The sequence below is a fragment of the Streptomyces sp. NPDC048018 genome, assembly GCF_043202995.1.
Classification (GTDB): domain Bacteria; phylum Actinomycetota; class Actinomycetes; order Streptomycetales; family Streptomycetaceae; genus Streptomyces.
The window spans coordinates 1041-57955 of record NZ_JBIDBK010000012.1; the positions used below are offsets into that span (position 1 = coordinate 1041).

Here is a 56915-nt window from a genome sequence, read left to right on the forward strand (position 1 = left end):
CCTCGTACCGTCGTGACGACCGGGGCGACAGCCGTCCGGCCTTCCGCCGTGACGAGCGCCAGGACGAGCGCCCCGGCGGCTTCCGCCGCGACGACCGTGGTGACAGCCGCGGTGGCGACCGTCGTGACGACAACCGTGGCGGCGGCTACCGCGGCGGCCGTGACGACCGCCCCCCGTTCCGCCGCGACGACCGCCGCGATGACCGTCGTGACGAGCGTCCCGGTGGTTTCCGCCGTGACGACAACCGCTCCTCGTACCGTCGTGACGACCGGGGCGACAGCCGTCCGGCCTTCCGCCGTGACGAGCGCCAGGACGAGCGCCCCGGCGGCTTCCGCCGCGACGACCGCCAGGACGACCGATCCGGTTTCCGTCGTGACGACCGCCGTGACGAGCGGCCCCGTGGGCCGCGCCGTGAGGACGACCGGCGTGGCGGCGGCGGTTTCCGCGGCCGCGACGACCGGCGCGACGACCGCGGGCGTGGCCCGCGTCGCGATGACCGGGGCGGCTACGGGCGCCGTGACGACCGCGGTGACCGCGGTGACCGCGCGCCGATCAAGCGTCTGCCGATCCCGCCGGAGGTCACCGGTGAGGAGATCGACCCGGACGTGCGGCAGGAGCTGATGAGCCTGCCCAAGGGTCTGGCCGAGGACGTCGCCCGTAACCTCGTCATGGTCGCGCAGCTGATCGACGAGGAGCCGGAGAAGGCCTACGAGTACTCGCGCATCGCGCTGCGGCTCGCCTCCCGTGTCGCCGCCGTCCGTGAGGCCGCCGGCTTCGCGGCCTACGCGACGCAGAAGTACGCCGAGGCGCTGGCCGAGTTCCGGGCCGCGCGGCGGATGACCGGCAGTGTCGAGCTCTGGCCCGTCATGGCCGACTGCGAGCGCGGTCTCGGCCGCCCGGAGCGGGCGCTGGCCATGGCCGGCGAGGCCGAGGTGCAGAAGCTGGACAAGGCCGGCCAGGTCGAGATGCGTCTCGTGGCCGCCGGTGCCCGCCGGGACATGGGCCAGCTCGACGCGGCGATCGTGACCCTGCAGAGCCCCGAGCTGGCGTCCAACGCCAACCACCCGTGGACCGCGCGCCTGCGGTACGCGTACGCCGACGCGCTGCTCGCCGCCGAGCGGGAGCGTGAGGCGCGCGAGTGGTTCGCGAAGGCCCTGGAGGCCGACAAGGACGGCTCCACGGACGCCTCCGACCGGCTCGCCGAGCTGGACGGGGTCGAGTTCGTCGACGCGTTCGACGACTCCGAGGAGGCCGACGCGGAGCACGGCGACGCGGAGGGCGACGACCAGGACGCCGACGAGCCGCGCGAGGGCGACGAGGGCTGACGTCCCGCACGGCTGACGTACACGAAGGGCGGCACCCCCGCGAGGGGGTGCCGCCCTTCGGCGTTTCCGCAGCTCCCGGGGCCGGTCAGTCCAGGGCCAGGCTGCGCAGCACCAGGCCCGTCGCCGGCTTCGGGCCGAAGGAGGTCGACTTGCGGGGCATCGTGACGCCCTGCCGCGCCAGGTCCCGTACGACCTCCTCCTTGACCGGGTGCATGAGGACCGCCGTACCGCCGCGGCGTTCCGCCTGCTCGACCGCGGCCCGGGTGTCGTGGATGTAGCCGATGTCCTCGGGGGAGTCCTCCGGGATGTGCCAGACGTGGTCGAGAAGGGTGGAGTGCAGGACCGTGGCGTCGAGGGTGCGCCAGGCCTCGGGGCGGTCGGTGGGGACCGTACGGGCCAGGAGCCCGGGATCGGGGCGGTCCAGGAGGTGGAAGGCGCCGTCGCCGGCGAGGAGGAAGGCGTTGCCGCCGGCGGTGGCCGCGGCCAGGGCCTCCAGCGCGGCCGGGAGGGGGCCGTCGACGCGCGTCACACGGAAGGCGTCGCCGAGGGCGGCGAGCGCGCCGGCGACGGGGAGGCGGTTGAGGAGCCGGTGGATGGCGCGGACCCGGAGCGGGTAGCGGGCCGTGTCGACGAGCAGCACCAGGCCGTGGTTCCACGGGCCGGGCGCGGTGTGCTCCTCGCGGAGCCGCAGATAGGTGGCCCAGCGGTGGTGGCCGTCGGCGATCAGGGCCTGGTGGCGGCCGAGTTCGGCGGCGACGGCGGCGAGGTCGGCCGGGTTGGTGACGGCCCAGAGGCGGTGGTGGAAGCCGTCCTCGGTGGTGGTGGAGAGCAGTGGCTCGCGCTCGACGGCGCGGTCGACGACGGATCCCGCGCCGTCGCCGTCACCGCGGTAGGTGAGGAGCAGCGGCTCCAGGTTGGCGGCCGTGGTGCGCATGAGGGCCGCGCGGTCCTCGACGACGTGCGGCATGACGTCCTCGTGGGGGAGGACGATGCCCTCGGCGGGGGTGGAGAGCTCGAGGGCGCCGATGAGGCCGCGTTGGAGGAGGCCGTCGCCGCGCTGCTCGTACACGTAGAGCGCGGGCTCCGGGTCGGGGGCGAGGATGCCTTCGGCGAGCCAGCGGTCGAGGGTGACCGCGGCCTTGCGGTGACGGGTGCCGGCGGTCATGGCCTGGGGGAGGATCAGCCGGACGATGTTGTGCGGGTCCGCGGACTCCAGGTGATGGAGTCCGTCGGGCCGGACGACGACGTCGTACGGCGGGGAGGTCACGGCGGCCAGGCTGCCGACTCGTTCGGGAACGTACCGGACGCCCCGGAAAGGGCGCAGTCGAAGACCGGGAGCGCGGACGTCGTCGGCCGCGTGACCTGAGGTATGCATCTCGACATCCTATGGGGCGGTGGCCATGAGCGATGATCTGGGCAACGGGAGAATGTCAGCCCGGCGACGTGAGGAGTACATGGCATGACGGGAATCGGCCAGCGGCAGGGCAGGTACCGGCCGGGCGGCAGTGCGCGAGCGCTGAGCGAGGCGTACGACACGGCGCTGCTCGACCTGGACGGCGTCGTGTACTACGCGGGTGGGGACGCCATCCCGCACGCCGCCACGGCGCTGGGGACGGCCCGGGCCGGCGGCATGCACCTCGCGTACGTCACCAACAACGCGCTGCGGACCCCGGACGCGGTGGCGAAGCACCTGACGGAGATCGGGGTGCCGGCGGAGGCCGGTGACGTGATCACCTCGGCGCAGGCGGTGGCCCGGCTGATCGCCGACGAGATGCCGCCCGGCTCGCGGGTGCTGCTCATCGGCGGCGAGGGGCTGCGGGTGGCGCTGCGGGAGCGGGGCCTGGTGCCGGTGGAGTCGGCGGACGACGACCCGGTGGCGGTGGTGCAGGGCTACGGCGGCCCGGACCTGCCGTGGGGCCGCTTCGCGGAGGCGAGTTACGCGGTGGGGCGGGGCCTGCCGTGGTATGCCTCGAACACCGACCTGACGATCCCGGGCCTGCGGGGGATCGGGCCGGGCAACGGCGCGGCGGTGGAGGTCGTGCGGATCGCGACGGGCGCGGAGCCGAAGGTCGCGGGCAAGCCGCTGCCGCCGATGCACCGCGAGACGGTGCTGCGCACGGGCGCCGAGCGGCCGCTGGTGGTGGGTGACCGGCTGGACACGGACATCGAGGGGGCGTTCAACGGCGGCGTGGACTCGCTGCTCGTCCTGACCGGGGTCACGGACGTGCCGCAGCTGCTCGCGGCGGTGCCGGAGCACCGGCCCACCTATGTCGCGGCGGATCTGCGCGGGCTGCTCGCGCCTCAGCCGGAGGTCACCGAGGGCACGGACGGGGCCTTCGGCTGTGGGGGCTGGTCCGCCGCGGTGCGCGGTGGGGCGCTGGTCCTGGACGGGGCGGGCGAGGATCTCGACCCGCTCGACGGCGTACGGGCGCTGTGCGCGGCGGCCTGGACGGAGGCGGGCGCCGGGGCGTCGGGCCTGGACGCGGGGAAGGCTCTGGAACGCCTGGGGCCGGTGCGCTGACCCGGAGGCGGGTGCGGTGACCGGGTGCCGGCGGGTGGGGACATGGTGTGCTCGGGGCATGGTGCGTTGGGACCTGGTGCGCTCGGGACATGGCGCGCTGGGGCACCGTGTGCGGCTCCGGTGCGGTCCATCGTGTGTCGCTGCCCGCTGCCCGTTCGCGCTGGTTGCTGCCCGCTGCCCGGCCGCCGCCCGCAGGCCGCTCGCCGAGTCCGTACACCGCGCCACCCGCACACCGATGCCGTACGCCGGTGCGCCGGGTCCGTGCGGTGGGCGGCCCCGGGCCGGGGATCGATCACCGATGGGAGGGTAGGCTAACCTAACCTCGTGTTGGTCGAGAGTCCCTCCCGTGCGAGCGCGGAGCCGGTCGGTCCTGCCCAGAAGCCGACGCGCCGGAATGCCGCGCGCGCCGTCGGACTGGTCGTGGCCACCGGGGTCCTGCTGCTGGTCTGTGTCCTGAGCATCATGATCGGCGCCAAACCCGTGCCGCTCGGCGACGTCTGGCACGGCCTGTTCCAGAACACCGGCATCCGCAACGACGTCGTCATCCACGACGTCCGCGTGCCCCGCACCCTCCTCGGGCTGCTCGTCGGTCTGGCCCTCGGTCTCGCCGGCGCCGTGATGCAGGGCCTCACCCGCAATCCGCTCGCCGAGCCCGGACTCCTCGGCGTCAACGCCGGCGCCGCCGCGGCCGTGGTGTCCGCGATCGCCTTCCTCGGCATCACGGACACCGGCGATTACGTGTGGTTCGCCTTCGTCGGCGCGGCCGTCGTCTCGGTCCTCGTGTACGTCCTCGGCGGCAGCCGCAGCGCCACCCCCGTACGGCTCGCGCTCGCGGGGACGGCGGCCACCGTGGCGCTCTACGGGTACGTCAACGCCGTCCAGCTGCTCGACTCCGCGGCCCTCGACCGGCTGCGCTTCTGGACGGTCGGCTCCCTGGCCGACGCCACCATGGACACCGTGGGACGGGTGGCCCCCTTCGTCCTCGTCGGCGCCGTGCTCGCCCTGCTCATCGCCCGGCCGCTGAACGCCATGGAGATGGGCGACGACACCGCTCGGGCGCTCGGCGCGAACCTCACCCGGACCCGGATCGTCGCGATGGTGTCCGTGACGCTGATGTGCGGCGCGGCGACCGCCGCCTGCGGGCCCATCGTCTTCGTCGGCCTGATGGTCCCGTACATCGCGCGGTCCCTCACCGGACCCGACATGCGGTGGATCCTGCCCTACGCGGCGGTCCTCTCGCCCGTCCTCCTGCTCGGCTCCGACGTCCTCGGCCGGGTGGTCGCCCGCCCCGCCGAGCTCCAGGTCGGCATCGTCACCTCGCTCGTCGGCGGGCCCGTCTTCATCCACCTCGTCCGCCGCAAGAGGATGGCCAAGCTGTGAGCACCAAGACCCTGCGGACCGGCGGACTCTCCGTACGCTACGAGCCGCGCGCGCTCCTGTCCCTCCTCGGCCTGCTGGTGATCGCGCTGGCCGCGGCGGTCGTCCTCATCGGCAGCGGCGACTTCCCGGTCGCGCCCGGCGACGTCGTCGCCACCCTCCTCGGGGGCGGGACCGACGTGCAGCGGATCGCCGTCATGGACCTGCGGCTGCCCCGGGTCCTCGTGGCCCTCCTCGTCGGCGCGGCGCTCGGCATCGGCGGCGCCGTCTTCCAGGCGGTCTCCCGCAACCCGCTCGGCAGCCCCGACGTCATCGGTTTCGGTCAGGGCTCCACGGTCGGCGCGCTCACCGTGATCGTGCTCTTCCAGGGCAGCGCGACGGCCGCCGCCGGCGGGGCGATCGTCGGCGGTCTCCTCACCGGGCTGGTGATCTACCTGCTCGCCTGGAAGCGCGGTGTGCACGGCTACCGCCTCGTGCTCATCGGCATCGGTGCCGCCGCCATGCTCACCGCCGTCATCAACTACCTGATCACCAAGGCGCAGCTGGTCGACGCGGCCCGTGCGACGGTGTGGATGACCGGCTCGCTCGAAGGCCGGGACATGGAGCAGTTCTGGCCGCTCCTCGGCGTCAGCTGCGTGCTGCTGCCGCTGATCCTCGGGCACGGGCGGGCGCTGCGGATGCTGGAGATGGGCGACGACGCTGCGTACGCGCTCGGTGTGAGGGTCGAGCGGACCCGGATCGTCCTCATGGCCGCGGCCGTGCTGCTCGTGGCCGTCGCCACGGCCGCCGCCGGCCCCATCGTCTTCGTCTCGCTGAGCGCGCCCCAGCTGGCCCGCCGGCTCACCCGTTCACCCGGTCCGAACCTCGGCGCCTCCGCGCTCATGGGCACCGCCCTGCTGCTGGTCGCCGACTGGACGGCCACCAACGCCTTCGGCGAGCGCCGGCTGCCGGTGGGCGTGGTCACCGGCGTCATCGGCGGCTGCTACCTGCTGTGGCTGCTCGTCAGCGAGCGCAAGGCCGGCCGGATATGACCATCGAGAACACCGTCAGGAGCCAGGGAATGAACGGGCAGCAGCAGGCGCAGCAGCGGCTGAGCGCCGAGTCGGTCACGCTCGCCTACGACCAGCGGGTCATCGCCCGCGACCTGAGCGTCGCGATCCCCGACCACTCCTTCACGGTCATCGTCGGCCCCAACGCCTGCGGCAAGTCCACGCTGCTGCGCGCGCTGTCCCGGATGCTGAAGCCGACCGAGGGGCGGGTCCTGCTCGACGGGCAGGCCATCCACTCGATGCCGGCGAAGAAGGTGGCGCGGACGCTCGGGCTGCTCCCGCAGTCCTCCGTCGCGCCCGACGGCATCACGGTCGCCGACCTCGTCGCCCGGGGGCGCTACCCGCACCAGGGACTGCTGCGGCAGTGGTCGCCCGAGGACGAGCGGATCACGCAGGAGTCGATGGAGGCGACCGGCGTCGCCGAGCTCGCCGAGCGGTACGTCGACGAGCTGTCCGGCGGCCAGCGCCAGCGGGTCTGGATCGCCATGGCGCTCGCCCAGCAGACGCCGCTGCTGCTGCTCGACGAGCCGACCACCTTCCTCGACATCCAGCACCAGATCGACGTCCTCGACCTGTGCGCGGAACTGCACGAGGCCCAGGGCCGCACGCTCGTCGCCGTCCTCCACGACCTCAACCACGCGGCCCGGTACGCCACCCACCTCATCGCCTGCCGTGACGGCGAGGTCGTCGCCGAGGGCCCGCCGGAGGAGGTCGTCACGGCCGAGCTCGTCGAGCGCGTCTTCGGGCTGCGCTGCCAGGTCATCGCGGACCCGCAGACCGGCACCCCGCTGGTCGTCCCGGCCGGCCGGAAGGCGCGGAGGCTCCAGCCCCTGGAGCGCTGACCGCCGGATCCCGAGGGCGCGGGGATCCCCGAAGCCCGGGGCCGCAGTGACCGCGCCTGATCCTGAAGCAGCGCTGATCCCCGGATCCCGAGGACGCGGTGACCGCCGGATGATCCTCAGCGCGCGCTGACCGTCGGCGACGCCCCCCGCAGGCGCGCTGACCGTCGGCGACACCCCCCCACAGGCGCGCTGACCGTCGCGGGAGGGGGCACCGTTGGAGCGACGACCCCCGCGGGAGCGGTGACCCTCCCGGGAGCGGACGCCGCCGGAGTGCCGCCGCCCCGGGTGCGGTGACCGCTAGAGCAGGGACCGCAGTTTCAGCAGGTCCCGGAAGCCCGCCTCCAGGCCGACCCGGCCGGAGGCCCAGGCCTTGGCGAAGTTCAGCCGCCCGTCGACCATCGCGACCAGGTCGTCGCCGGTCATCCGCAGCCGGATCTGTGCCTTCCCGGGCGGCGGGCCGGCCACCGTGTCCTCGACCTCGATCCGCCCGTCGGCCAGCCGGCCGGTGAAGGTCGTGTCCAGGTCGGTGAGGTGGCAGCTGAGGGTACGGTCGAGCGCGGCCGCGCCGCGCACCTCGCCGTCCGCCGCCGCCAGATTGTCCGAGAGCTTCTTCAGTGCCTCACGGCACTCCGTGATCGTCGCCATCGCGGTCGACCGTACCCCAGGCCTTCGCGATAGCGTCGGGGCATGAGTGACGCGACACCCGAAGCCCCACCGGAGGAGCCGGCGGAGGCGGTGCCCGCGGGAGCGGCCCCCGCCGACCCGTACGAGGCCGCCGGACCCGCCCCGCTGGGCGTCGTCCGCACCCCCACCGGACGGCCCGCCGTCGACGCGCTCCTGGACCGGCTCGGCGACGCCGACCACCTGACGGCCGACGGGCACCTCGACGTGTACGAGGATGTACACCGTGGACTGCGCGCCGAGCTGACCGCGCTCGACGCCCCGCCCGCACCCCGTCCGTACGACAACAGGAGCTGAACCGAACGTGGCAGGACCGGCACGCCGCCGTCTCGACGCCGAGCTGGTACGGCGGAAGCTGGCGCGCTCGCGCGAGCACGCCAGCCAGCTGATCGCCGCGGGCCGGGTGACCGTCGGCAAGACCGTCGCCACCAAGCCCGCCACCCAGGTCGAGACCGCCGCGGCCATCGTCGTGGCCCAGGACGACAGCGACCCCGACTACGTGTCGCGCGGCGGCCACAAGCTGGCCGGCGCCTTCGCCGCGTTCGTCCCGCTGGGGCTGCGGGTCGAGGGCCGGCGCGCGCTCGACGCGGGCGCGTCCACCGGCGGCTTCACCGACGTCCTGCTGCGCGCCGGCGCCGCCCACGTCGTCGCCGTCGACGTCGGTTACGGACAGCTCGCCTGGTCGCTGCAGAGCGACGAGCGGGTCACCGTCAAGGACCGGACGAACGTGCGCGAGATGACCCTCGACGCCATCGACGGCATCCCCGTCGACCTCGTCGTCGGCGACCTGTCCTTCATCCCGCTCGGGCTCGTGCTGCCCGCCCTGGTGGCCTGCACCGCGCCCGACGCCGACCTGGTCCTGATGGTCAAGCCGCAGTTCGAGGTCGGCAAGGAGCGGCTCGGGACCGGCGGAGTGGTGCGGAGCGCCGAACTCCGCGCCGACGCCGTGAAGAACGTGGCCCGGCGGGCGGGCGAGCTCGGGCTCGGTGTCCTCGGCGTCACCGCCAGCCCGCTGCCCGGGCCGTCCGGCAACGTCGAGTACTTTCTGTGGCTGCGGGCCGGGGCGCCCGCACTTGATCCTGCGGAAGTCGACCGCGCCGTGGCGGAAGGACCTCGTTGAGCACTGGTTCGAGCACGTCTACCGAGAACAGCCGCACTGTCTTCCTGCTCGCGCACACCGGCCGGCCGGCCGCCGTGCGCAGCGCCGAACTCGTCGTCCTCGGACTGCTGCGCTGCGGCATCGGGGTGCGCGTCCTGGAGGCGGAGGCGGCCGACCTGCCGCTGCCGCCCGCCGTCGAGAAGGTGCCGGAGGCCTGCTCCGACGCCCTCGACGGCTGTGAACTCCTCGTCGTCCTCGGCGGTGACGGCACCCTGCTGCGCGGCTCCGAGTTCGCCCGGGCCTCCGGGGTGCCGATGCTCGGCGTCAACCTGGGCCGGGTCGGCTTCCTCGCCGAGGCCGAACGCGACGACCTCGACAAGGTCGTCGACCGCGTCGTCACCCGCGCCTACGAGGTCGAGGAGCGGATGACCCTCGACGTCACCGTCTACCAGAACGGCGACGTCCTGCACCGGGACTGGGCGCTCAACGAGGCCGCCGTGCAGAAGGTGTCCCCGGAGCGGATGCTGGAGGTCGTCCTCGCCATCGACGGGCGCCCGGTGACCGGCTTCGGCTGCGACGGGGTGATCTGCGCGACGCCGACCGGCTCGACCGCGTACGCCTTCTCCGCCGGCGGACCGGTGATCTGGCCCGAGGTGGAGGCGCTGCTCATGGTGCCGATCGGGGCGCACGCGCTGTTCGCCAAGCCGCTCGTCACCACCCCGGACTCGGTGCTCGCCGTCGAGGTCGAGCCGCACACCCCGAACGGCGTGCTGTGGTGCGACGGGCGCCGCACGGTCGAGCTGCCGGCGGGTGCCCGCGTCGAGGTCCGCCGCGGCGCCGTGCCCGTCCGGCTGGCCCGTCTGCACCACGCGTCGTTCACCGACCGTCTGGTGGCGAAGTTCGCGCTGCCGGTCTCGGGCTGGCGCGGGGCGCCCCACTAGCGGGTGAACGGGGGCCGGGGGGACCCGTGCCGACCTGCGGATTCGCCGCCGGTCGGCAGGGGCCGTCGCACAGGGGCGCCCCGACCTCGTAAGGTCTTCACCGTGTTGGAGGAGATGCGGATACGGTCGCTCGGAGTCATCGACGACGCTGTCGTCGAGTTGTCGCCCGGTTTCACCGCGGTGACGGGTGAGACCGGTGCGGGCAAGACCATGGTCGTGACCAGCCTCGGGCTGCTGCTCGGCGGGCGGGCGGATCCGGCCCTGGTGCGGATCGGGGCGGGATCGGCCGTCGTCGAGGGCCGCATCGCGCTGCCCCCGGGCGCCGCCGCGGCCGCACGCGCCGAGGAGGCGGGCGCGGAGCTCGACGACGGCGCGCTGCTCGTCAGCCGTACCGTCTCCGCCGAGGGCCGGTCCCGCGCCCACCTGGGCGGGCGTTCCGTGCCCGTCGGGCTGCTCGCCGAGCTGGCCGACGACCTCGTCGCCGTGCACGGCCAGACCGACCAGCAGGGCCTGCTCAAGCCGGCCCGCCAGCGCGGCGCCCTGGACCGGTACGCGGGCGAGGCCGTCGCCGTACCGCTCGCCGCCTACGGCGAGGCGTACAAGCGGCTGCGGGCCGTCACCGCCGAGCTGGAGGAGATCACCACCCGGGCCCGGGAGCGCGCCCAGGAGGCCGATCTGCTGCGCTTCGGGCTGGGCGAGATCGAGGCGGTCGAGCCGCGGGCCGGCGAGGACGCCGAGCTGGCCGCAGAGGCCGAGCGGCTCGGGCACGCCGAGTCCCTCGCCTCCGCGGCCGCGCTCGCCCACGCCGCGCTGGCCGGGCAGCCGGAGGACCCCGAGGCCGTGGACGCGACGACCCTCGTCGCGGGCGCGGGCCGGGCCCTGGAGGCCGTACGGGCGCACGACCCGGCGCTCGCCGCGCTCGCCGACCGGATGGGCGAGATCTCCATCCTGCTGGCGGACGTCGCGGGGGAGCTCGCCGGCTATGCCGACAACCTGGACGCCGACCCGCTGCGGCTCGCCGCCGTCGAGGAGCGGCGCGCCGCCCTCACCCAGCTGACGCGCAAGTACGGTGAGGACGTCTCCGCCGTGCTCGCCTGGGCGGAGCAGAGCGCCACCCGGCTCACCGAGCTCGACGGCGACGACGAGCGCATCGACGAGCTGACCGCCGAGCGCGACCGGCTGCGCGACGAACTGTCGGAGCTCGCCCAGCGGCTCACCGACGCCCGCACGGAGGCGGCGGACCGGTTCGCCGAGGCCGTCACCGCCGAGCTCGCGTCGCTGGCCATGCCCCACGCCCGGGTGTCCTTCGCCGTCCGGCAGACCGAGGACCCCGAGGGGGTCGAGGTGGGCGGCCGCCGCGTCGCCTACACGGCGTCCGGGGCCGACGAGGTCGAACTGCTCCTCGCCCCGCACCCCGGCGCCCCGCCGCGCCCCATCGCCAAGGGCGCGTCCGGCGGTGAGCTGTCCCGCGTGATGCTCGCCGTCGAGGTCGTCTTCGCCGGTACGGACCCGGTGCCGACGTATCTCTTCGACGAGGTCGACGCGGGCGTCGGCGGCAAGGCAGCGGTCGAGATCGGCCGCCGGCTCGCCAAGCTCGCCAAGTCCGCGCAGGTCGTCGTGGTCACCCACCTGCCGCAGGTGGCGGCCTTCGCCGACCGCCAGCTGCTCGTCGAGAAGACCAACGACGGCTCGGTCACCCGCTCCGGCGTCACCGTCCTGGAGGGCGAGGACCGGGTCCGCGAGCTGTCCCGGATGCTCGCCGGCCAGGAGGACTCCGAGACGGCCCGGGCGCACGCCGAGGAACTCCTCGCGACCGCGCGGGCCGACGCCTGAGCGCCGGGGTCCGGAACGGGCCGGGTCGGGCCGGGTCGGGCCGGGTCGGGTCGGGTCGGGTCGGGGGCCGGCCAAGCGCCGTGACCCCCGGCCCGCTTACGGTCGCCCCGTCTCGCCGATCCCCATGACCTTCTCGGTGGCCCCGTACCCCTCCGGTCTCCTCGTCTCGCCGGTCGCGCCGACAGCCCGGCAGCCGGCGCGGACCGGCCCATAGGCTGACCGGCATGCTCAGGACACGCGGCAGCGCCGGTTCGTTCGCCGTGGCCGCGGGGGTGGGGCGCGCCGCGTACGAGGGCCTGCGGCGGCTCCGCGACCCCCGCTGGGAGCGCGTCAACCACGCCGGGCGGAGCGTCGGCCTGTACGCCGGACCCGCGACCGCCCTCGGGGCCGCGGCCGGCATCCGCTCCGGCGCCGCCGCCCTCGCGGTGCTCGCGGCCGGAGCCTGCGGCGCGTACGACGACGCCCGGGGCGACGAGCGGCGCGGCTTCCGGGCGCATCTCGCGGCCCTGCGGGACGGCGAGGTCACCAGCGGGACCGTCAAGCTCTTCGGCATCGGAGCGGCCGGACTGCTCGCCGGCGCGGCCCTGAAGGAGCGGCCCGTCGACAGGCTCCTCGCCGGCGTCGTCATCGCCGGCACCGCCCATCTCGTCAACCTCGTCGACGTTTCGGCCGGGCCGGGCGGGGCTCGTCGTGCTCGCGCTCGCCGCCCCCGGACTGCTGCGCGGGCCGCAGGCCGCGGCGCCCCTGGGTGCCGTGGCGGCCGTCCTCGCCGACGACCTGGCGGAGCTCACCATGCTCGGCGACACCGGCGCGCACGCCCTCGGCGCGGCCGTCGGCACCGCCGTCGCCACCGGCCACGGGCGGCTCGGCCTCGCCGTCCACGCGGCGGGACTGGTCGCCGCGGCGGTCTGCGGGGACAGGGTCAGCGCGCTCGCACGCTCACCCATGTGGGTGAACCCGGCCGGTGAGTTGAGGCGGTCGGCACGGCAACGAAGCCACTTCGGTGCCGGAACGTGCGTGCCGGCTGGCATCCTTGGCGCGTGACACAGCTCCGTACGGTCCAAGTACTGGGCGGCGGCAGCGCGGGCAGCAGTGCGCACGTCAGGTCGCTCGCCCAGGGGCTGGTGGCAAGGGGCGTGCGGGTGACCGTGTGCGCTCCGCCCGAACTCGACGAGGTCTACGACTTCACGGGCGCCGGCGCGCGCGTCGTCCCGGTGCCGTCGTGCGGCGGGCCCGCGAGCGTCGCCGCGCTCCGCAACGCCTGCATCGGCGCGGACGTCGTGCACGCACACGGCCTCGACGCCTCGGTGCGGGCCACCCTCGCGCTGTCCGGCGGTCCCGGCCCCCGTACGCCGCTCGTCACCACCTGGCACACCCGCAGCCAGGTGGCCGGGGCGCGCGCCGGGCTCGTACGCCTCCTGGAGCGCAGGACCGTGCGCGCGGCGACCGTCGTCCTCGGCACCTCCTCCGAGCTCGTCGACCGGGCCCGGCGGCGCGGCGCCCGCGACGCCCGGCTCGCGCCCGTGACCGTGCCGGCCGCGCGGGCGCCGGTCTGCCTGCACGACGGCAAGGCCCGGGCCGAACTCGGCGCGGTGGACCGCCCGTTGCTGATGGCCGTCGGCGCGCTGGAGCCGGGGCGGGGGTACGGCATGCTGCTGACGGCGGCGCGGGCGTGGCGCGACCTCGACCCGCAGCCGCTGCTCGTCATCGCGGGGGAGGGGCCCGAACGGCCCGCGCTGCAGCGGCGGATCGCCGCGGAGGGGCTCGCGGTGCGGCTCATCGGGCGCCGGGACGACGTGGCGGAGCTGCTCGCCGCGGCGGACGTGGCCGTGCTCCCCTCGCGCTGGGAGGCGCGCTCGCTGCTCGCGCAGGAGGCGCTGCGGCTGGGCGTGCCGCTGGTCGCCACAGCGGTGGGCGGGGTGCCGGAACTCGTGGGCGACGCCGCCGAACTCGTTCCGTACGGTGACGCCGACGCCCTCGCGTCCACCGTCCGCGACCTGCTCGACGACGCGGACCGCCGCCTCGACCTGGCGGCGGCGGGGCGGGTCCAGGCGAGGACCTGGCCGACGGAGGACGAGACGATCGCGCACGTGCTGAGCGTCTACGACGAACTGTCAGGACGCTGACCCGCGCCGTGCCTTGCCCTCGGCCGGCCGGGGCGGTGCGGGGCCTTCGCTCGGACCGGCGGTGGCAGTGCCGGGGCTCCCTGGGCGAGGCGGGGGCGAGAGGCCGGGGCTCCCTGGGCGATGCGGGAGCGAGAGGCCGGGGCTCCGTGTCGACGAGCGGGGCACCGCCCCCGGACCGGCGGTAGCGGCGCCGGGGGCTCGTGGGCGAGGCGGGAGCGAGACCCGGGCCGCGTGCCTCGCCGGAGCGGTGCGGGGTGCTGCGCGACGGGGCGTGGCCGACCCGTCGCGGGCGGTAGCGGCGCCGGGGGCTCGGGCGTCGGCTACGCCGTGTGGCGGCGGGCCCGCAGGGCCAGGCTCAGGGCCAGGACCGTCTGCGGGTCGTCCAGGTCCGTGCCGAGCAGCTCGGAGATGCGGGCCAGGCGGTTGTAGAGGGTCTGGCGGTTGAGGTGCAGCTCGCGGGCCGTCTCCGCCTTGCGGCCCGCGTGGGCGAGATACGTCTCCAGGGTCGGCAGCAGCGGCGGGCGCGAGGTGCGGTCGTGGTCGCGGAGCGGGCCGATCGCGCGGTCGACGAAGGCCGCCAGGTCCGGATGCTCGCGCAGCCGCCACAGCAGCAGGTCCGTGTCCAGCCGCCGGGCGTCGTACCAGGGCCGGTCCGAGAGGCCCTGCGCCGCCGTCGCGGTCTCCGCCGCGTGCCGCAGGCCCGCGGAGGCGGCCGCCCAGCCGCCCGCGACGCCGACCACGACCACCGGCGGGGGCGCGCCCGCGCTGCCGCGGGCCCCGCCCGGGGAGGCCCCCACGAGTCCGGCCCGTTCGACCCCGGCCCGCAGCGCCGCCGCCACCCGGTCCGCGACCGCGGTGCGCTCCGACTCCGAACGGAGCCCGAGGAGCAGCGGGACGCGCCCTTCCACCGGGCGGACGCCGAGCAGCACCGGGACGCCGACCGAGGAGAGCTCCTCCAGCACCGCCCGGGCGAGCAGCGCCCAGTTGCCCGAGGGGGACAGCTCGGAGGCCAGCCGCATCACCACCGGCAGCAGCGGCCCGTCACCCGGCCGGAAACCGAGCACCCGGGCCTGGGCCGGCGCGTCCTCGGCCGTGATCCGGCCCTCGGCGAGATCGGTGAGGAAGTCGCCACGGCCGCGGGCGGCCAGCTCCTCCTCCTGCCGGGCCTGCATGAGGACGACCGCGAGCAGTCCGGCGGCCCGTTCGGCGGCCATCCGGTGCACCGGCGACAGGGGGGAGGAGACGGGAAGGAAGACCAGCCGGGCCCGTACCGAGGCGGTGCCGGGGCCGCCGCCCGGCACGTCGACGAGCACCGCGCCGGTCGGCGGCCCCGACTCGCGCGCCGCCCGCTGGCCGCGCAGCCCGTCCCACACCTGGAGCGGGTCGGCGGGCTCGGACTCGGTGCCCGCCGCGTACAGGAGCTGCCCGTCGGCGGTCTCCAGGAACACCGGGTTGAGCGCGAAGTCGGCGAGGATCCGCAGCACCTGCGGCACCCCTCCGCCGCCCAGCAGGGCCTCGGTGCACTGCCGGTGGACCTCCTCGGCCTGGCGTTGCAGCGCGTAGTGCCCGTTGACGATCTCGGTGTGGATCTCCTCCGTCACGGCGACGAACGGGACCTCGCGGTGCAGCTGGACCAGCGGCAGCCCCGCCGACCTGGCGGTCTCCACGATCGTCGCGGGCAGGCGCGCGAACCGCGGCCCCAGCTCCACCACGAGCGCCGCGATGCCCCGCTCCGCGAGCCGGCGGACGAACGCCCGCTGCTCGGCGGGCCGGGTGCCGAGGCCGAGCCCGGTGGTGAGCAGCAGTTCGCCGCCCTTGAGCAGCGAGGCGATGTTCGGGACCTCGCCCGCGTGCACCCAGCGGACGGTGCGCTGCAGCCGGTCGGCGCCCGCGACGACCTCCGGGAGCCCGCCGCGCAGACCCGGAAGCTCGAGTGCCCGCTGTACGGTGATCCCGCCCTGACTTTCCATGGACATGTGCGGACGCTACCCGCGTCCGGGTCACGGGGACATCACCACGGTGGGACCGGGCCGGACGGTTCGTACACCGGGGCGACAACTCGTCGCCCCATGGCGGCAATTGCGTGACCGCCTGTCGATTGTGGCCTGCGTCACGCGCGAGGATGCTCTCGCGGCATGGCAGAGAACCCCACCGCAGCGGGGCACCAGGCCCCGCAGGTCCACCGGCTGAAGGCGAATTCGGTCGGTCTCGTCGGCGTCGTCTTCATGGCGGTCGCCACCGCCGCCCCCATCACCGCGATGACCGGGAACCTCCCGATCGCCGTCGGCTTCGGCAACGGCACCGGAGCACCCGCCGGCTACCTCTTCGCGACGGTCGTGCTGACGGTGTTCTCCGTCGGCTACGTCGCCATGGCCAAGCGGATCACCGCCGCCGGCGCCTTCTACGGCTACATCTCGCACGGTCTCGGGCGGATCGCCGGGATGGCCTCCGGGATGCTGGCCGTCCTCGCCTACATCGTCTTCGAGGCCTCGATCGTGGGGGTCTTCTCGTACTTCGCCAAGACGACGGTGGCCGACCAGCTCGGCGTGGACCTGCCGTGGATCGGCTACGCGGCGGTGATGCTCGCGATCACGGCCGTCCTGTCGTACTTCGACATCAATCTCACGGCGAAGGCGCTCGGCGTCATGCTGATCGCCGAGATCGCGGTGCTCTTCGCCGTCGCCACCGCCGTCCTGATCGCCGGCGGCGGCCCCGACGGCATCCCCGTCGAGCCGGTCGACCCCAGGAACGCCTTCACCGGCGCCTCCGCGGGACTCGGCCTCTTCTTCGCCTTCTGGTCGTGGGTCGGCTTCGAGTCGACGGCGATGTACGGCGAGGAGTCCCGCGACCCCAAGCGGGTCATCCCGCGCGCCACCCTGATCTCCGTCGTCGGCGTCGGCCTGTTCTACATCTACGTGTCCTGGATGACGATCGCCGGCAACGGGCTCGCCGGCTCGGTCAGGCTGTCCTCGTCCGCCGCCCCGCTCGACCTGTTCTTCGCGCCCACCGAGTCCTTCATCGGCGGCTGGGCCGTCGACGCCTTCCAGTGGCTGCTGCTCACCGGCTCCTTCGCGTGCGGCATGGCCTTCCACCAGTGCGCCGCCCGCTATCTGTACGCCATCGGCCGCGAGGGCTTCCCGCATCCGGCACTCGGCCGCACCCACGCCCGGCACGGCTCGCCGTACGTCGCGTCCTTCGTGCAGAGCGTCATCGCCGTCGGCCTCGTCGCCGCCTTCTGGCTCACCGGCCAGGATCCGTACATCCACCTGTACACGCTGCTCGCGATCCTCGGCACGATGGCCATCCTCGTCGTGCAGACCCTCTGCTCCTTCGCCGTGATCGGCTACTTCCGCAGGAACCACCCCGAGGACCGGCACTGGTTCACGACCTTCACCGCCCCGCTCCTGGGGGGCGTCGGCATGGTCGCCGTGGTCGTGCTGCTGATCATGAACATGGAGACCGCGGCCGGGCTCGCCGCCGACTCCCTCTTCTTCGAGGCCATCCCGTGGACCGTCGGCCTCGTCTTCCTCGGCGGCCTCGGCCTCGGCCTCTACCTCAAGGCCCGGCGGCCCGAGCGCTACGAGGTCATCGGCCGGATCGTCCTGGAGGACGCCACCGAGCGTGCCGACACCGGCCCGGAGCCCACCCCCGCGCCCCAACCGCAGAGCTGATCCCTCCGAACCGATCACAGGAGCGCCCCATGGCACGCACCAACCCGATGCACCTCCTGAAGCAGCTGACCGCCGAGCACGCCGCCGCCCGGCGTCTGAACGTCCCCGTCGACGAGCTCCGCGGCATGAGGAACGACGCCCTCGGGCGCCGTTCGCTCCTCAAGTACGCCGCAGCCGCGGGCATCGCGGTGTCCGCCGGCACGACCGCGGCCGCCCCCGCGGTCGCCAGGGCGGTCACCCCCGCCCGGGTGGCCGTCGTCGGCGCCGGCATCGCCGGCCTCACCGCCGCCCTCACCCTCCGGGACGCGGGTCTCAGCCCCGTCCTCTACGAGGCCGACCCCGCCCGGGTCGGCGGCCGCATGTGGACCCAGCGCGGGCACTGGGCGTACGGGCAGACCTCCGAGATCGGCGGCGAGCTCATCGACACCGGTCACAAGAAGATGCTGGCGCTCTGCCGCCGCTTCGGGCTCGCCACCGAGGACTTCCTCGGCGGCGGCCCCAACGGAGCCGAGGAAGTGCTCTGGTTCAACGGCTCCTACTACCCGCGCGCCCAGGCCGACGCCGACTTCAACGCGGTCTACCAGTCGCTGCGCCGCGACCTGTCGGAGGCGGGGGAGGTGTTCTGGAACCGGACCACGCCCACCGGCACCGCCCTCGACGACATGTCGCTGTACGAGTGGATCGAGAGCAGGGTCCCCGGCGGGCACTCCTCACCGCTCGGCCGCTTCTTCGACGTCGCCTACAACGTCGAGTACGGCGCCGACACCACCGAGCAGTCCGCACTCGCCCTCGTCCTCCTGATGGGCTACCAGACCAATCCCGGCAACTTCAACATCTGGGGTCTGTCCAACGAGCGCTACCACGTCGTCGGCGGCAACGACCGGCTGCCGAACGCGATCGCCGGTGCCCTCGGACCCGGCACCCTGCGCATGGGCTGGCGCCTGGACGCCGTACGGGCCAACGCCGACGGCACCCAGACCCTCACGTTCACCGAGGCCGGGACCACCCGGACCGTCACCGCCGACCACACCGTCCTGTGCGTACCGTTGCCGGTCCTGCAACGGCTCGACCTCTCCCGGGCCGGCTTCGACCCCCGCATGACGAACCTGCTGCGGGACGCGCGCATGGGCCACTGCACCAAGCTCAACATGCAGTTCGGCACCCGGCCCTGGCGCGGCACGGGCCCCTGGCCCGGGATCTCCGCCGGCGACTGCTTCACCGACACCGAGATCCAGCAGACGTGGGACACCACCAAGATCCAGGGCGGTACCGGCGGCATCCTCCTTCAGTACGGCGGCGGCTCCCTGGCCGCGAACCTGAACCCGGCGGGTCCCTTCTCCACCGAGTCCGACCCCTATGTGCGCGATCTCGTCACCCGCTACCTGAAGGGCATCGACGCCTTCTACCCGGGCACGTCACGGGCCTACACCGGGCGCGCCCAGCTCTCCGCCTGGCACAAGAACCCGTACGCCCTCGGCGCGTACTCCTACTGGCCGGTCGGCTACCTGCACCGCTACGCCGGCTACGAGGGCACCGCCCAGGGCAACGTGCACATCGGCGGCGAGCACTGTTCCTACGACTTCCAGGGCTTCATGGAGGGCGGCGCCACCGAGGGCGAGCGGGCGGCAAGGGAGGTGATCGCCGCCCTCGGCTGACGCCGGCGGGTGCTCAGGTGCCCGGGGCGATGTTGTGGTTGTAGCGGAAGACGTTGTCGGGGTCGAAGGCGGCCTTCACGGCGGCGAGCCGCCGGTAGTTCTCCTCGCCGAAGGAGGACACGATCCGCTGGTCGCCCTCGGCGCCGACGAAGTTCAGGTACGTCGCGTCGAGCGCCCACGGCTCCACGTCCGTCCGCACGTCCCGGACCCACTGCCGGGCCCGGTCGTCGAGCGCCGGGTCCTCCCAGGTCGCGAAGGGATGCACCGCCCACGGGGCGGTCCGCCACGGCTGCGGGTAGGGGGAGGGCCCGGCCGCGACCGCCCCGCCCATCATGAACAGCACCTGCTGGATGGCCGTGGGCATCGGTATCTGCGCGCCCCGCTCGCAGAACCGGTCCACGGCCTCGTCCGGGAAGGAGGTCAGGTACTCGGCCGACCAGTAGTTCCGCAGCCCCGGCGGGTCGTCGAGCATGGACTGCAGCTCCACGTACGGGATGTCCGTGACGATCTCGATCACGGGCTTCAGCGCGAACAGCGGCGCCGCCGTCTCCCGCAGTTCCTCCACCGGTCCGGTGTACGTCAAGAGCGTTCCGCAGACCAGTCTGCCGACCAGCTCCTCGGGGACGAACGGCTCCGGCGGTGCCGGCAGGTAGATGGCTCCGCCGCCCACCTCGTCCGGGGCGCCCGCGGCGAGGTCCCGGAAGGCGCGCACGACCTCCGGCGCGCCGTCCGGCAGGAAGAACAGCATCGCCACGCTCATCCGGGGCAGTTCGTGCAGCCTCAGCGTGAGCGAGGTCGCCACACCGAAGTTGCCGCCGCCGCCGTGCAGGGCCCAGAACAGCTCCGGGTTCTCCTCGGCGTCGGTGTGGACGTGCTTTCCCTCGGCCGTGATCAGATCGGCGGCCAGCAGATTGTCGCTGGCGAGGCCGAACTTGCGCTCCAGCCACCCGGAGCCGCCGCCCAGGGTGAAGCCGCCGACCCCGGTGGTGGACACCCGCCCGCCCGTGGTCGCCACGTGGAACGGCTGGCAGGCGTGGTCCAGGTGACCCATCGTCGCCCCGCCCTCGACCCGGACGGTCATGTTCTCCGGGTCGACCACGACGCCGTGCATCCGGCGCAGGTCCACGACCAGGGCGCCGTCGATCACGCAGGTCCCGGCGACGCTGTGGCCGCCGCCGCGCACCGCGATCGGCAGCCCCGCCTCGCGCCCGAAGAGGATCGCGTTGGAGACGTCCGCCTGGCTCGCGCACTGGGCGATCACCTCGGGCCGACGGTCGATCATGCCGTTGTGGATCGTCCGGGCCTCGTCGTACCCCGGATCACCGGGCAGGTACACCTCACCGGCCAGATCCTCGCGGAGCCCGGTCAGCGCTCTGTCCGTCAGGGTGGTCGGGGGAGCCATGGCGCGCCCCCCTTTCTTCTTCTTCGGCCCGGTTCACCTCCGGACGCGTACTGCGTGCGCCGACGGGCGACCGTGCCCGGTCCCTCGTCCCTCGGGACCTGCGCGCGCTCTCCCTCTCGGCGCCCGCGGCGCCCTTCGGCTCACTCGCCGCCGGGGGACAGGACCCTTTCATCGTAGGTCCGGGCCCCGCCCCCCGCGTGTTGTCGGCCCGGTCAGCCGCCGTACGCGCCGGAGGCGGTCAGCCGCAGCGCCGTGTCGATCAGCGGCACGTGGCTGAAGGCCTGCGGGAAGTTGCCCACCTGCCGCTGCAGCCGGGGGTCCCACTCCTCGGCGAGCAGCCCGAGGTCGTTGCGGAGCGACAGGAGCTTCTCGAAGAGCTTGCGGGCCTCGTCGACCCGGCCGATCATCGCCAGGTCGTCCGCGAGCCAGAACGAGCAGGCCAGGAACGCGCCCTCGTCACCCTCCAGGCCGTCCACGCCGGCCTCCTCGCCGGCGGTCGGGTAGCGCAGCACGAAGCCGTCCTCCGTGGACAGCTCCCGCTGGATCGCCTCGATCGTGCCGATCACCCGCTTGTCGTCCGGCGGCAGGAAGCCCATCTGCGGGATCAGCAGCAGCGAGGCGTCCAGCTCCTGCGAGCCGTACGACTGGGTGAAGGTGTTGCGCTCCTTGTCGTAGCCCTTCTCGCAGACGTCCCGGTGGATGTCGTCGCGCAGCTCGCGCCAGCGCTCCAGGGGGCCGTCGGCGTCGCCGGACTCGATCAGCTTGATGGTGCGGTCCACCGCCACCCAGGCCATCACCTTGGAGTGGGTGAAGTGGCGCCGCGGGCCGCGCACCTCCCAGATGCCCTCGTCCGGCTGGTCCCAGTTCGTCTCCAGGTAGTTGATCAGCTTGATCTGGAGCAGCGAGGCGTAGTCGTTGCGGGAGAGGCCGGTCATGTGGGCCAGGTGCAGGGCCTCGGTGACCTCGCCGTACACGTCCAGCTGGAGCTGGCCGGCGGCGCCGTTGCCGACCCGGACGGGGCCGGAGTTCTCGTATCCGGGCAGCCAGTCGAGCTCGGCCTCGCCGAGCTCGCGCTCGCCGGCGATGCCGTACATGATCTGCAGGTTCTCCGGGTCGCCGGCGACCGCGCGCAGCAGCCAGTCCCGCCAGGCGCGGGCCTCCTCCCGGTAGCCGGTGCGCAGCATCGAGGAGAGGGTGATCGCCGCGTCCCGCAGCCAGGTGTAGCGGTAGTCCCAGTTCCGCACGCCGCCGATTTCCTCCGGCAGGGAGGTGGTCGGCGCGGCGACGATCCCGCCGGTCGGCGCGTACGTCAGCGCCTTGAGGGTGATCAGCGAGCGGACCACCGCCTCCCGGTAGGGGCCGTGGTACGTGCAGTGCTCGACCCACTCGCGCCAGAACTCGGCCGTCGCCTCCAGCGAGCCCGCCGGGTCCGGAAGCGGCGGCGGCTCCTTGTGCGAGGGCTGCCAGGAGATCGTGAAGGTGATCGTGTCGCCGGGGGTGACGGTGAACTCGGAGTACGTCGTGAGGTCCTTGCCGTGGGTCTCGGCGTCGGTGTCCAGCCACACGGAGTCGGGGCCGGCGACGGCCACCGTGCGCTCGCCGACCTTGTGCACCCAGGGCACCACCCGGCCGTAGCTGAAGCGCATGCGCAGGCTGGAGCGCATCGGCACCCGGCCGCTGACGCCCTCCACGACCCGGATCAGCTGGGGCGCGCCGTCCCGCGGGGGCATGAAGTCGGTCACCCGGACCGTGCCGCGCGGGGTGTCCCACTCGGACTCCAGGATCAGCGAGTCGCCGCGATAGCGCCTCCGGTCGGCGGGGGGCGCGGGAGCCCCCTCGGGCCCCGCGGGGCCCACCCGCCAGAAACCGTGCTCCTCGGTGCCGAGGAGACCGGCGAAGACGGCGTGCGAATCGAAGCGGGGCAGGCAGAGCCAGTCGACACTGCCGTCCCGGCAGACCAGGGCGGCGGTCTGCATGTCTCCGATGAGTGCGTAATCCTCGATGCGCCCGGCCACGTGCTTCACTCCAGATCGAACGGCCACGTCCGCCCCGTGGGGCGACTTCTACAGGTCAGCGGTCAAGGGATCGTTGACGAGCCTCTTGGTACCGGATGACGGGCGGGGGTGGTGCCGTGCCGGTCCGGCTCGGCAGCGCGTGTCCGAGCAGGATACGACGGACCCTGGGGACCGGTGGAGCCGATCTTGTAACGCTGCTGGTCCGATCGGGTGAACAGGGCTTGACCTCGGCCCTGGCCCCGGCCGTACCCCGCCCATGGTGCCGGAGGCGCCCGTTCCGGGCACGGCGTGTCGCGGACCGTGTGCACCCGACTGCCCCGTGTGGCCGGAAGCGGTCTCCCGATGTCGCTGATACCCTGGTACCCCGTGGACCGGTGGGAAACGGCGACAGCCGAGGACCCCGCAACCGCAGCGACGGCACCCCCCGATTCTTGCGGAGGGGAAGCCGGAACGCACCTCCAGAACGCGACCACGGGAGCCCCCTCTTGGCGATGCCGCCCAACACCACGACGACCAAGCACATCTTCGTCACCGGGGGTGTCGCCTCCTCCCTCGGCAAGGGCCTGACCGCCTCCAGCCTGGGTGCGCTCCTCAAGGCCCGCGGCCTGCGGGTCACGATGCAGAAGCTCGACCCGTACCTGAACGTCGACCCCGGCACGATGAACCCCTTCCAGCACGGCGAGGTGTTCGTCACCAACGACGGCGCCGAGACCGACCTGGACATCGGCCACTACGAGCGCTTCCTCGACGTCGACCTCGACGGCTCGGCCAACGTCACCACCGGCCAGGTCTACTCGCAGGTCATCGCCAAGGAGCGGCGCGGTGAGTACCTCGGTGACACCGTGCAGGTCATCCCGCACATCACCAACGAGATCAAGTCCCGCATCCGCCGCATGGCCACGGACGACGTCGACGTCGTCATCACCGAGGTCGGCGGCACGGTCGGCGACATCGAGTCGCTGCCGTTCCTGGAGACCGTCCGTCAGGTCCGCCACGAGGTGGGCCGCGACAACGTCTTCGTCGTGCACATCTCGCTGCTGCCCTACATCGGTCCCTCGGGCGAGCTGAAGACCAAGCCGACCCAGCACTCGGTCGCGGCCCTGCGCAACATCGGCATCCAGCCGGACGCGATCGTGCTGCGCGCCGACCGCGAGGTCCCGACCGCCATCAAGCGCAAGATCTCGCTGATGTGCGACGTCGACGAGGCCGCGGTCGTCGCCGCCATCGACGCCAAGTCGATCTACGACATCCCGAAGGTGCTCCACACCGAGGGCCTGGACGCCTACGTCGTCCGCAAGCTCGACCTGCCCTTCCGCGACGTGGACTGGACCGTCTGGGAGGACCTCCTGGACCGGGTCCACAACCCGGAGCACGAGGTCACCGTCGCGCTCGTCGGCAAGTACATCGACCTGCCCGACGCCTACCTTTCGGTCACCGAGGCCATGCGGGCCGGCGGCTTCGCCAACAAGGCCCGGGTCAAGGTCAAGTGGGTCACCTCCGACGACTGCAAGACCCAGGCCGGCGCCGAGAAGCAGCTCGGCGACTGCGACGCGATCCTCATCCCCGGCGGCTTCGGCGACCGCGGGGTGTCCGGCAAGGTCGGCGCGATCCAGTACGCCCGCGAGAACAAGGTGCCGCTGCTCGGCATCTGCCTCGGCCTGCAGTGCATCGTGATCGAGGCGGCCCGGAACCTGGCCGACATCCCCGAGGCCAACTCCACCGAGTTCGACCCGGCCACCGCGCACCCCGTCGTCTCGACGATGGAGGAGCAGCTCGCCTACGTCGAGGGCGCCGGCGACCTGGGCGGAACGATGCGCCTCGGCCTCTACCCGGCGAAGCTCGCCGAGGGCTCGGTCGTCCGCGAGACCTACGCCGACGAGCCGTACGTCGAGGAGCGCCACCGTCACCGCTACGAGGTGAACAACGCGTACCGCGCGGAGCTGGAGAAGAAGGCCGGTCTGGTCTTCTCCGGCACCTCCCCGGACAACAAGCTCGTCGAGTTCGTCGAGTACCCGCGTGAGGTCCACCCCTACCTCGTCGCCACCCAGGCGCACCCGGAGCTCAAGTCCCGCCCGACCCGCCCCCACCCGCTCTTCGCCGGTCTGGTGAAGGCGGCCGTCGAGCGCAAGACCGGCCGGACGGCCGAGTGATCGCCGCGCGTTAACGTTGCCGGGGTACGGGTTCCCTTCGGGGGGCGCGTACCCCGGCTTTCGTTTGCGGTCATCGTGGGAGGACAGCTCATGCAGGTGCAGGACACCCCGGAGGAGTGGCGGGTCGTCGCCACCACCACCCCCTTCACGGGCAAGAAGACGAGTGTCCGCACGGACGAGGTGGAGATGCCCGACGGCTCCGTCGTCGGCCGTGACTACCAGGTCCACCCCGGCTCGGTCGCCGTCGTCGCCCTCGACGACCAGGACCGGGTCGTGCTGCTCAAGCAGTATCGGCACCCGGTGCGGCAGAAGCTGTGGGAGATCCCGGCCGGCCTGCTCGACGTGCCCGGCGAGAACCCGCTGCACGCCGCCCAGCGCGAGCTGTACGAGGAGGCGCACGTCAAGGCGGAGGACTGGCGGGTGCTCGCCGACGTCTACACCACCCCCGGCGGCTGCGACGAGGCCGTCCGGATCTTCCTGGCGCGCAACCTGTCCGAGGCGGACGGCGAGCGGTTCGAGGTCTCCGAGGAGGAGGCCGACATGGAGATGGCCCGGGTGCCGCTGGCCGACCTCGTCCGGGGCGTACTCGCCGGCGAACTGCACAACAACTGCCTGGTCGTCGGGGTGCTCTCGCTGACGGCCGCCCGTACGGGCGACGGCCTGGACGCGCTGCGCCCGGCCGACGCGCCCTGGCCGGCCCGCCCCTTCGAGGCGTGACCCCGCCCCGCGGCGGTCGCGACGACGGAGGGCGCCCGCGGCGGGGAGGGGCGCGCCGACCGGGGGAGTGCGCCGGTCAGACAATCCAGTGATCCGATCGGGGGATCTGTCCGCCGCGCTCCGCCCGGTCGGCGGGTCCCGCTGAACTACGCTCGTGATCGCCCCGCGGAGCCCCCCGCGGGATCGTCGTGCGCAGGTGGACGGGAGCGTGGCCCGTGACGGATCAGGCGGTGGCAGCGGTCGGCGCCTCGCAGTTCTTCGGCCGCCAGCGAGAGCTGAAGGCGCTCCGCGCGGACATCGAACGCACCGGGCTCGACACCCTGACCGGCCGCAAGGCGCCACGCGCCCGCGTGCTGCTCGTCGCCGGCCAGCCCGGCTCCGGGCGGACCGCGCTCGCCGAGGAACTGGCCGCCTCGCTCGCCGACCGGTACCCCGGCGGGGTGTTCCGGGTCCGGCTCACCGAGCCCGGCGGCGAGCCCGTCCCCACCGCCCGGGCCGCCCAGGAGCTGCTCGCCGCGCTCGGCGTCGCCGAGCCGCCCGGCGCCGCCGAGGAGGAACTGACCGGCCTGGTCCGGGAGGCCTTCGCGGACCGCAGGGCGCTGCTCCTCCTCGACGACGCCGTCGGCGCCGAGCAGGTCGAGCCGCTGCTGCCGGACAACCCCGACGCCCTGGTCGTCGGCGTGGCCCGGGGGCCGCTGACCGGAATCCCGGACGTCCGGCCCTGCACCGTCGGCGGCCTCGACCCCAAGTCGGCCATCGAACTGCTCACCTCCTTCACCGGCTCCGTCCGCGTCACGGTCGACCCCCAGGCCGCCGAGAGCCTGGCCGAGGAGTGCGGCGGCCTGCCCGGCGCACTCGTGCTGGCCGGCGGCTGGCTCGCCGCCCGCCCCAAGGCATCGGTCGCCGACCTCACCAAGCGGCTGCGCGGCCTCACCGGCGACCCGGTCACCCGTGCCTTCGCCCTCGTCCACACGTCGCTGCCGCAGCCGGCCGCCCGGATACTGCGCCACCTGTGCCTGGCGCCGCTCGGCCGGGCCGACGCGCACACCGCGTCCGCGCTGGCCGGCTGCTCGGTCTCGGCCGCCGCGACGACCCTCGCCGACTTCGCCGCGCTCGGCCTCGTCCGCGAGGTCCCCGGCGGGGACGGACAGTACGAGGTGCCGGCGCACCTCATGCCGCTGCTGAAGGCCGAGCTGGAGGAGCAGGACCGTACGCCCGAGGTGCAGCTCGCCCGGGCCCGGATGCTGGAGCGGACCGTACGGCTCCTCCAGTCCAGCCGCGCGGTCACCGAACCCGAGGGCTCCCCGGCCCGCCGCAAGCTCGCCGGGCTGCCCCGTGCCCTGCGCTTCCCGAACACGGCCACCGCCGCCGCCTGGCTGGACAGCCGCCGGCCCGTGCTGCTCGCCGCGGCCCGGCTCGCCGTCGCCGACGGCGAGCTCGACACCCTGGCCCGGCGGCTGATCGCGGCCCTGGTGCGGGCGCTCGCCGCGCACCGGGGCGCCGAGACGGCCGCCCCCGACCTCTACGGGCTGCACCGGCTCGTCCTGGACGTCGCCGAGCGGCGGGGGCTGCACCGGGAGCGGGCCGCGGCTCTGCTGAACCTGGCCGACCTGGACGCCCGGACCGGTCGCTCCCAGGAGGCACTGCTGCGATATCGGTCGGCTCTGGACGCCGGAAGGGCAGCAAATGATCCGTATGCGATCGGTCGGGCGATGGAATCCGTAGGTGGGGCGTATCAGGAGCTGGGGGACTGGCAGCGGGCCGGCGACTGGTACGGGCGGGCGCTCGCGCAGCGCCTCGCCCGTGACGAGCGGGCCGACCAGGCACGGCTCTACGGCCGGATCGGCGCGGTGCACACCTACGCGGGGCGCTACGGGGAGGCCCTGCGGAACTGGCGCGCCGCCGCCGCGGGCTACCGGCGGATGGCCGATCTCCCCGGCTACGCGCGGGCGTTGAGCGAGGCGGCCAGGGTCCAGGAGTACGCCGGCCGCCCCGAGGAGGCCTTCCGGACCTGCGAGGAGGCGATCGACTGGGCGCGTCGCGCGGGCGACGTACGGCTCCAGGCGGCACTGCAGCTCCGGCTGGCCGACACCCTCGACCGGCTCGGCGACCCGGCGGCCGCCCGGCTGCACCGGTCCGCCGCGGAGAGACTGCTGGAAACCGGCTCCTCAGCCTACGAAATCCGCAGTGCTCCTGCTGAAGATTAATACTTTGAAAGGCTAGACAGGGGGAACTCCTTCATTAGACTGGGTGCGCCGCGTTGAATCGCGGTCTGCCCCGGTGTGCCGCAGTGCATCCGGGTACGAGTGGCTATGTCGGCCTCCCCGTCGGCCCGGCCGCATGCGCAGCACCCCCGCAGTACCCGCAGTTCCTCCCCGTTTATCCCCTGATTCAAGGACCGTGATCGACGATGAAGGTCGGCATCCCCCGCGAGGTCAAGAACAACGAGTTCCGCGTGGCCATCACCCCTGCCGGTGTCCACGAGCTCGTCCGCAACGGCCACCAGGTCTTCATCGAGCAGAACGCCGGTGTCGGTTCCTCGATCACCGACGAGGAGTACGTCTCCGCCGGTGCCGAGATCCTCGGCACCGCCGACGAGGTCTGGGCCACCGCCGACCTGCTGCTCAAGGTCAAGGAGCCCATCGCGGAGGAGTACCACCGCCTCCGCAAGGACCAGACCCTCTTCACCTACCTGCACCTCGCCGCTTCCAAGGAGTGCACCGACGCCCTCCTGGCCTCCGGCACCACCGCCATCGCGTACGAGACGGTCGAGACGGCGAACCGCGCCCTCCCGCTGCTCGCCCCGATGTCCGAGGTTGCGGGCCGTCTGGCCCCGCAGGTCGGCGCCTACCACCTGATGCGTTCGGCCGGCGGCCGTGGCGTGCTCCCCGGCGGCGTCCCCGGCACCCACGCCGGCGAGTGCGTGGTCATCGGCGGCGGCGTCTCCGGCTGGAACGCCGTGCAGATCGCCATCGGCCTGGGCTTCCACGTGACCCTGCTCGACCGCGACATCAACAAGCTCCGCGAGGCCGACAAGATCTTCGGTACGAAGGTCAAGACGATCGTCTCCAACGCCTTCGAGCTGGAGAAGGCCGTCATCGAGGCCGACCTCGTCGTCGGTGCCGTCCTCATCCCGGGCGCCAAGGCCCCGAAGCTGGTCACCAACGAGCTCGTCGCCAAGATGAAGCCCGGAAGTGTCCTTGTCGACATCGCGATCGACCAGGGCGGCTGCTTCGAGGACTCCCACCCGACCACCCACGCCGAGCCGACCTTCCAGGTCCACAACTCGGTCTTCTACTGCGTCGCCAACATGCCGGGCGCGGTCCCGAACACCTCCACCTACGCCCTCACCAACGCCACGCTGCCCTACATCGTGTCGCTGGCGAACAACGGCTGGGTCGAGGCGCTGCGCCGCGACGCCGCGCTGGCCAAGGGTCTCAACACCCATGACGGCAAGGTGGTTTACAAGGAGGTCGCCGAGGCGCACGGCTACGAGCACCTCGAGCTGAGCACCCTCCTGGGCTGACCCCCGCAGACGGCGGTGTCAACCCCCGTCGTCAACCTCACGCACCGGGCCGGACCTTGTCGAGCAAGGTCCGGCCCGATGTGTGTCCGGCCACCTTCCGACGCCTGCTCAACTCGCCTCGAACGTAACTCTTTAACCGTTTCGCGCAGCCCCGAAACGTGCGGTTCCCTGCCTGCGCACCCTTGACAGAGAGGTGTTCGGTTGCCGACACATCGGGCCGGGTCCGGCGGATTGTGTTGCTGCGGAGCGGTGACACGCCATAGAGTCGCCAACCGTCGGCATGGTGCCACGCTGACCTATCGATAAATGTTCCTGGTCACATCCAAGGAGGTAAGACGACTTGTGAATGAGTCGACATTTACTCCCGGGGGTGCGGAGCCAGGAGCCCCGATCGGCTCCGTCGCGGTGCGGACCTTCGCGACGCACCAGACCATGACGCCAGCCCATACGATGAAGATGACGGACGGCCTACACGTGAACGCCACGGCCGGCAACGAGATGGGCCGAGAGTCCACCCACTTCGCCGCCTTTGACGAGGTGCCCGAGGGGCACTTCTACGACCCCGACGCCGAGTACGAGCCCGACCCGGAGTACGCGGCCACCCTCGCACCCGACGCTGCCCGTCAGCGCCGCGAGCGGATCGGCCCCACCGGACGGCCCCTGCCGTACTTCCCGATCCCGGGCCCGCTGACCGACCACGGTCCCGCGAAGATCATCGCGATGTGCAACCAGAAGGGTGGCGTCGGCAAGACCACGTCGACCATCAACCTGGGCGCCGCGCTCGCGGAGTACGGACGACGGGTCCTGCTCGTCGACTTCGACCCGCAGGGCGCCCTCTCGGTCGGCCTCGGCGTGAACCCGATGGAGCTCGACCTCACCGTCTACAACCTGCTCATGGAGCGGGGCATGTCGGCGGACGAGGTGCTGCTCAAGACCGCGGTCCCCAACATGGACCTGCTCCCCAGCAACATCGACCTGTCGGCGGCCGAGGTCCAGCTGGTCTCCGAGGTCGCGCGCGAGTCGACGCTGCAGCGCGCCCTGAAGCCGCTGATGAACGACTACGACTACATCGTGATCGACTGTCAGCCCTCGCTCGGCCTGCTGACCGTGAACGCCCTGACGGCCGCTCACAAGGTCATCGTGCCGCTGGAATGCGAGTTCTTCGCGCTCCGTGGTGTCGCGCTGCTCACGGAGACGATCGAGAAGGTCCAGGAGCGGCTCAACCCCGACCTGGAGCTCGACGGCATCCTCGCCACGATGTACGACTCGCGCACGGTGCACTCGCGCGAGGTGCTCGCGCGCGTCGTCGAGGCCTTCGACGAGCACGTCTACCACACGGTCATCGGGCGTACGGTCCGCTTCCCGGAGACCACGGTCGCCGGCGAGCCCATCACCACCTACGCGTCCAACTCCGTGGGCGCCGCCGCCTACCGTCAGCTCGCCAGGGAGGTGCTCGCCCGGTGTCACGCCGAGTGAGCCTTCCCGGCGCCGACGAGCTGTTCCGTACGACCGGGGGGATGGCGCTCCAGGCGTCCTCGCCGCGCCGGACCGTTCCGGCACCGGCCGGCGAGAGCGACTCGGCGGCAGCGGCGGGGACGGGGGCGGACGGCCCGGGTTCCACGGAGCACGCCGCGGCGGACGCGGAGGCGGCGGAGCCGCGGGTCCGCGCGACGGAGCCGGAGGCACCCGCGAAGGCCCCCGCCCCGGCCGGCCAGGCACGGCGGCGGAACCGCACCACCAACCGGCGCCCGAGCGGGCGTGAACGGCACGACGAGAAGATCACGGTCTACGTCTCCGCCGAGGAGCTGATGGACCTGGAGCACGCGCGCCTGGTGCTGCGCGGCGAGCACGGCCTCGCGGTCGACCGCGGCCGGATCGTCCGCGAGGCGGTCGCCGTGGTCCTGGCGGACCTGGAGTCCCGCGGCGACGCGAGCATCCTCGTGCGCCGCCTGCGCGGCCGCTGAGGGTAGCCTGCGGCTCTGCCGCGCCCCCGCTCCACCAGGACCCCCATGCCTCCACCCCCCGACGAAACGTCCCGCCCACGCCGCCGCCTCCTGGGGCGCGGCCCGGGGGCGTCGCCGTCCGCGTCGCCGGCACCACCCGCGCCCGCCGCCGAGGCGGAGGCGCGGCCGGAGCCGGAGGCGTGGGACACGCCGGCCACCCGGCCGGCCCCGAGCCCCGCGGAGGGCCTTGCGGAGGCCTCTGAGGGCCTTGCGGAGGCCCCCGGGAGGGCCCTGCGAGAGCACCCGGCGGCCGAGCCCGCTGTGGACGCTCCGGCGTCAGGAGCCCTTGCGGAGCACGCCCCTGCGGGCGAGGCGTCTGAGGCGGCTGGCCTGTCGGCCGAGGCTCCTGTGGGCGAGACCCGTGCGGGCGAGGCGTCTGAGGCGGCTGGCCTGCCGGCCGAGGCTCCTGTGGGCGTAGCCGCTCCGGAGGAGGCTGCTCCGACGGCAACCGGCCCGGGGGACGCTCCTCCGGCCGCGGCAGGCGGTGCGCCCGTCGCCCGGTCCCCGGGCGACGCGGGCGAGCCGGGCGACGCCGGCGAACCGGGCGACGGGCGGTTCACCGTGCGGCTCGCGAACTTCGAGGGGCCGTTCGACCTCCTGCTCCAGCTGATCGCCAAGCACAAGCTGGACGTCACCGAGGTGGCGCTCTCGAAGGTCACCGACGAGTTCATGGCGCACATCCGCGCGATGGGGCCCGACTGGGACCTGGACCAGACGACCGAGTTCCTGGTGGTCGCCGCGACCCTGCTCGACCTCAAGGCCGCCCGGCTGCTGCCGGCCGCCGAGGTGGAGGACGAGGCGGACCTGGCGCTCCTGGAGGCGCGCGACCTGCTCTTCGCACGGCTGCTGCAGTACCGCGCGTACAAGCGGATCGCCGACATCCTCAACGAGCGCTGGGAGGCCGAGGGCCGGCGCTACCCGCGCACCGTCGGTCTCGAACCGCACCACGCCGAGCTGCTGCCCGAGGTCGTCATCTCCATCGGTGCCGAGGGCTTCGCCCGGCTCGCGGTGAAGGCCATGCAGCCCCGGGCCAAGCCGCAGGTGTACGTCGACCACATCCACGCCCCGCTCGTGAGCGTCCGCGAACAGGCCGGGATCGTGGTGGCCCTGCTGCGCGCCCGGGGCACGCTCAGCTTCCGTGACCTCGTGGAGGGCACGGACGACACCCTCACCGTCGTCGCCCGCTTCCTGGCCCTCCTGGAGCTCTACCGCGAGAAGGCGGTCACGCTCGACCAGGAGACGGCCCTCGGCGACCTCACCGTGTCCTGGACGGGCGGGGAGGCGGACCTCTCCGGGGCCGTGACCGACGAGTTCGACCAGGAGGACCCGAAGGACCCGGAGGACCCGCGAGACCCACCGCGCCGGCCGGCCCGGCGAGACCGGCAGGACCCGCAGACAGACCCACAGGACCAGGCGGACCGGAGCGACGACCGGGACGGCCGGAAAGACCAGGAGGCCGCCCCGTGAGCGATCTCAAGCCCGCGCTCGAAGCCGTCCTCATGGTCGTCGACGAGCCCGCCACCGAGGCCCACCTCGCCAAGGTGCTCGACCGCACCCCGCGCGAGGTCGGCGACGCCCTGCGCGAGCTCGCCGACGAGTACACGGCGCAGGGACGCGGTTTCGAGCTGCGCCTGGTCGCCGGGGGCTGGCGGTTCTACACCCGCGCCGCCTACGCCCCGGCCGTCGAGGCCTTCGTCCTGGACGGGCAGCAGGCCCGTCTCACCCAGGCGGCCCTGGAGACGCTCGCGGTGGTCGCGTACCGCCAGCCGGTGAGCCGTTCGCGGGTCTCCGCGGTGCGCGGGGTGAACTGCGACGGCGTCATGCGCACCCTCCTGCAGCGGGGTCTGGTGGAGGAGGCGGGCGCGGAACCCGAAACAGGTGCGATCCTGTACAGGACGACGAACTACTTCCTGGAGCGGATGGGCCTGCGCGGCCTGGACGAACTCCCCGAGCTCGCCCCCTTCCTCCCCGAGGCCGAGGCGGTCGAGCCGGACAGCCTCGAAGGAGTGCCGTCGTTCGATCCGGACGCAGAAGACCACGCAGACGAGACAACGGAAGTTTGATGCGAAGCAGCAGCGGCAGGAACAGCGGAAACAACGGCGGGAGCCGTGGTGCCAAGAGCGGCGGCCGCGGCAACTACAGGGGCGCGGGCAACAGCCGCGACGACCGGGCCGGCCAGGGCGGCCGACCCGGCCAGGGCGGTCAGGGCGGCCGAGGCGGTCAGGGCGGCCAGGGTGCCCGGAGCGGTCAGGGCGGCCAGGGCGCCGACCGTCCGCGTCGTCCCCGCCCGGAGGAGCGCAGCTACGACGTCGACGGCCTGGCCGGCCGTCCGTCCGACGGCCCGAAGCGCGGTCGCGGCGACGCGGCCCGCGGCGGCGCCAAGGGCGGCCCCAAGCAGTCCCCGAAGCGCGGTGGCGGCCGCACGGCTCCGTCGCGCTCGCGCGAGTACGACGCCCGCGCCGAGGAGCGCAACCGCGAGCGCTACGCGAACAAGCCGGAGATCAAGACCCCGAAGACCTTCCCGGGCGCCGAGCAGGAGGGCGAGCGCCTGCAGAAGGTGCTGGCCCGGGCCGGCTACGGCTCGCGCCGTGCCTGCGAGGAGCTGATCGAGCAGGCCCGTGTCGAGGTCAACGGCGAGATCGTGGTCGAGCAGGGCCTCCGCGTGGAGCCGAAGGACGAGATCAAGGTCGACGGTCTGACCGTGGCGACCCAGTCGTACCAGTTCTTCGCGCTGAACAAGCCCGCCGGTGTCGTCTCCACCATGGAGGACCCGGACGGGCGTCAGTGCCTCGGCGACTACGTCACCAACCGCGAGACCCGGCTCTTCCACGTGGGCCGGCTCGACACGGAGACCGAGGGCATCATCCTGCTCACCAACCACGGCGAGCTGGCCCACCGTCTCACGCACCCCAAGTACGGGGTGAAGAAGACCTACCTGGCCGCCGTCACCGGCCCGCTGCCCCGTGAGGTCGGCAAGCGGCTCAAGGACGGCATCCAGCTGGAGGACGGCTACGCGCGCGCCGACCACTTCCGGGTCGTCGAGCAGACCGGCAAGAACTACCTCGTCGAGGTCGTGCTCCACGAGGGCCGCAAGCACATCGTGCGCCGCATGCTCGCCGAGGCGGGCTTCCCGGTGGAGAAGCTGGTCCGCACCGCCTTCGGTCCGATCACCCTGGGCGACCAGAAGTCGGGCTGGCTGCGCCGCCTGAGCAACACCGAGGTCGGCATGCTGATGAAGGAAGTCGGCCTGTAACCCCAGCCGCAGCCCAGGCCCGGGCCGACCCGGCCGGGGCCCGGCCCAGGCCGGGTTGGCCCGGCCCAGGCCCGGGCCCCGGTGGCCGCGTTCCGGTCGTGCCGACCGGCCGGCCGCACACCGGCGGCCCGCACCGGCAGCCGTTTCCGCAGCCCCTACCGGCAGCACCTCCTGGCAGCCCTTCCCGGCAGCCCTTCCCGGCAGCCCTTTCCGGCCCTGAAGGCCCGTGACCGCCATGACCGGCGGCCACGGGCCTTTTTCGTACTTGTGGTCGAGTCCCGCCGCCATTTATAGTCAGGCTGACTCTTAAGGATTCAAGGAGGCGGGATGAGTCTCGCGAACGTCCTGGAACCACTGCAGCGGCCGCTCTTCACCCTGCTCGACACCCCGGTGAGCTGGACCGAGGTCCTGGGCTTCGGCAGCGGCGCGCTCTGCGTCTGGCTCGTCGCCCGCCAGCACGTCGCGAACTGGCCCATCGGCATCGCCAACAACCTCTTCTTCGTCCTGCTCTTCACCCAGAGCGGGCTCTACGCCGATGCCGGCCTCCAGTTCGTCTTCATCGCCCTCGCCGCCTACGGCTGGTGGACCTGGACCCACGGGGGTGGACCAGGCTCCCGCACCCTCCCGGTACGGCGCACGAGCCGCACCGAGTGGACCTGGCTGCTGGCGGCGGGGGCGGTGGGGACCCTCGCCCTCACCCTGCTCCTCGACCGGGCCACGGACTCGACCGTCCCCTTCTGGGACGCCCTGACCACCGCCCTCTCCCTGATGGCCACCTACGGCCAGTGCCGCAAGCGCCTGGAGTCCTGGTGGCTCTGGATCGCCGCCGACGTGATCTACGTGCCCCTGTACGCGTACAAGGAGCTCTACCTGACCTCGCTGCTCTACGTCGGCTTCATGACGCTCTGCGCCATCGGGCTGCGCGACTGGCGCCGTGACCTGGCCGGGTCCCTCCGCGTCCGGGAGGCGAGCGCATGAGCCGCTACGGGCACGGCCTGGTCCTCGGCAAGTTCTATCCGCCGCACGCCGGCCACCACCACCTCGTGCGCACCGCGCGCGAGCGCTGCGAGCGCCTCACGGTGCTGGTCTGCGCCTCGTCCGTGGAGTCCGTCCCGCTCGAGGACCGCGTGGCCTGGATGCGCGAGATCCACCCCGACACGCTCGTCGTCGGAGCCGTCGACGACATCCCGGTCGACCTGCACGACCCCGATGTGTGGGACGCCCACATGAAGATCTTCCGGGCCGCCGTGCCCGAGCCCGTCGACGCCGTCTTCACCTCGGAGCCGTACGGCGAGGAGCTCGGCCGCCGCTTCGGCGCCGCGTCCGTCTGCGTCGACCCCGAGCGGCTCCGGCACCCCGTCTCCGGAACGGCCGTCCGCGCCGACCCCGTCGCCTGCTGGGAGTACCTGGAGGCCCCCGTGCGGGCCGCGCTCACCCGGCGGGTCGTCGTCCTCGGCGCGGAGTCCACGGGGACGACCACCATGACGCTCGCCCTCGCCGAGCACTACCGGAGCCGCGGCGGGGTCTGGACCCGCACCCGCTCCGTCCCCGAGTACGGGCGGGAGTACAGCGAACTCAAGCTCGCCGAGCTCCGCGCCGAGCGGCCCGGCGCCTCCTGGTCCGACGTGCGCTTCCACTCCGCCGACTTCCCCGTCATCGCCCTGCGCCAGTCGGAGCTGGAGGAGGAGGCCGCCCGCGACGGCTCGCCGGTCCTCTTCTGCGACACCGACGCCTTCGCCACCACCATCTGGCACGAGCGCTACATGGGCACCACCAGCCCCGGCACCGGCGAGATCGCCGCGCGCGGCCGGCAGGACCTGTGGCTGCTCACCGACCACCGGGGCGTCCCCTTCGAGGACGACGGACTGCGCGACGGCGAGCACCTGCGGCCCTGGATGACCGCGCGCTTCCTCACCCAGCTCGCCCACACCGGCCGCCGGACCGTCGTCCTCACCGGCCCCCACGAGGAGCGCCTCGCGACGGCCGTCGCCGCCGTGGACGCCCTGCTCGCCGAGGGCCGGCCGTTCACCGACCCCCTCCCGGAAAACAGATGACCACCGCACAGCCGGGCCGCGCGGGGTACGACAAGTACGCCTTCGAGCCCTTCGCCCTCACGGCCGACCTCGCCGTCCTCACCGTCCGCGAGGGAAGCCTGCACGTGCTGCTCGTCGAACGCGGGCAGGAGCCCTACGCGGGAGCCTGGGCCCTGCCCGGCGGCTTCGTCCTGCCCGACGAGTCCGCCGAACAGGCCGCGCGCCGTGAACTCGCCGAGGAGACCGGCCTGTCCGGCACCACCGAGGCCCGGCTCCATCTGGAACAGCTGCGCACCTACAGCGACCCGGACCGCGATCCCCGGATGCGGGTCGTGTCCGTCGCCTTCACCGCGCTCGTCCCCGACCTGCCCGAGCCGCGCGGCGGCGGCGACGCCGCCCAGGCCCGCTGGCTGCCGTACGAGGACGTCCGCGGCCTGGCCTTCGACCACGACCGCATCCTCGCCGACGCCCGCGAACGCGTCGGCGCCAAGCTCGAGTACACCTGTCTCGCCACCGCCTTCTGTCCGTCCGAGTTCACCCTCGGCGAGCTGCGGCAGGTCTACGAGACGGTCTGGGGCGTCGCACTCGACCGCCCCAACTTCCGGCGCAAGGTCCTCGCCACCCCCGGCTTCGTCCGGCCGGTCGAGGCACCGCCGCGCCGCACCGGCGGCCGCGGGAAGCCGGCCGCCCTCTACCGGGCGGGCGGGGCGACCGCCCTGCACCCGCCGCTGCTGCGACCGGAAGGACGGACGGAATGACCGCACGGGGGACGAAGAAGGCCGCGACGGGCGCCCTGACGGGCCTGGCGCTGGGCGACGCGCTGGGCTTTCCCACCGAGTTCCACGACGTGCCGCAGATCCTGGGCAGGTTCGGGCCGTGGCGCGCCATGGAGCTGCCGGTCACCCAGGGCACGGCGTACGTCACCGACGACACCCAGATGACCCTCGCCTTCGCCCGGGGCATCCGCACCGCCACGGAACGGGGCGTCCTCGCGCCGCAGCGTCTGGCGCGCCCGCTGCGCGAGGAGTACATCGACTGGTACCGGTCCCCGGAGAACAACCGCGCCCCCGGCCGCACCTGCCTGGTCGCCTGTCAGCTGCTGACGACCGACCGCCTCTGGCAGGACGCCAGCCAGATCCATTCCAAGGGCTGCGGCGCCAACATGCGCGTCGCCCCCATCGGTCTCGTGCCCGGCCTCACCGACGAGCAGCGGTCCGGAGCCGCCCAGCTCCAGGCCGCCCTGACGCACGGTCACCCCACCGCCCTCGCGGCCTCCGACCTGACGGCCCGCGCCGTGCACCTGCTCGCCGAGGGGGCGGACCCCACCGGCCTGGTCGGCCGGCTCCGGTCGTACGCCCTCGACCACCGCTCCCGCTACGAGGAGCGCTGGCTCGGCGACCTGTGGACCCGCTCCCAGGACCCCGACGCCGTGCACTTCATCCGGCGCGGCTGGGACGAGTGCCTGGCGATCCTGGAGCGCCTGGACGCCGTCCAGCGCACCGCTGACCCGGAGCGCGACCCCTGCGAGTACACGGGCGACGGATGGATCGCCGAGGAGGCCCTGGCCACCGCCCTGCTCAGCTTCCTGCTCTTCCCCGACGAGCCCCTGACGGCCCTCCGGCGCGCCGCCTGCACCCGCGGAGACTCCGACTCCATCGCCGCCCTCGCCGGCGCGTTCGCCGGCGCTCATCTGGGCGCGGACGCCTGGCCGGCGGAGTGGACCGCCCCCGTCGAGCACCGCGACGAGCTGCTCGCCTTCGGCGCGCTCTGGGACGCGTGACCCGTGCCGCACCTGTCCGAGGCCACCGATCCGGCCGGCCTGCCCCCGGTCGACCTCTCGGCCGTCGTCGCCGAGGAGCCCGACCCGCTCCTCTTCGCGACCGTCTCCGGCGCCCACCTCTACGGCTTCCCGTCCCGTGACTCGGACGTCGACCTCCGGGGCGTGCACCTGCTGCCCGTGGAGGCGCTCGTCGGGCTGCGCGAGCCCGAGGAGACCCGGACCCGGATGTGGGACCGGGACGGGGTCGAGATGGACCTGGTGACGCACGACCTGCGGAAGTTCGTCCGGCTCATGCTCCGGCGCAACGGCTACGTCCTGGAACAGCTGACCTCGCCGCTGGTCGCCCACACCACCCCCGCGCACGCCGAACTGCGCGCGCTCGTCCCGGGCGTGCTCACCTCGCACCACGCCCACCACTACCGCGGGTTCGCCGGCACCCAGTGGCGCCTGTACGAGCGGAACGGCGAGCTCAAGCCGCTGCTCTACACCTACCGGGCCCTCCTGACCGGGATCCATCTCATGCGGTCCGGCGAGCTCCAGGCCCATCTGCCCACGCTGGCGGCCGAGGTGCCCGAGGCGCCGGCCCGGCTGCCCGGGCTCGTCGCGGCCAAGGAGGCCGCCGAGCACGGGGCCGCGCAGGTGCCGCCGGAGGCCGTACGCGAGGAGGTGGAGCGCCTGCACGGCGTCCTGGACGCGGCGCAGGCCGGGTCCGGACTACCGGACGAGCCCGGTGTCCTCGACGCGCTGCACGATCTCGTCGTCCGGGTCCGACTCCAGCAGCCGCAGGACTGAGGCGCGCCGGGCACGGACGAGGAAGTCCTCGACGCGGGCGTGGTCCGGGGCGTCGGGGAGGGGGGTGGTGGTGCGGGCCTGGTCGGCCTCGTCCTGGAGGCGGTTCATCCAGGACTCGACGTCCGGCCAGGACACCTCGCCGCGCTTGACCGCGAGCAGCCGGTCCCGCTCGTCGCCGACGTCGATGCGCAGCTCGCCGCTGCGCAGCAGGTCGCGGCAGCTGGTCAGCAGGCGCAGCAGGTGCATGGCGTGCTTCCAGCGCGGCGCCCCGTACAGGCGGACGTCCGCGTCCAGCTTGCGGCGCTGGCCGGCCGCGTAGCGAACGAACGTGCTGTGGGCCTGGCGGGAGAGGAACGCCCCGCGCAGGGACAGCAGTTCGCGGCCGAGGGCGTCGGCGTGCTCGACCACGGGGGAGTGCAGGCACTCCAGGACGTTCGGGTTGTTGCGCAGGGCGAGCTCGCAGAAGCGCTCCAGCTCCCAGCTGAACTGTTCCTCCGCCGGGCCCTCCACATGGGCCGGCGGCTTGTCGAAGCGCCAGAACAGCGGCGTGGGGGCGAGATAGACGCCCCTGCGGTCGGTGTCGCTGCCCTCGGTCGCCAGACCGAAAGCGCGCGACCCCATGACACAGGAGTAGATCGTGTGGTCGCGCACCAGGTGCTCAGGAGTCATGCGCGACAGGCTAGGCCAGGATGATCGTTCCCGACGAGACGTCGATCTGCTCGGCCGGCAGCGGGCGGGGCGCCGGACCCGCCACCACCGAACCGTCCGTGATCCGGTACCGGGACCCGTGGCAGGGACAGTCGATCGTGCCGTCCGCCACCTTGTTCACCAGACACCCCTGGTGGGTGCAGACCGCCGAGAAGGCCTTGAAGTCGCCCTCCGTGGGCTGGGTGACCACCACCTTGGCGTCCTTGAAGACCGTGCCTCCGCCGACCGGGATCTCGGAGGTCCGCGCCAGCGCCGTGCCGCCGGAGGAGGCTCGGGGGGAGGCGGGCGAGGCGCCGGGGGAGGAGGGCGCGGACGACGCGGCGGGCGGGGTCTCCGCCGTCGAGCCCGATCCGTCGTCACCGCAGCCGGTGACGAGGACCGTGCCGGCGACGAGCGTCGCACGGCGTGACAGGCGGGGCAGGGCGTCAGCAGTCATGCCGCCCAGCTTGGCCAGCCTCCCGCGCCCCGCGCCGCAACACGCCTACGCCCAGGGGACGAGCTCCCTCGCACGGCCGTCCCCGTCCCGCCGCACCTCCAGGACCGCGGTGACCGCGGCCCGCTCGACCGGCCCGTACACGTGCGGGAACAGCAGATCCTCCGAGCCCTCCCAGCGGACCTCGCCGGACAGCCGGGTCTCGTCGATCACCAGGACCAGCAGTGGGCCCGGCACGTCCCGGTAGTGCCCGTCCGCGATGGCGAGGGCCGCCGGCTCGTCCGGGGAACAGTGGACGAAGCCCTCGGCGGCGAGGGAGGGCGGGGCGTAGGGGAGCCCGGGGTCGGCGGACCATTCGTCCAGCGGTACGACGTGCATCAGCATGCCGACAGTTGTACCCCGTGCGCGGCGGCCACTCCGAGTGGCGCAAGGGGCCGGCCCGGGTGACATTGACCGTGTCCGTACCGGAGGGAAGGGAACACCATGGCGGGAAACGATCTCGGCGCTCTCCTGGGTGGCCTCCTCGGCGGCGGGCAGCAGGGGAGCGGCGCCGGTGGCGCCGGCCACGTCCTCGGATCCCTGCTCGGCGCGCTGACGGCCGGCGGGAGCGGCGGCAACGGCACGAACCCGCTCGGCGGCCTCCTCGACCTGCTCACCGGGTCCGGCCTCGCCGACCAGACGCGGTCCTGGGTCGGCAGCGGCGCCAACCAGCCGGTGAGCGGCGCCCAGATCGCCGAGGCCCTCCCCGCCGACACACTGCGGACGGTCGCCGCCGAGTCCGGCATGAGCCCGGACCAGGCGGCCCACGAGATCGCCCGGTCCCTGCCGCAGGTCGTGGACCGGCTGAGCCCGGCGGGTTCGCTGCCCCGGAACGAGTCGCTGGAGGACCTCGTCCGGCAGCAGAACCTCTGACCCGGGCCGCCGGCGCGTCTCGGAGGGCGGGCGCCGCGACGGGGCCTCCGCACGGCTGACTAGGCTGGCCGACGGAGCACCGACGCAGGCGACGAAGGAGTGACGAGGTGGCGGTACGAGCGGTCCGAGGCGCCGTCCAGCTGGAGCGGGACGAGGCCGGCCACATGCACGAGCAGGTCGAGGAGCTGCTCGCCGCCGTCCTGGAACGCAACGGGCTGAGCGCGGACGACCTCATCAGCATCTGGTTCACGGCCACGCCCGACCTCCACAGCGACTTCCCCGCCGCGGCGGCCCGCCGCATCGGGATCGTGGACGTCCCGCTGATCTGTGCCCAGGAGCTCGACGTGGCGGGCGCGATGCCGAGGGTCGTACGGCTCCTCGCGCACGTCGAGACGGATCTGCCCAAGTCCCGGATCGCGCACGTCTACCTCGGTGCCGCGGCCGCCCTGCGCAAGGACATCGCCCAGTGAGAACCGCGCTCGTCATCGGAACCGGCCTGATCGGCACCTCGGCGGCGCTCGCCCTCGCCGGGCGCGGGATCGCCGTGCACCTGCGCGACCACGACCCCTCCCGGGCCCGTACGGCCGCCGCCCTCGGCGCCGGCACGGACGAGGCGCCGGAGGGACCGGTGGACCTCGTGATCGTCGCGGTCCCGCCCGCCCACGTCGCCGGCACCCTCGCCGAGGCGATCCGGGCCGGAATCGGCCGCGGCTACCTGGACGTGGCCAGCGTCAAGGGCGGCCCCAAGCGGGAACTGCTCGACCTCGGCCTGGACCTCACCGCCTACATCGGCACCCACCCGATGTCCGGCAAGGAGCGCTCCGGCCCGCTGGCCGCCACCGCCGACCTCTTCGAGGGCCGCCCCTGGGTCCTGACGCCCACCCGCGACACCGACACCGAGGTCCTCAACCTGGCCCTGGAACTGGTCGCGCTCTGCCGGGCCGTCCCCGTCGTCATGGACGCCGACGCCCACGACCGTGCCGTCGCGCTCGTCTCGCACACCCCGCAGCTCGTCTCGTCCATGGTCGCCGCGCGGCTGGAGCAGGCCGACGAGACGGCCGTGCGGCTCTGTGGACAGGGCATCCGCGACGTCACCCGGATCGCCGCCTCCGACCCGCGCATGTGGGTCGAGATCCTCTCGGCCAACCCGGGGCCCGTCGCCGACGTCCTCGCGGGCGTCGCGGCGGACCTGGACGAGACGGTGCGGGCGCTGCGCTCGCTGGAGTCGGAGGACGACGCCGAGCGCCGGACCGGCGCGTCCGGCGTCGAGGACGTCCTGCGCCGCGGCAACGCCGGCCGGGCCCGCGTCCCCGGCAAGCACGGCGCCGCCCCCGCGACGTACGAGACCGTCGCCGTCCTCATCAGCGACCAGCCGGGCGAGCTCGCCCGCATCTTCGCCGACGCGGGCCGCGCGGGCGTCAACATCGAGGACGTCCGCATCGAGCACGCGACGGGGCAGCAGGCGGGCCTCGTCCAGCTCATGGTCGAGCCGACCGCCGCCCCGGTCCTCGCCGAGTCCCTGCGGGACCGCGGCTGGGCCCTGCGACAGACCTGACGGGGCCGCGCCCCGGGCTCACGGGGCGCGGAACCGGTCGTGCGGGTCGCGGAACCGGTCGTGCGGGTCGCAGGCCGCGAGGGCCCGGCCGGCCCGGTCGCCCAGCACCCGGCGCACGGCCGGCGCGAGCCCCGCCGGCCCGCGTCCGGTGCCGTTGCGGGTGCGCGTCGGGCGGAGGGCGGGGCCGGGACGAGGGGCGCTGGGCCGAACGGGTGCGGGGGACTCGGTAACCTTGTGGGGGTCCCCGCACGTCGCCGGGGCCTCCCGCTCCCCCAGGAAGGCGTTCCCCACCGTGGAAACCGTGATCGTCGCCATCGACGGCCCCTCCGGCACGGGCAAGTCGAGCACCTCGAAGGCGGTTGCCGCCAAGCTGGGGCTGAGCTACCTGGACACCGGGGCCCAGTACCGGGCCATCACCTGGTGGATGATCAGCAACGGCGTCGACGTCCAGGACGCCGACGCGGTCGCCAACGCCGCCGCCAAGCCCGTCATCGTGTCCGGCACCGACCCGCTCCGGCCCACCATCACCGTCGACGGGGTCGACGCCGCCGGCCCGATCCGTACCGAGGAGGTCACCTCCCGGGTCAGCGCCGTCAGCGCCGTCCCCGAGGTGCGCGCCCTCGTCACGGAGCTGCAGCGCTCCATCGCCAAGGGCGCCGAGCCGGGCATCGTCGTCGAGGGCCGGGACATCGGCACCACCGTCCTGCCCGACGCCGACCTCAAGATCTTCCTGACCGCCTCCCCGGAGGCCCGTGCCGCGCGCCGCTCCGGAGAGCTCAAGGGCGCCGACGTCCACGCCACCCGGCAGGCCCTGATCAAGCGGGACGCGGCCGATTCCAGCCGTAAGACCTCCCCCCTCGCCAAGGCCGACGACGCCGTCGAGGTCGACACCACCGAGCTCACGCTCGACCAGGTCATCGAGTGCGTCGTCACCCTGGTGGAGGAGAAGCGGACGGCCGCCAAGTGACCCAGCCCTCCGCGCGGGGAGCCGCCGTCGGCCGTGGCATCGGCATCGGGCTGATGTACGGCCTCTGGAGGCCGCGCGTCCTCGGCGCCTGGCGGGTGCCGGCCTCCGGCCCCGTCATCCTCGCCGTCAACCACGCCCACAACATCGACGGCCCCATGCTCATGGGCACCGCTCCGCGGCCCGTCCACTTCCTCATCAAGAAGGAAGCGTTCGTCGGGCCGCTGGGCGCCTTCCTGGAAGGCATCGGGCAGGTCAAGGTGGACCGGCACTCCGCCGACCGCACCGCGATAGGCAATGCCCTCGCGGTCCTGGAGCACGGCGGCGTCCTCGGGATCTTCCCCGAGGGCACCCGGGGCGAGGGGGACTTCGCCTCCCTCCGCGCCGGCCTCGCCTACTTCGCCGTCCGCAGCGGCGCCCCGATCGTCCCGGTCGCGGTGCTGGGGACCACCGACGAGGACGGGCGGGAAGGATCCGGCCGGCCCGGCCGGTTGTTCAAGGCACTGCCCCGGTTCCGCAGCCACGTCGACGTCGTCTTCGGCGACGCCTTCGAGGCCGGTGACGGCAGCGGCCGGCGCACCCGCAAGGCACTGGACGAGGCCACCGTCCGCATCCAGGGGCGGCTCACCGACCACCTGAAAAACGCCAGGCGCCTCACCGGGCGCTGAGTGACACTCTCAGTAGTGGGCCCCGGCGACGGGGACCCACCGACCACGAATGATCGAGGAACGGACTTCATGAACGACCAGCACGACCACGGGGCACTTGGCGACGCCGAGTACGCGGAGTTCATGGAGCTCGCCGCGGAAGAGGGCTTCGACCTCGAGGACGTCGAGGGCGCGATCGAGGAGGCCGGGCACGGCCCGCTGCCCGTCCTCGCCGTCGTCGGCCGCCCGAACGTCGGCAAGTCGACCCTGGTGAACCGCATCATCGGCCGCCGCGAGGCCGTCGTCGAGGACCGCCCGGGCGTCACCCGCGACCGCGTCACCTACGAGGCCGAGTGGGCGGGCCGCCGCTTCAAGGTCGTCGACACCGGCGGCTGGGAGCAGGACGTCCTCGGCATCGACGCCTCCGTCGCCGCCCAGGCCGAGTACGCCATCGAGGCCGCCGACGCCTGCCTGTTCGTCGTGGACGCCACCGTCGGCGCCACCGACACCGACGAGGCCGTCGTCAGGCTGCTCCGCCGCGCGGGCAAGCCGGTCGTCCTCGCCGCCAACAAGGTCGACGGCCAGTCCGGCGAGGCCGACGCGGCCACGCTGTGGTCCCTCGGTCTCGGCGAGCCGTTCCCCGTCTCCTCGCTGCACGGCCGCGGCACCGGCGACCTCCTCGACGAGGTCCTCAAGGCCCTGCCCGACGCCCCCGAGCAGCGGTTCGGCAACGCCATCGGCGGCCCGCGCCGCATCGCCCTGATCGGCCGCCCCAACGTCGGCAAGTCCTCCCTGCTCAACAAGGTCGCCGGCGAGGACCGCGTGGTCGTCAACGAGCTGGCCGGCACCACCCGCGACCCGGTCGACGAGATGATCGAGCTCGGCGGCAAGACCTGGAAGTTCGTGGACACCGCGGGCATCCGCAAGAAGGTCCACCTCCAGGAGGGCGCGGACTACTACGCCTCCCTGCGCACGGCCGCGGCCGTCGAGAAGGCCGAGGTCGCCGTCATCCTGATCGACACCACCGACCGGATCTCGGTCCAGGACCAGCGCATCATCACGATGGCCGTCGAGTCCGGCCGCGCGATCGTCATCGCCTACAACAAGTGGGACGAGCTCGACGAGGAGCGCCGCTACTACCTCGAGCGCGAGATCGAGACCGAGATGCAGCAGGTCTCCTGGGCGCCCCGCGTCAACGTCTCCGCCAAGACCGGCCGCCACATGGAGAAGCTGGTCCCCGCGATCGAGACCGCGATCGCCGGCTGGGAGACCCGCGTCCCCACCGGCCGGCTCAACGCCTTCCTCGGCGAGCTTGTCGCCGCCCACCCGCACCCGATCCGGGGCGGCAAGCAGCCCCGCATCCTCTTCGGTACGCAGGCGGGCACCAAGCCGCCGCGGTTCGTGCTCTTCGCCTCCGGCTTCCTGGAGGCGGGCTACCGCCGCTTCGTCGAGCGCCGCCTCCGCGAGGAGTTCGGCTTCGAGGGCACCCCGATCCACATCTCGGTGCGCGTGCGCGAGAAGCGCGGCCGGAAGAAGTAGCGGCAGCGCTCACACGACAACGGCCGAGGGCCGGGGCTTCGTCGCCCCGGCCCTCGGCCGTTTCCTACAGACCGCCGCCGGACCCCGGCGGCAGCGCGTACGCCGACACCCATCCGGATCCCGTGCCCGTCCCCGTGCCCGACTGCGGACGCCGCCCGCCCGTCACCGCCGCGCCGAAGGACCGGAAGCCCAGCTCCTCCTCGCCGCTGCGGTCACCCGGCAGCGTGCGGAACGACCGCCGGTACTCGGAGTACAGGGCGTCGTAGATCGGCGTCGCGGAGAGTCCCCCCGACAGGTCCTGCGCCGGACGTATCGCCGGGATCGGGGCGGGACTCGGATACGGCTGGCGGAAGGGGTCGTATGCGTGCACGTAGGTGCCAACGACCCCGCCGTCCGCGGGATGCGGGCGCGCCTCGGAAAGAGGAGCGCGCCGCGGCCGCGGGACGGTCGGCGGCCCCGGGACGCGTCCCGGCCCTAAGCCGGTCCGCGCGGAGTCCGTCACGTGCCGGCGAGCGGCATCGCGGCGGCCACCAGGCGCCCGTTGACCGCGGCCTTCTCCAGAGCGTCGCGGAGCAGGTCCTCGCGGGGCTGCTGGCCGATGGAGCCGACCGGCGCGGCGAAGACCAGGACCGTGTGCGACTTGTTGGCCGCCGCCCGCCACCCCTCCGTGACCTGGAGCGGCTGGTGCGCCTGCCACCAGGCCGCCTGGCCGGCGCCGCCCGCAGCGGGCTGGAGCACCGAGTGCAGCTGGCCCATGGCCACCAGCACCGACCAGCCGGGCAGCGGGGCCGGCTTCTGGTTGACGTCGGCGACCGGCTGGAAGCCCTGCTCGACCAGGAGCTGCAGGAACTCGTCCGTCAGTCCGTCCGAGCCGGGACGGGCGACCGGCGCGGTCGGCTCCACGACGAGCGCCGGGTGCAGCTCGCCCTGGATCAGGACCAGACCGCTGGTGACCCCCAGCACCGCCTGCTCGGGGTGGGCGGCGGACAGGGAGTCGGCCGCGTCCGCCGCCGTGATCGAGGCGACGGCGCCCTGCAGCTGCTCCTCGGCGACCCGGACGACCTGGGACGGGATGCAGGTGGCGTGGGCGAACGCGAGAACCGCGGTCTCCTCGCCGACGAACAGCACCGTGCTGGTCCGCTCCTGCTCGGAGTCGCCCGGCGTGCGGCAGGAGGTGCAGTCGTAGCTGCCCGGGGCGTTCTCCCCGGCCAGCAGCCGGTCGGCTTCTTCGTCGCCGATCTCGGCGCGTACGTCCTCGCTGACGTCGAGCATGCGCGGCACGGGGGACTCCCTGGACTCTTCGCGTGCGACGCCGGGCGGTTCCCGGTCGTCTCATGCCGAGTTCAACGGGGAAGGCTCGGCCCGGGTAACGCGTCGGGGCGGACAACTTGGGTCACGGACCCGTGACTCCGGACGGGTGGCATGTGAACGCTGTTTCCGCGCGGCACGGGTCCGGGCACGGCGGCCGCTGCCTAGCCTGCCCCGATGTCGAAGATCCGATATTGGACGGCCGGAGCCGCCGTCCTGCTGGCGGCGCTGCTCCCGCAGGGCCTCGCCGGAAGCGCCGCGGCGGCCCCCGCGGCCCCTACGCCCGTCGAGGCGTGCGTGAAGGACCAGTGGCCGTGGGGGTGCGTCGCCGCGTGCGAGAGCAGCGGGAACTGGCACGCCAACACGGGGAACGGCTTCTACGGCGGGCTGCAGTTCTGGCAGCCCACCTGGGACGAGTTCGGCGGGCGCCGCTACGCACGGCGCGCCGACCTCGCGACCCGGGCGCAGCAGATCACGGTCGCCGAGAACGTCCTGCGGGTGCAGGGCTGGGGCGCCTGGCCGGTCTGCTCCCGCCGCTACGGCCTCAGCGGGCGCGCGCACGTGGTGCAGCCCGGCGACACGCTCAGCGCGATCGCCCGGCGCTTCGCCGTCCGGGGCGGCTGGCAGGCGCTGTACGCCGCGAACAAGGCGCTGATCGGCCCGGACCCGAACCGGCTGGTCATCGGCATGATGCTGCGGATCTCGCCGCTCTAGCTAGGCCGCGCCCGGCCCCGGCCGGGCCCGGGTTCCGGGGACGAGTTCGCCGGCGCCGGCGAGGGCGCCCCGGCTCAGTTCGTACGCGAGGGAGCCCGGCGGCAGTCCCGGCGGGACCCGCTGTTCCGCGAGGACGACCGCCGCCGAGCCCGGCGGCCCGGCCAGGGCGGCCAGCAGCGCGTAGGTGCGGGAGGCCACGGCCGGCGACATGCCGAGGGACGCCTCGTCGACCAGGACCACCCGGGCCGGGGAGAACAGCGCCCGGGTCAGGGCCAGCATCCGGCGCTCGCCGCCGGACAGGGTGCCGGCCCGGTGCGCGAGCAGCCGGGCGAGCTCCGGGTAGGCGGCGAGGGCCGCGTCCCGGCGGCCGGGCGCGGACAGGTCCAGGTTCTCGGCGACGGTCAGGGTCGCGTACACGGCCCGCAGGTCCGGCACGAAGCACAGTCCGCGCCGTGCCCGCTCGTGGGCGGGCAGCCGGGTGACGTCCGTGCCGCGCCAGACCACGCTCCCGGCGGCCAGCGGGACCGTACCGGCGAGGGCGCGCAGGGCGGTGGTGCGGCCGGAGCCGTTGCGGCCGAGGAGCACGGTGACGGTGCCGGCGGGCAGGGCGAGGTCGAGGCCGTGCAGCGCCTCCAGGGGGCCGTAGCGGACCCGGGCGTGGCGCAGGGCGATCTCGACGGTCACGGCGCGGCCTCCGTCACGGTCCGGGAGACGATGCGGCCGCCCTCCATGGTGTGGACGGTGTGCGCGATGCCGGCGACGAGGTCGGGGTCGTGCTCGACGACGAGCACGGTCAGGCCGTCGGCGGCGAGCGCGGCGAGGACCCGGGCGAGGGCGGCGGTCTCGTCGGCGTCGAGTCCCGCGGCGGGCTCGTCGAGCAGCAGCGTGTGCGGCGCGGCCGCGAGGGCGCGGGCCAGCTCCACCCGGCGCAGCGTCCCGGTCGGCAGCCCGGCGGCGGCGCGGTGGCGCACGGCGCCGGCCAGCCCGAAGAGACGCAGGGCCTGCTCGACCGGCTCGACGGCCGCGTCCCTGGCCCCGACGCGGACGTTCTCCTCGACGGTGAGCGACGGGAACACGGCGAGCTGCTGGAACGTCCGGGCGATCCCGAGGCGGTGACGGCCGTGGGCGGGGCGGGTCGTGATGTCGACGCCGCCCAGGAGGACCCGGCCGGTGGTGGGGCGCAGGGTGCCGGCGAGACAGTCGAAGAGGGTGCTCTTCCCGGCACCGTTGGGCCCGACGACGGCCGTCACCGCGCCCGCACGGAGCTCCAGGTCGACGCCGTCGAGGGCGGTGAGGCCGCCGGGATAGGTGAGGGTGAGGCGGTGGGCGGTGAGGGCCGGAGGCCGGGGGGCGGCCGCGGGGCGCCGGGGGTGCGCCCCTTTTTCTCGGGCCGGGCGGGGCCGCCGGGGGTGCGCCCGGTCCCGGGCCGGGCCGGGGCGCCCGTCCGCACGGCCCGGGCCGGCGGCGTCCGGACGGGCGGGCCCGCCCGTGGACGGCCGAGTCCCGGCGGTGCCCGTCGCTTCGCCGGCGCGCGCCCGCTCGCCGGCCGGGGCGGGAGGGGGTGTCGGTGTGGTGCTCGCGGGTGGGAGGGCGGCCCCGGGCGGCTCTCCCGCGGGGGGCGCGGCGCCGCCGGTGGTCCCGGGGCCGTCGGCGTGCGCCCGCTCGCCGGCCGGGCCGGGGGGCTTCGCGCGGGGGAGGAGGCCGTGGGCCTCCCGAACGGGCGCGGGGCGGGCCTTCGGGAGGAGGGCGGTGAGGAGCGGGGGGACGCGGCCGGTCAGGGAGGCCAGGAGGCCGATCAGGGCGACCGCCACCCCCGCGTGGGTGCCCGCGTCCAGGGCGACCAGGAGGGCCGCCGCGGCCGCCGGGGTGAGCAGGGTGTCGGCGCCCAGGGTCAGTACCGCGGCGAACCAGAGGAGGCCGCGGACCGGATCGAACGCGTCCGGGTCGAAGGCGCGCACGCCCATCCCCAGCAGACCGCCGCCCAGCCCCGCCAGCGCCGCGCCCAGGACGAAGACCAGGAGCTTCAGGCCGGCCACCCGGACGCCCGCCGCCTCCGCGCCGCGTTCGTGGTCGCGCAGCGCGGCCAGCGCCCGGCCCGTACGGCCCCGGCGCAGGGCGGCGACCAGGAGCAGGCAGCCGGTCAGGACCACCAGTTCCAGGGTGTAGTAGCGGCGGTCCTGGCCGAAGCCGGCCGGGCGGGACAGGGTGACGCCGGCCGTCGCGTACGGCTGCGCGAAGACGAAGCGGCTCACCGCCACCCCCACCGCCAGCGTCGCCAGGGCCAGTGCGAGTCCGTGCCGGCGGATCGCCGGCCACCCGGTCAGCAGGCCCAGGGGCGCCACGCACGCCACGGCCAGCAGCAGCGCCGTCAGTTCCGGCAGGCCGGCCGCCGCCAGCAGGGCGGTGAACAGGGCGCCCAGGCCCGCGTACGCCGCCTGGCCCAGCGCGATCTGGCCGCCGCGGCCCGAGACCACCACGAGCGAGAGCAGGATCACCGCGAGCGCCGGGACCTGCACCGCCGTGGTCAGGTCCTCGCCCGCGAGGCCCAGCGGCAGCAGGAACAGCACGCCCGTCACCAGCCACAGCGACGCCGGGACCCTGGGGGCCGCGCTCGGGGGCGGCAGCGTGTCGTCCGTGCCCAGGCCCGGCAGGAGCAGGGCCCCCACGAGCAGGGCCGGCACGAAGAGGTTCGCCCCGGCCGCCTGGACCACGTCGCCCGCCCAGCCCTCCGGATGCAGCCGGGTCAGCTGCGCCTGCGCCACGCCCAGCGCGAGCGCGGACCCGATCGCCACCGGCAGGCTCCGCATCCGGGCCAGCACCGCGACCGCGATCACCTCCACGACGAGCAGCGGCATCCCGTACGGGTCCAGCCGCACGTACGGCGCGACGAGGACGCCCGTGAGGCCCGCGGTGAAGGAGCCGAACGCCCAGCCCGCCGCCGACACCCGGTCCGCCGGGATGCCGGACAGGACGGCCAGCGGGCGGTTGTCCACCACCGCCCGCAGTTCCCGGCCGAACCGCGTCCACCGCGTCACGGCACCCACCAGGCAGGCCAGCGCGACCACGGCCCCGAGCTGGGCCCACGGGTCGTCGCCGCCCAGCAGGACCGGAACGTCCGCCCGGGCGTCGCCGCCCCAGAGCAGCGCCGCCGTGCCGACGAGCAGGACGAAGACGCCGATCGACGCGACGAGGGTCTGGGCCGGGCCCGCACCGGCCAGGGCCGCCGGCCGGAACACCGCCCGGTCCAGGACCAGGCCGATGGCCGGGGCGACCAGGAGCAGGGTGACCAGCGCTCCGAGCGGCAGCGGCCAGCCCCATTCGACGACCAGCTGGCGCAGCACGTACGCGCAGATCATGGCGATCGCGCCGTGCGCCAGGTTGAGGACCCCGGTCGCCCGGTAGGTCACGATCAGTCCGATGCCGGTGAGCGCGGCCGCGCTGCCGACCGCGAGACCGGCCAGCGTGAGGTCGTAGGTCAGCGAGGCCACGGTTCACACACCGGGCACGGTGCCAGTGCGGCGTCCCCGACCGGGACCGCCTCCGGCCTGCCCGCGATCAGCGGGCAGTCCGGGCGGTGCGCCAGGGTCCCGCCGGGCACCCGCAGGGGCGGCTCGTCCGAGGCCGGGGGCCGCGGCGGGGCGGGCCCCCCGGCCGGATCGGGTCCGGGTGCCGGGGCCCCCGCCCCCGGGCCGGTCAGCACCCCGCCCACGCAGAGGACCGCTCCCGCCACGATCAGCGCCACCCCCGGCAGGGTGCACGACGCCAGGTACGGGAGCTGGCGTTCCGCGAAGCGTTCGCCGGAGATCCCGTACCAGCCCGCCACGCACAGCACCGCACCTCCGGCGGCGGCCGCGAGACCGGCCCACAGGAGAATCCGCGATGTCGACGGCACGGGGGCCTCACCCGCCTTTCGCCCCTTCCTTTGCACTATGCCCCGAAGCGGCACACGCTGGAATCATCAGGCCGCCCGGCCTGCACGGACATCCGGTGGTGAGCCAGATGGTTCTCAAGAGACGAGCCGCCGCGCTGGCGGCCGTCGCGGTGCTGGTGCTGACGCCCGCCGTGGCGAGCTGCTCGGACGACGGGGACACCTCCTCCGGCCAGACCAGCTCGTCCGCTCCGCCCGCCCCGACGGACCGGCCCGCGGACCCGGCGGCCGCCAAGGCGCAGATCGCCAGGAACTGGACGGCCTTCTTCGACCCGAAGACCCCGGCCACCGAGCGGGTGAAGCTCCTCGAGAACGGGGCGAAGCTGGCGCCCGTGCTCGCGGCCTTCGCCGGCGACAAGAACGCCGCGATGACCACGGCCCAGGTGAAGGGCGTGGCCTTCGCCTCCCCCACGAAGGCGAACGTCACCTACGACCTGCTGGTCGGCGGCAACCCGGCCCTGCCGGGGGCCAAGGGCACCTCCGTGCTCCAGGACGGCACCTGGAAGGTGTCCGCGGCGACCCTCTGCGGCCTGGTCCAGCTGAGCGGTGCGACGGTTCCGGGCTGTTGAGTGCCTGACGGCGCTGCTGCTCGCCGGCCTGGTCGCGGGCTGCGGCAGCCGCCTTCCGGAGCGCGCCTTCGAGACGCGGCCCACCGCCCACCCCTCCGGCGGTGAGCCGCTCCGGATCGGCATCATCACCAGCGCCACCAGCCCGGTCGGCGGCGACACGTTCACCGGGCCGCGCGACGGCGCCCGCGCCTACTTCGACGCCCTCAACGCCCGCGGCGGCCTCGACGGGCGCCGGATCGAGGTCGTCACCTGCGACGACGGCGGCAGCGGCGTCGGCAACAACGCGTGCGTGCACGAACTGGTCGACGAACGCAAGGTCTTCGCGCTGGTCGCCACCACCGCCCTGGACTACGCGGGCGCACCGCTGGTCGCCGCGGCCGGCGTCCCCGACATCGGCGGCCAGCCGCTCACCGCGGCCTACGACACGTATCCGCACCTGTACGGGATCTACGGCAGCTCCGCCCCGCGCACCGGCCGGACGCCCGGCTGGAACGGGGTCCTCTACGGGGGCACCGAGGTGTACCGGTGGTTCAGGACCCATCTGGGCGCGCGGACCGCGGCCGTCGTCTCGTACAACCAGGCCGCCTCCGCCTCGTACGCCCGGCTGGTCGTCGCGGGCCTGCGGGCCGAGGGCTACCGGGTCGTCGAGGAGCAGGTCGACTTCGTGCTGCCCAACTTCCGCGCGGTGGCGGCCGATCTGCGGGCCCAGCACACCGACGTCGTGTTCGACGCGATGGACACCCACGGCAACGCCCGGCTGTGCGAGGCGATGGAGGCCTCGGGCGTGCACGTCGCCGCCAAGGTGACCAACGTGCAGAACTGGTCCGCGTCCGTCGCCCGGGACTACGCCAGGGCCCCCGGCTGCCGGGCCGCGCTGTACGTCACCGGGTCCAGCCGCAACTACGACGACCGGGACGTCCCGGCGGTGCGCGAGTTCCGGGCCGCGATGGGGAAACGGGCGCTCTCGCAATGGCAGTTGGAGGGCTGGGCGGCGGCGATGTGGTTCACGGACGCGGCGAAGTCCTGTGCCGGCCGGCCCGGCGGGCCGACCCGGGCCTGTGTCGAGTCCTACGTCGCCCGGGCGGAGCCGTACACCGCCCGGGGGCTCCTCCTGCCGGTCCGCTTCGAGCGCCTCGCCGAGCCGCCGAAGGCCCGTCACACCTGTCTGTCCGTGGCCCGTTGGAAGGACGGGCGCGGCTGGGTGGCCCAGGGAGACATGAACACCACCTGTGCCACCGTCCCCCAGCTGGGATACCGGCCGTGAACAACTCCGCGCCGGAGCAGTACAGTCGCCCCGACCACGCACCCGACCGGGGGGAACCGGCGGCACGATGCGCATCTCTTTCCTGCTCCACAACGGCTATCACATCGGCGGGACCATCCGGACGACCTTCACCCTCGCCGCCGAACTGGCGGCACGTCACCAGGTGGAGATCGTCTCGGTGTTCCGCCATCGCGACGAGCCGATCCTCGGCGTCCCCGACGGAGTGACCCTGCGGCACCTCGTCGACCTGCGGAAGAACAGCCCCGGCTACGACGGCGGGCACCCCGACTTCCACCGCCCCGCCCGGGTCTTCCCGCGCGGCGACGGGCGCTGGAAGCAGTACAGCGCGCTCACCGACGCCCGGATCGGCGCCCATCTGGCCGCCGTCGAGGCGGACGTGGTGATCGCCACCCGCCCCGGGCTCAACGTGCAGCTCGCCCGGCAGGCCCCGAGCGGCCCGGTCCTCGTCGGCCAGGAGCACCTGATCCTCGACGGGCACAGCTACCGGCTGCGCCGCGACATCGCGCACGAGTACTCCCTCCTGGACGCCGTCACCACGGTCACCGAGGCCGACGCCCGCTCCTACCGGGCACTCGCCCTGCCCGGCGTACGGATCGACGCCGTGCCCAACAGCGTGCCCGCGCCGGGCGTGCCGCCCGCCGACCCCGGCGCGAAGGTCGTCGTGGCGGCCGGCCGGCTCACCCCGGTGAAGCGTTACGACCTGCTGATCGACGCCTTCGCGGACGTGGCAGCCGCCCGCCCCGACTGGAAGCTGCGGATCTACGGCACGGGCGACGCGGCCGACAACCTGAAGAAGACGCTGGCCCGGCAGATCGAGCGGCGGGGGCTCGGCGAGCACGTCTTCCTCATGGGCACCGCCCACCCCATGGAGGCGGAGTGGGCCAAGGGCTCGCTGGCCGCGGTCACCTCCCGGCGCGAGTCCTTCGGGATGACCATCGTCGAGGCGATGCGCTGCGGTCTGCCCGTGGTCTCCACCGACTGCCCGCACGGGCCCGCCGAGATCATCGAGGACGGCGTCGACGGCCGGCTCGTCCCGGTCGACGACACGGCGGCCGTCGCCGCCGCGCTGCTCGCCCTCATCAACGACGACGAGGCCAGGGCCCGTGCCGCCAAGGCGGCCCTGGTCGCCTCCGAGCGCTTCGACCCGGTCCGGGTCGCCGTCCGCCACGAGGCCATCTGGACCGAGCTCGCCGCCGCCGGCACCACCCGCCCGCGCCGCCACGCCCCGGCCCGGGCCGCCGTCCACCGCGCGCTCGGGACGCTCCTCGACGCCGGCTACGCCGCCAGGGCGAGGGTGGGGCGGATCGTGCGCCGCTTCCGCTGAGACCCGGCGCCGGGGGCCGCCCGACGGTCCCCGGCGCGGGCCGACGGGCATCGCGGACCGTACCTGTCCGCAAGGGCTGGCAGACTCGGGCGCATGTTGGAGACCTCCGCACGACTCCTGCGTCTGCTGTCGCTGCTCCAGGCCCACCGCGAGTGGTCGGGCGCCGACCTCGCCGACCGGCTCGGGGTCACTCCGCGGACCGTCCGCCGGGACGTCGACCGGCTGCGCGAGCTCGGCTACCCGGTCAACGCCACGCCCGGCACCGGCGGCGGCTACCAGCTCGGGGCGGGGGCCGAACTGCCGCCGTTGCTCCTCGACGACGACGAGGCGGTCGCGGTCGCCGTCGGGCTCCGTTCGGCCGCCGGCCAGGGCGTCGAGGGCATCGGCGAGAGCTCCGTACGCGCCCTGGCGAAGCTGGAGCAGGTGCTGCCCGGGCGGCTGCGGCGCAGGGTGAGCGCCCTCAACGCCTTCACCGTGCCGATGCTGCGCACCCCGCGGGACCGGATCGACCCGGCCGTGCTCACCGACCTCGCGAACGCCTGCCGGGACGCCGAGCGGCTGCGCTTCGCCTACCGCGACCACGGCGGCGCCACCACCCGCAGGACCGTCGAGCCGCACCGGCTGGTGTGCAGCGAACGGCGCTGGTACCTGGTCGCCTGGGACGTGGACCGGGCCGGCTGGCGCACCTTCCGGGCCGACCGGATCGTTCCGACGCCGCCCCACGGCCCCCGCTTCCCGCCCCGCGAGCCGCCGGCCGAGGACCTGGCCGCCTATGTGGCGAAGGGCGTCTCCACCGGCGCCTATCCCACCGAGGCGACGATCCGGCTGCACGTGCCGCTGGAGGAGGCCGCGGCCGCCGTGGGCGCCGCCGACGGGGTCCTGACGGCCGAGGGGGAGCACTCCTGCCTGCTGCAGACCGGAGCGCACGGTCTCGACCTGATGGTGGTCCACGTGTCGATGATCGGCTTCGAGTTCGAGGTGCTCGACCCGCCGGAGCTGGTCGAGCGGGTGCGCGCGCTCAGGGACCTGTTGTCCCGGGCCCTCGACCGTTCGGCCGGGGCTCCGGCGGCACGCCCGTGAGCCGCAGCCGCTCGTAGGTGGCGAACTCGGGGTGGTGCAGGTCGAAGGCGGGCGCCTCGGACCGGATCCGGGGGATGGCGTCGAAGTTGTGCCGGGGCGGCGGGCAGGAGGTCGCCCACTCCAGCGAGCGGCCGAACCCCCACGGGTCGTCGACGTCGACCTTCGTCCCGTGGCGCCAGGTCTTCCAGACGTTGTAGAGGAAGGGCAGGGTGGACGCGCCGAGCAGGAAGGAGCCGATGGTCGAGACCGTGTTGAGCGCGGTGAAGCCGTCGGCCTCCAGGTAGTCGGCGTAGCGCCGCGGCATGCCCTCCGCGCCCAGCCAGTGCTGCACCAGGAAGGTGGTGTGGAAGCCGACGAAGAGGGTCCAGAAGTGGACCTTCCCGAGGCGCTCGTCGAGCATCCGGCCGGTGAACTTCGGCCACCAGAAGGTGAAGCCGCCGAAGGTCGCGAACACCACGGTGCCGAAGACCGTGTAGTGGAAGTGGGCGACCACGAAGTACGAGTCGGTGACCGCGAAGTCCATCGGCGGCGAGGCCAGGATCACCCCGGTGAGCCCCCCGAAGAGGAACGACACCAGGAAGCCGACCGCCCAGAGCATCGGCGTCTCGAAGGACAGCGAGCCGCGCAGCATGGTCCCGGTCCAGTTGAAGAACTTCACTCCGGTCGGCACCGCGATGAGGAACGACAGCATGGAGAAGAAGGGCAGCAGCACCGCCCCGGTCGCGAACATGTGGTGTGCCCAGACCACCACCGAGAGGCCGGTGATGGCCATGGTGGCGGCGATCAGGGTCACGTAGCCGAAGATCGGCTTGCGGGAGAAGACCGGGATGATCTCGCTGATGATGCCGAAGAACGGCAGGGCGATGATGTAGACCTCGGGGTGCCCGAAGAACCAGAACAGGTGCTGCCAGAGCAGTGCGCCGCCGTACTGCGGCTGGAAGGCCACCGAGCCGAGCCGCCGGTCGGACTCCAGGACCAGCAGGGCCGCCGCGAGGACCGGGAAGGCCATGAGCACCAGGATCGCGGTGAAGAGGACGTTCCAGGTGAAGATCGGCATGCGGAACATCGTCATGCCCGGCGCCCGCATCCCGATGATCGTCGCCAGGAAGTTCACCGAGGTGAGGATCGTGCCGAAGCCGGAGAACGCGAGCCCCATGA

Annotated in this window: 51 protein-coding genes and 1 pseudogene (1 of these 52 only partly in view); 38 read left to right on the plus strand and 14 right to left on the minus strand. The window is 73.9% G+C overall.

Annotated features, from left to right (window positions below):
- Positions 1–560: 560 nt before the first annotated feature.
- Positions 561–1325: a hypothetical protein gene (locus ACGF1Z_RS32015; RefSeq protein WP_393009761.1), complete on the plus strand. Its 765-nt coding sequence runs from the start codon at positions 561–563 to the stop codon at positions 1323–1325.
- An 85-nt stretch (positions 1326–1410) separates the two neighbouring features.
- Here ACGF1Z_RS32015 and ACGF1Z_RS32020 read toward each other — a convergent pair whose 3' ends face one another.
- A complete protein-coding gene (locus ACGF1Z_RS32020; RefSeq protein WP_393009547.1) occupies positions 1411–2700 on the minus strand; it encodes a DUF1015 family protein in 1290 nt (429 codons plus the stop codon).
- Between the two features lie 84 nt (positions 2701–2784).
- On the opposite strand from ACGF1Z_RS32020, the gene ACGF1Z_RS32025 reads away from it, so the two are divergent.
- From ACGF1Z_RS32025 to ACGF1Z_RS32040, 4 genes are all read left to right on the plus strand, one after another.
- Positions 2785–3846 carry an HAD hydrolase-like protein gene (locus ACGF1Z_RS32025; RefSeq protein ID WP_393009548.1) on the plus strand — a complete coding sequence of 354 codons (1062 nt, stop codon included), beginning with the start codon at positions 2785–2787 and terminating at the stop codon, positions 3844–3846.
- Positions 3847–4266: 420 nt separating this feature from the next.
- Complete coding sequence (locus ACGF1Z_RS32030; RefSeq protein ID WP_393009763.1) at positions 4267–5226, plus strand: FecCD family ABC transporter permease; 960 nt, start codon at positions 4267–4269, stop codon at positions 5224–5226.
- Complete coding sequence (locus tag ACGF1Z_RS32035; RefSeq protein ID WP_393009549.1) at positions 5223–6254, plus strand: FecCD family ABC transporter permease; 1032 nt, start codon at positions 5223–5225, stop codon at positions 6252–6254. Before ACGF1Z_RS32030 ends, ACGF1Z_RS32035 begins: the two co-directional genes overlap by 4 nt.
- Positions 6255–6283: 29 nt before the next feature.
- Positions 6284–7114 carry an ABC transporter ATP-binding protein gene (locus ACGF1Z_RS32040; protein WP_393009550.1) on the plus strand — a complete coding sequence of 277 codons (831 nt, stop codon included), beginning with the start codon at positions 6284–6286 and terminating at the stop codon, positions 7112–7114.
- 297 nt (positions 7115–7411) lie between these two features.
- Here the strand turns inward: ACGF1Z_RS32040 and ACGF1Z_RS32045 are convergent, their stop codons facing one another.
- Positions 7412–7759: an SCP2 sterol-binding domain-containing protein gene (locus tag ACGF1Z_RS32045; RefSeq protein WP_389759189.1), complete on the minus strand. Its 348-nt coding sequence runs from the start codon at positions 7757–7759 to the stop codon at positions 7412–7414.
- Positions 7760–7801: 42 nt separating this feature from the next.
- On the opposite strand from ACGF1Z_RS32045, the gene ACGF1Z_RS32050 reads away from it, so the two are divergent.
- The 6 genes and pseudogenes from ACGF1Z_RS32050 to ACGF1Z_RS32075 all read left to right on the plus strand — a co-directional run bounded on the left by ACGF1Z_RS32050 (position 7802) and on the right by ACGF1Z_RS32075 (position 13794).
- A complete protein-coding gene (locus ACGF1Z_RS32050) occupies positions 7802–8092 on the plus strand; it encodes a hypothetical protein (RefSeq protein ID WP_393009551.1) in 291 nt (96 codons plus the stop codon).
- Positions 8093–8099: 7 nt separating this feature from the next.
- Positions 8100–8915 carry a TlyA family RNA methyltransferase gene (locus tag ACGF1Z_RS32055; RefSeq protein WP_393009552.1) on the plus strand — a complete coding sequence of 272 codons (816 nt, stop codon included), beginning with the start codon at positions 8100–8102 and terminating at the stop codon, positions 8913–8915.
- Positions 8912–9835 (plus strand): NAD kinase, encoded by a 924-nt coding sequence (locus tag ACGF1Z_RS32060; RefSeq protein WP_393009553.1) that lies wholly within the window; start codon positions 8912–8914, stop codon positions 9833–9835. Before ACGF1Z_RS32055 ends, ACGF1Z_RS32060 begins: the two co-directional genes overlap by 4 nt.
- A 114-nt stretch (positions 9836–9949) precedes the next feature.
- Positions 9950–11668 carry a DNA repair protein RecN gene (recN, locus tag ACGF1Z_RS32065; protein WP_393009765.1) on the plus strand — a complete coding sequence of 573 codons (1719 nt, stop codon included), beginning with the start codon at positions 9950–9952 and terminating at the stop codon, positions 11666–11668.
- 224 nt (positions 11669–11892) lie between these two features.
- Positions 11893–12712 (plus strand): annotated as a pseudogene (locus tag ACGF1Z_RS32070) (hypothetical protein).
- Complete coding sequence (locus ACGF1Z_RS32075) at positions 12709–13794, plus strand: glycosyltransferase family 4 protein (RefSeq protein ID WP_393009554.1); 1086 nt, start codon at positions 12709–12711, stop codon at positions 13792–13794. Before ACGF1Z_RS32070 ends, ACGF1Z_RS32075 begins: the two are co-directional and overlap by 4 nt.
- Before the next feature lie 320 nt (positions 13795–14114).
- Here ACGF1Z_RS32075 and ACGF1Z_RS32080 read toward each other — a convergent pair whose 3' ends face one another.
- Positions 14115–15764: a PucR family transcriptional regulator gene (locus tag ACGF1Z_RS32080; protein WP_393009767.1), complete on the minus strand. Its 1650-nt coding sequence runs from the start codon at positions 15762–15764 to the stop codon at positions 14115–14117.
- Between the two features lie 165 nt (positions 15765–15929).
- Here ACGF1Z_RS32080 and ACGF1Z_RS32085 point away from each other — a divergent pair, with 165 nt between their 5' ends.
- A complete protein-coding gene (locus ACGF1Z_RS32085; protein WP_393009555.1) occupies positions 15930–17465 on the plus strand; it encodes an APC family permease in 1536 nt (511 codons plus the stop codon).
- A 29-nt stretch (positions 17466–17494) separates the two neighbouring features.
- Positions 17495–19120 carry a flavin monoamine oxidase family protein gene (locus ACGF1Z_RS32090; RefSeq protein ID WP_393009556.1) on the plus strand — a complete coding sequence of 542 codons (1626 nt, stop codon included), beginning with the start codon at positions 17495–17497 and terminating at the stop codon, positions 19118–19120.
- Between the two features lie 13 nt (positions 19121–19133).
- Here the strand turns inward: ACGF1Z_RS32090 and ACGF1Z_RS32095 are convergent, their stop codons facing one another.
- A complete protein-coding gene (locus tag ACGF1Z_RS32095; RefSeq protein WP_393009557.1) occupies positions 19134–20522 on the minus strand; it encodes an FAD-binding oxidoreductase in 1389 nt (462 codons plus the stop codon).
- A 212-nt stretch (positions 20523–20734) separates the two neighbouring features.
- Positions 20735–22537 (minus strand): glycoside hydrolase family 15 protein, encoded by a 1803-nt coding sequence (locus tag ACGF1Z_RS32100; RefSeq protein WP_393009558.1) that lies wholly within the window; start codon positions 22535–22537, stop codon positions 20735–20737.
- A gap of 491 nt (positions 22538–23028) precedes the next feature.
- On the opposite strand from ACGF1Z_RS32100, the gene ACGF1Z_RS32105 reads away from it, so the two are divergent.
- The 14 genes from ACGF1Z_RS32105 to ACGF1Z_RS32170 all read left to right on the plus strand — a co-directional run bounded on the left by ACGF1Z_RS32105 (position 23029) and on the right by ACGF1Z_RS32170 (position 38791).
- Positions 23029–24687 (plus strand): CTP synthase, encoded by a 1659-nt coding sequence (locus tag ACGF1Z_RS32105; protein WP_393009559.1) that lies wholly within the window; start codon positions 23029–23031, stop codon positions 24685–24687.
- Between the two features lie 90 nt (positions 24688–24777).
- The gene (locus ACGF1Z_RS32110; protein WP_393009560.1) at positions 24778–25404 is read left to right on the plus strand and encodes an NUDIX domain-containing protein; all 627 of its coding nucleotides are present in this window, start codon (positions 24778–24780) and stop codon (positions 25402–25404) included.
- Positions 25405–25619: 215 nt separating this feature from the next.
- The gene (locus ACGF1Z_RS32115; protein WP_393009561.1) at positions 25620–27611 is read left to right on the plus strand and encodes a tetratricopeptide repeat protein; all 1992 of its coding nucleotides are present in this window, start codon (positions 25620–25622) and stop codon (positions 27609–27611) included.
- A gap of 203 nt (positions 27612–27814) precedes the next feature.
- Positions 27815–28930: an alanine dehydrogenase gene (gene ald, locus ACGF1Z_RS32120; RefSeq protein ID WP_393009562.1), complete on the plus strand. Its 1116-nt coding sequence runs from the start codon at positions 27815–27817 to the stop codon at positions 28928–28930.
- A 432-nt stretch (positions 28931–29362) separates the two neighbouring features.
- A complete protein-coding gene (locus ACGF1Z_RS32125; RefSeq protein ID WP_393009563.1) occupies positions 29363–30406 on the plus strand; it encodes a ParA family protein in 1044 nt (347 codons plus the stop codon).
- Complete coding sequence (locus ACGF1Z_RS32130; protein WP_393009564.1) at positions 30391–30894, plus strand: hypothetical protein; 504 nt, start codon at positions 30391–30393, stop codon at positions 30892–30894. The genes ACGF1Z_RS32125 and ACGF1Z_RS32130 overlap by 16 nt, the downstream gene beginning before the upstream one ends.
- A 45-nt stretch (positions 30895–30939) precedes the next feature.
- The gene (locus ACGF1Z_RS32135) at positions 30940–32400 is read left to right on the plus strand and encodes a segregation/condensation protein A (RefSeq protein ID WP_393009565.1); all 1461 of its coding nucleotides are present in this window, start codon (positions 30940–30942) and stop codon (positions 32398–32400) included.
- Between the two features lie 32 nt (positions 32401–32432).
- A complete protein-coding gene (gene scpB / locus ACGF1Z_RS32140) occupies positions 32433–32996 on the plus strand; it encodes an SMC-Scp complex subunit ScpB (protein ID WP_393009769.1) in 564 nt (187 codons plus the stop codon).
- A complete protein-coding gene (locus tag ACGF1Z_RS32145; protein ID WP_393009566.1) occupies positions 32996–34186 on the plus strand; it encodes a pseudouridine synthase in 1191 nt (396 codons plus the stop codon). Before scpB ends, ACGF1Z_RS32145 begins: the two co-directional genes overlap by 1 nt.
- 327 nt (positions 34187–34513) lie before the next feature.
- A complete protein-coding gene (gene pnuC / locus ACGF1Z_RS32150; protein WP_393009567.1) occupies positions 34514–35164 on the plus strand; it encodes a nicotinamide riboside transporter PnuC in 651 nt (216 codons plus the stop codon).
- Positions 35161–36240 (plus strand): AAA family ATPase, encoded by a 1080-nt coding sequence (locus ACGF1Z_RS32155; RefSeq protein WP_393009568.1) that lies wholly within the window; start codon positions 35161–35163, stop codon positions 36238–36240. The genes pnuC and ACGF1Z_RS32155 overlap by 4 nt, the downstream gene beginning before the upstream one ends.
- A complete protein-coding gene (locus ACGF1Z_RS32160) occupies positions 36237–36977 on the plus strand; it encodes an NUDIX domain-containing protein (RefSeq protein WP_393009569.1) in 741 nt (246 codons plus the stop codon). The genes ACGF1Z_RS32155 and ACGF1Z_RS32160 overlap by 4 nt, the downstream gene beginning before the upstream one ends.
- The gene (locus ACGF1Z_RS32165) at positions 36974–37999 is read left to right on the plus strand and encodes an ADP-ribosylglycohydrolase family protein (RefSeq protein ID WP_393009570.1); all 1026 of its coding nucleotides are present in this window, start codon (positions 36974–36976) and stop codon (positions 37997–37999) included. Before ACGF1Z_RS32160 ends, ACGF1Z_RS32165 begins: the two co-directional genes overlap by 4 nt.
- 12 nt (positions 38000–38011) lie before the next feature.
- On the plus strand, positions 38012–38791 hold the full coding sequence (locus ACGF1Z_RS32170; RefSeq protein WP_393009771.1) for a DNA polymerase beta superfamily protein: 780 nt from the start codon (positions 38012–38014) through the stop codon (positions 38789–38791).
- On the opposite strand, the gene ACGF1Z_RS32175 is transcribed toward ACGF1Z_RS32170, so the two are convergent.
- From ACGF1Z_RS32175 to ACGF1Z_RS32185, 3 genes are read right to left on the minus strand one after another with little or no spacing between them, the layout of a single operon-like run.
- Positions 38714–39460: a DNA polymerase beta superfamily protein gene (locus ACGF1Z_RS32175; RefSeq protein WP_393009571.1), complete on the minus strand. Its 747-nt coding sequence runs from the start codon at positions 39458–39460 to the stop codon at positions 38714–38716. The two genes, ACGF1Z_RS32170 and ACGF1Z_RS32175, sit on opposite strands and share 78 nt — an antisense overlap.
- A 10-nt stretch (positions 39461–39470) precedes the next feature.
- Entirely contained in the window at positions 39471–39935 is a 465-nt protein-coding gene (locus ACGF1Z_RS32180; protein WP_393009572.1) for a Rieske (2Fe-2S) protein, read from the minus strand.
- Between the two features lie 45 nt (positions 39936–39980).
- Entirely contained in the window at positions 39981–40316 is a 336-nt protein-coding gene (locus ACGF1Z_RS32185) for a DUF952 domain-containing protein (RefSeq protein WP_393009573.1), read from the minus strand.
- A 99-nt stretch (positions 40317–40415) separates the two neighbouring features.
- Here ACGF1Z_RS32185 and ACGF1Z_RS32190 point away from each other — a divergent pair, with 99 nt between their 5' ends.
- From ACGF1Z_RS32190 to der, 6 genes are all read left to right on the plus strand, one after another.
- Entirely contained in the window at positions 40416–40844 is a 429-nt protein-coding gene (locus tag ACGF1Z_RS32190) for a YidB family protein (protein WP_393009574.1), read from the plus strand.
- Between the two features lie 107 nt (positions 40845–40951).
- Positions 40952–41314, plus strand: coding sequence for a chorismate mutase (aroH, locus tag ACGF1Z_RS32195; RefSeq protein ID WP_393009575.1), 363 nt, complete (start codon positions 40952–40954; stop codon positions 41312–41314).
- A complete protein-coding gene (locus tag ACGF1Z_RS32200; protein WP_393009576.1) occupies positions 41311–42399 on the plus strand; it encodes a prephenate dehydrogenase in 1089 nt (362 codons plus the stop codon). Before aroH ends, ACGF1Z_RS32200 begins: the two co-directional genes overlap by 4 nt.
- Positions 42400–42691: 292 nt before the next feature.
- The gene (gene cmk / locus ACGF1Z_RS32205) at positions 42692–43366 is read left to right on the plus strand and encodes a (d)CMP kinase (RefSeq protein ID WP_393009577.1); all 675 of its coding nucleotides are present in this window, start codon (positions 42692–42694) and stop codon (positions 43364–43366) included.
- 53 nt (positions 43367–43419) lie between these two features.
- Entirely contained in the window at positions 43420–44031 is a 612-nt protein-coding gene (locus ACGF1Z_RS32210; protein ID WP_393009773.1) for a lysophospholipid acyltransferase family protein, read from the plus strand.
- Between the two features lie 69 nt (positions 44032–44100).
- Positions 44101–45549: a ribosome biogenesis GTPase Der gene (der, locus tag ACGF1Z_RS32215; RefSeq protein ID WP_393009578.1), complete on the plus strand. Its 1449-nt coding sequence runs from the start codon at positions 44101–44103 to the stop codon at positions 45547–45549.
- A gap of 64 nt (positions 45550–45613) precedes the next feature.
- Here der and ACGF1Z_RS32220 read toward each other — a convergent pair whose 3' ends face one another.
- Both ACGF1Z_RS32220 and ACGF1Z_RS32225 read right to left on the minus strand, forming a co-directional pair.
- On the minus strand, positions 45614–45919 hold the full coding sequence (locus ACGF1Z_RS32220; protein ID WP_393009579.1) for a hypothetical protein: 306 nt from the start codon (positions 45917–45919) through the stop codon (positions 45614–45616).
- Positions 45920–46047: 128 nt separating this feature from the next.
- A complete protein-coding gene (locus ACGF1Z_RS32225) occupies positions 46048–46830 on the minus strand; it encodes a hypothetical protein (RefSeq protein ID WP_393009580.1) in 783 nt (260 codons plus the stop codon).
- Between the two features lie 204 nt (positions 46831–47034).
- Here ACGF1Z_RS32225 and ACGF1Z_RS32230 point away from each other — a divergent pair, with 204 nt between their 5' ends.
- Positions 47035–47571, plus strand: a complete 537-nt coding sequence (locus tag ACGF1Z_RS32230) for a transglycosylase family protein (protein ID WP_393009581.1) — start codon at positions 47035–47037, stop codon at positions 47569–47571.
- On the opposite strand, the gene ACGF1Z_RS32235 is transcribed toward ACGF1Z_RS32230, so the two are convergent.
- Genes ACGF1Z_RS32235 through ACGF1Z_RS32245 form a run of 3 tightly spaced genes read right to left on the minus strand, consistent with a single transcriptional unit; the run spans position 47572 to position 51463 of the window.
- Positions 47572–48255, minus strand: a complete 684-nt coding sequence (locus tag ACGF1Z_RS32235) for an ATP-binding cassette domain-containing protein (protein ID WP_393009582.1) — start codon at positions 48253–48255, stop codon at positions 47572–47574.
- A complete protein-coding gene (locus tag ACGF1Z_RS32240; RefSeq protein WP_393009583.1) occupies positions 48252–51059 on the minus strand; it encodes an ATP-binding cassette domain-containing protein in 2808 nt (935 codons plus the stop codon). Before ACGF1Z_RS32240 ends, ACGF1Z_RS32235 begins: the two co-directional genes overlap by 4 nt.
- The gene (locus tag ACGF1Z_RS32245; RefSeq protein ID WP_393009584.1) at positions 51047–51463 is read right to left on the minus strand and encodes a hypothetical protein; all 417 of its coding nucleotides are present in this window, start codon (positions 51461–51463) and stop codon (positions 51047–51049) included. The genes ACGF1Z_RS32240 and ACGF1Z_RS32245 overlap by 13 nt, the downstream gene beginning before the upstream one ends.
- Positions 51464–51570: 107 nt before the next feature.
- On the opposite strand from ACGF1Z_RS32245, the gene ACGF1Z_RS32250 reads away from it, so the two are divergent.
- From ACGF1Z_RS32250 to ACGF1Z_RS32265, 4 genes are all read left to right on the plus strand, one after another.
- A complete protein-coding gene (locus ACGF1Z_RS32250) occupies positions 51571–52068 on the plus strand; it encodes a hypothetical protein (protein WP_393009585.1) in 498 nt (165 codons plus the stop codon).
- The gene (locus ACGF1Z_RS32255) at positions 52046–53332 is read left to right on the plus strand and encodes an ABC transporter substrate-binding protein (RefSeq protein ID WP_393009586.1); all 1287 of its coding nucleotides are present in this window, start codon (positions 52046–52048) and stop codon (positions 53330–53332) included. The genes ACGF1Z_RS32250 and ACGF1Z_RS32255 overlap by 23 nt, the downstream gene beginning before the upstream one ends.
- A 67-nt stretch (positions 53333–53399) precedes the next feature.
- Positions 53400–54677, plus strand: a complete 1278-nt coding sequence (locus ACGF1Z_RS32260; RefSeq protein ID WP_393009587.1) for a glycosyltransferase — start codon at positions 53400–53402, stop codon at positions 54675–54677.
- Positions 54678–54770: 93 nt separating this feature from the next.
- On the plus strand, positions 54771–55757 hold the full coding sequence (locus ACGF1Z_RS32265) for a helix-turn-helix transcriptional regulator (RefSeq protein WP_393009588.1): 987 nt from the start codon (positions 54771–54773) through the stop codon (positions 55755–55757).
- On the opposite strand, the gene ctaD is transcribed toward ACGF1Z_RS32265, so the two are convergent.
- On the minus strand, positions 55696–56915 hold the 3' portion of the coding sequence (gene ctaD, locus ACGF1Z_RS32270; protein ID WP_393009589.1) for a cytochrome c oxidase subunit I. Its footprint extends 493 nt past the window's final position; the window shows 1220 of its 1713 coding nt (coding positions 494–1713); its start codon lies off the right edge, out of view; its stop codon occupies positions 55696–55698. The genes ACGF1Z_RS32265 and ctaD overlap by 62 nt on opposite strands.

What these genes read in the sequence shown, in the direction of transcription:
- ACGF1Z_RS32260 (WP_393009587.1), top strand. Translation starts at nt 53,400, where the DNA reads ATGCGCATCTCTTTCCTGCTCCACAACGGCTATCACATCGGCGGGACC.
- ACGF1Z_RS32180 (WP_393009572.1), bottom strand. Translation starts at nt 39,935, where the DNA reads ATGACTGCTGACGCCCTGCCCCGCCTGTCACGCCGTGCGACGCTCGTC.
- ACGF1Z_RS32020 (WP_393009547.1), bottom strand. Translation starts at nt 2,700, where the DNA reads ATGCATACCTCAGGTCACGCGGCCGACGACGTCCGCGCTCCCGGTCTT.
- ACGF1Z_RS32025 (WP_393009548.1), top strand. Translation starts at nt 2,785, where the DNA reads ATGACGGGAATCGGCCAGCGGCAGGGCAGGTACCGGCCGGGCGGCAGT.
- ACGF1Z_RS32110 (WP_393009560.1), top strand. Translation starts at nt 24,778, where the DNA reads ATGCAGGTGCAGGACACCCCGGAGGAGTGGCGGGTCGTCGCCACCACC.
- ACGF1Z_RS32145 (WP_393009566.1), top strand. Translation starts at nt 32,996, where the DNA reads ATGCGAAGCAGCAGCGGCAGGAACAGCGGAAACAACGGCGGGAGCCGT.
- recN (WP_393009765.1), top strand. Translation starts at nt 9,950, where the DNA reads ATGCGGATACGGTCGCTCGGAGTCATCGACGACGCTGTCGTCGAGTTG.
- ald (WP_393009562.1), top strand. Translation starts at nt 27,815, where the DNA reads ATGAAGGTCGGCATCCCCCGCGAGGTCAAGAACAACGAGTTCCGCGTG.
- ACGF1Z_RS32190 (WP_393009574.1), top strand. Translation starts at nt 40,416, where the DNA reads ATGGCGGGAAACGATCTCGGCGCTCTCCTGGGTGGCCTCCTCGGCGGC.
- ACGF1Z_RS32105 (WP_393009559.1), top strand. Translation starts at nt 23,029, where the DNA reads ATGCCGCCCAACACCACGACGACCAAGCACATCTTCGTCACCGGGGGT.
- ACGF1Z_RS32265 (WP_393009588.1), top strand. Translation starts at nt 54,771, where the DNA reads ATGTTGGAGACCTCCGCACGACTCCTGCGTCTGCTGTCGCTGCTCCAG.
- ACGF1Z_RS32045 (WP_389759189.1), bottom strand. Translation starts at nt 7,759, where the DNA reads ATGGCGACGATCACGGAGTGCCGTGAGGCACTGAAGAAGCTCTCGGAC.
- ACGF1Z_RS32040 (WP_393009550.1), top strand. Translation starts at nt 6,284, where the DNA reads ATGAACGGGCAGCAGCAGGCGCAGCAGCGGCTGAGCGCCGAGTCGGTC.
- ACGF1Z_RS32210 (WP_393009773.1), top strand. Translation starts at nt 43,420, where the DNA reads ATGTACGGCCTCTGGAGGCCGCGCGTCCTCGGCGCCTGGCGGGTGCCG.
- ACGF1Z_RS32125 (WP_393009563.1), top strand. Translation starts at nt 29,363, where the DNA reads ATGACGCCAGCCCATACGATGAAGATGACGGACGGCCTACACGTGAAC.
- ACGF1Z_RS32160 (WP_393009569.1), top strand. Translation starts at nt 36,237, where the DNA reads ATGACCACCGCACAGCCGGGCCGCGCGGGGTACGACAAGTACGCCTTC.
- ACGF1Z_RS32250 (WP_393009585.1), top strand. Translation starts at nt 51,571, where the DNA reads ATGGTTCTCAAGAGACGAGCCGCCGCGCTGGCGGCCGTCGCGGTGCTG.
- ACGF1Z_RS32090 (WP_393009556.1), top strand. Translation starts at nt 17,495, where the DNA reads ATGGCACGCACCAACCCGATGCACCTCCTGAAGCAGCTGACCGCCGAG.
- pnuC (WP_393009567.1), top strand. Translation starts at nt 34,514, where the DNA reads ATGAGTCTCGCGAACGTCCTGGAACCACTGCAGCGGCCGCTCTTCACC.
- ACGF1Z_RS32080 (WP_393009767.1), bottom strand. Translation starts at nt 15,764, where the DNA reads ATGGAAAGTCAGGGCGGGATCACCGTACAGCGGGCACTCGAGCTTCCG.
- ACGF1Z_RS32175 (WP_393009571.1), bottom strand. Translation starts at nt 39,460, where the DNA reads ATGACTCCTGAGCACCTGGTGCGCGACCACACGATCTACTCCTGTGTC.
- ACGF1Z_RS32050 (WP_393009551.1), top strand. Translation starts at nt 7,802, where the DNA reads ATGAGTGACGCGACACCCGAAGCCCCACCGGAGGAGCCGGCGGAGGCG.
- ACGF1Z_RS32155 (WP_393009568.1), top strand. Translation starts at nt 35,161, where the DNA reads ATGAGCCGCTACGGGCACGGCCTGGTCCTCGGCAAGTTCTATCCGCCG.
- scpB (WP_393009769.1), top strand. Translation starts at nt 32,433, where the DNA reads ATGGTCGTCGACGAGCCCGCCACCGAGGCCCACCTCGCCAAGGTGCTC.
- ACGF1Z_RS32185 (WP_393009573.1), bottom strand. Translation starts at nt 40,316, where the DNA reads ATGCTGATGCACGTCGTACCGCTGGACGAATGGTCCGCCGACCCCGGG.
- ACGF1Z_RS32135 (WP_393009565.1), top strand. Translation starts at nt 30,940, where the DNA reads ATGCCTCCACCCCCCGACGAAACGTCCCGCCCACGCCGCCGCCTCCTG.
- ACGF1Z_RS32095 (WP_393009557.1), bottom strand. Translation starts at nt 20,522, where the DNA reads ATGGCTCCCCCGACCACCCTGACGGACAGAGCGCTGACCGGGCTCCGC.
- ACGF1Z_RS32230 (WP_393009581.1), top strand. Translation starts at nt 47,035, where the DNA reads ATGTCGAAGATCCGATATTGGACGGCCGGAGCCGCCGTCCTGCTGGCG.
- der (WP_393009578.1), top strand. Translation starts at nt 44,101, where the DNA reads ATGAACGACCAGCACGACCACGGGGCACTTGGCGACGCCGAGTACGCG.
- ACGF1Z_RS32085 (WP_393009555.1), top strand. Translation starts at nt 15,930, where the DNA reads ATGGCAGAGAACCCCACCGCAGCGGGGCACCAGGCCCCGCAGGTCCAC.
- ACGF1Z_RS32165 (WP_393009570.1), top strand. Translation starts at nt 36,974, where the DNA reads ATGACCGCACGGGGGACGAAGAAGGCCGCGACGGGCGCCCTGACGGGC.